50 protein-coding genes (2 of these 50 only partly in view) are annotated in these 56188 nt (G+C 72.4%); 20 read left to right on the top strand and 30 right to left on the bottom strand.

What is annotated here, in order from left to right; all coding sequences use genetic code 11:
- The 5 genes from ACIBST_RS11090 to ACIBST_RS11070 all read left to right on the top strand — a co-directional run.
- Positions 1-641: the 3' portion of a hypothetical protein gene (locus ACIBST_RS11090; protein ID WP_397170895.1), read on the top strand. Its footprint begins 544 nt before the window's first position; the window shows 641 of its 1185 coding nt (coding positions 545-1185); the start codon falls outside the window, past its left edge; the stop codon is at positions 639-641.
- Positions 642-2496: 1855 nt separating this feature from the next.
- Entirely contained in the window at positions 2497-3525 is a 1029-nt protein-coding gene (locus ACIBST_RS11085) for a hypothetical protein (RefSeq protein WP_397170893.1), read from the top strand.
- An 11-nt stretch (positions 3526-3536) separates the two neighbouring features.
- On the top strand, positions 3537-3683 hold the full coding sequence (locus ACIBST_RS11080) for a hypothetical protein (RefSeq protein WP_397170892.1): 147 nt from the start codon (positions 3537-3539) through the stop codon (positions 3681-3683).
- 564 nt (positions 3684-4247) lie between these two features.
- Entirely contained in the window at positions 4248-5153 is a 906-nt protein-coding gene (locus ACIBST_RS11075) for a ferritin family protein (RefSeq protein ID WP_397170890.1), read from the top strand.
- A 395-nt stretch (positions 5154-5548) separates the two neighbouring features.
- A complete protein-coding gene (locus tag ACIBST_RS11070) occupies positions 5549-5776 on the top strand; it encodes a hypothetical protein (RefSeq protein WP_397170889.1) in 228 nt (75 codons plus the stop codon).
- 11 nt (positions 5777-5787) lie between these two features.
- On the opposite strand, the gene ACIBST_RS11065 is transcribed toward ACIBST_RS11070, so the two are convergent.
- The 5 genes from ACIBST_RS11065 to ACIBST_RS11045 all read right to left on the bottom strand — a co-directional run bounded on the left by ACIBST_RS11065 (position 5788) and on the right by ACIBST_RS11045 (position 11300).
- The gene (locus ACIBST_RS11065) at positions 5788-7200 is read right to left on the bottom strand and encodes a hypothetical protein (RefSeq protein WP_397170888.1); all 1413 of its coding nucleotides are present in this window, start codon (positions 7198-7200) and stop codon (positions 5788-5790) included.
- A gap of 36 nt (positions 7201-7236) precedes the next feature.
- Complete coding sequence (locus tag ACIBST_RS11060) at positions 7237-7923, bottom strand: response regulator (protein WP_397170886.1); 687 nt, start codon at positions 7921-7923, stop codon at positions 7237-7239.
- A gap of 5 nt (positions 7924-7928) precedes the next feature.
- Positions 7929-9029, bottom strand: coding sequence for a sensor histidine kinase (locus ACIBST_RS11055; protein ID WP_397170884.1), 1101 nt, complete (start codon positions 9027-9029; stop codon positions 7929-7931).
- A gap of 56 nt (positions 9030-9085) precedes the next feature.
- The gene (locus ACIBST_RS11050) at positions 9086-9529 is read right to left on the bottom strand and encodes a hypothetical protein (RefSeq protein WP_397170882.1); all 444 of its coding nucleotides are present in this window, start codon (positions 9527-9529) and stop codon (positions 9086-9088) included.
- Between the two features lie 127 nt (positions 9530-9656).
- Positions 9657-11300: a chitobiase/beta-hexosaminidase C-terminal domain-containing protein gene (locus tag ACIBST_RS11045; protein ID WP_397170881.1), complete on the bottom strand. Its 1644-nt coding sequence runs from the start codon at positions 11298-11300 to the stop codon at positions 9657-9659.
- Between the two features lie 317 nt (positions 11301-11617).
- On the opposite strand from ACIBST_RS11045, the gene ACIBST_RS11040 reads away from it, so the two are divergent.
- Positions 11618-12088, top strand: a complete 471-nt coding sequence (locus tag ACIBST_RS11040; protein ID WP_397170879.1) for a pyridoxamine 5'-phosphate oxidase family protein — start codon at positions 11618-11620, stop codon at positions 12086-12088.
- A gap of 40 nt (positions 12089-12128) precedes the next feature.
- Here ACIBST_RS11040 and ACIBST_RS11035 read toward each other — a convergent pair whose 3' ends face one another.
- On the bottom strand, positions 12129-13166 hold the full coding sequence (locus ACIBST_RS11035) for a helix-turn-helix transcriptional regulator (RefSeq protein ID WP_397170878.1): 1038 nt from the start codon (positions 13164-13166) through the stop codon (positions 12129-12131).
- A gap of 102 nt (positions 13167-13268) precedes the next feature.
- On the opposite strand from ACIBST_RS11035, the gene ACIBST_RS11030 reads away from it, so the two are divergent.
- Complete coding sequence (locus tag ACIBST_RS11030; protein WP_397170876.1) at positions 13269-14114, top strand: SDR family oxidoreductase; 846 nt, start codon at positions 13269-13271, stop codon at positions 14112-14114.
- A 3-nt stretch (positions 14115-14117) separates the two neighbouring features.
- Here ACIBST_RS11030 and ACIBST_RS11025 read toward each other — a convergent pair whose 3' ends face one another.
- The 6 genes from ACIBST_RS11025 to ACIBST_RS11000 are packed head-to-tail and all read right to left on the bottom strand — an operon-like array spanning position 14118 to position 20627.
- Entirely contained in the window at positions 14118-15473 is a 1356-nt protein-coding gene (locus ACIBST_RS11025; protein ID WP_397170875.1) for a carboxylesterase/lipase family protein, read from the bottom strand.
- Positions 15470-16792, bottom strand: a complete 1323-nt coding sequence (locus ACIBST_RS11020; protein WP_397170874.1) for a M28 family metallopeptidase — start codon at positions 16790-16792, stop codon at positions 15470-15472. Before ACIBST_RS11020 ends, ACIBST_RS11025 begins: the two co-directional genes overlap by 4 nt.
- Positions 16789-17589 (bottom strand): carbohydrate ABC transporter permease, encoded by an 801-nt coding sequence (locus ACIBST_RS11015; protein ID WP_397170872.1) that lies wholly within the window; start codon positions 17587-17589, stop codon positions 16789-16791. Before ACIBST_RS11015 ends, ACIBST_RS11020 begins: the two co-directional genes overlap by 4 nt.
- Positions 17586-18503, bottom strand: coding sequence for a carbohydrate ABC transporter permease (locus ACIBST_RS11010; RefSeq protein ID WP_397170870.1), 918 nt, complete (start codon positions 18501-18503; stop codon positions 17586-17588). Before ACIBST_RS11010 ends, ACIBST_RS11015 begins: the two co-directional genes overlap by 4 nt.
- Before the next feature lie 2 nt (positions 18504-18505).
- Positions 18506-19759 (bottom strand): ABC transporter substrate-binding protein, encoded by a 1254-nt coding sequence (locus ACIBST_RS11005; RefSeq protein WP_397170868.1) that lies wholly within the window; start codon positions 19757-19759, stop codon positions 18506-18508.
- 10 nt (positions 19760-19769) lie between these two features.
- Positions 19770-20627, bottom strand: a complete 858-nt coding sequence (locus ACIBST_RS11000) for an alpha/beta hydrolase (RefSeq protein WP_397170866.1) — start codon at positions 20625-20627, stop codon at positions 19770-19772.
- A gap of 66 nt (positions 20628-20693) precedes the next feature.
- On the opposite strand from ACIBST_RS11000, the gene ACIBST_RS10995 reads away from it, so the two are divergent.
- On the top strand, positions 20694-21404 hold the full coding sequence (locus ACIBST_RS10995) for a TetR/AcrR family transcriptional regulator (protein WP_397170864.1): 711 nt from the start codon (positions 20694-20696) through the stop codon (positions 21402-21404).
- Here the strand turns inward: ACIBST_RS10995 and ACIBST_RS10990 are convergent.
- From ACIBST_RS10990 to ACIBST_RS10980, 3 genes are all read right to left on the bottom strand, one after another.
- On the bottom strand, positions 21374-23272 hold the full coding sequence (locus tag ACIBST_RS10990; RefSeq protein WP_397170863.1) for a hypothetical protein: 1899 nt from the start codon (positions 23270-23272) through the stop codon (positions 21374-21376). The two genes, ACIBST_RS10995 and ACIBST_RS10990, sit on opposite strands and share 31 nt — an antisense overlap.
- The gene (locus tag ACIBST_RS10985; RefSeq protein ID WP_397170862.1) at positions 23269-24849 is read right to left on the bottom strand and encodes a hypothetical protein; all 1581 of its coding nucleotides are present in this window, start codon (positions 24847-24849) and stop codon (positions 23269-23271) included. The genes ACIBST_RS10990 and ACIBST_RS10985 overlap by 4 nt, the downstream gene beginning before the upstream one ends.
- A 70-nt stretch (positions 24850-24919) precedes the next feature.
- Positions 24920-25930: a LacI family DNA-binding transcriptional regulator gene (locus ACIBST_RS10980; RefSeq protein ID WP_397170861.1), complete on the bottom strand. Its 1011-nt coding sequence runs from the start codon at positions 25928-25930 to the stop codon at positions 24920-24922.
- 157 nt (positions 25931-26087) lie between these two features.
- On the opposite strand from ACIBST_RS10980, the gene ACIBST_RS10975 reads away from it, so the two are divergent.
- Genes ACIBST_RS10975 through ACIBST_RS10955 form a run of 5 tightly spaced genes read left to right on the top strand, consistent with a single transcriptional unit; the run spans position 26088 to position 32644 of the window.
- Positions 26088-27377, top strand: a complete 1290-nt coding sequence (locus ACIBST_RS10975) for an ABC transporter substrate-binding protein (RefSeq protein ID WP_397170860.1) — start codon at positions 26088-26090, stop codon at positions 27375-27377.
- Positions 27371-28225 carry a carbohydrate ABC transporter permease gene (locus tag ACIBST_RS10970; protein WP_397170859.1) on the top strand — a complete coding sequence of 285 codons (855 nt, stop codon included), beginning with the start codon at positions 27371-27373 and terminating at the stop codon, positions 28223-28225. The genes ACIBST_RS10975 and ACIBST_RS10970 overlap by 7 nt, the downstream gene beginning before the upstream one ends.
- Positions 28222-29040 (top strand): carbohydrate ABC transporter permease, encoded by an 819-nt coding sequence (locus tag ACIBST_RS10965; protein ID WP_364412031.1) that lies wholly within the window; start codon positions 28222-28224, stop codon positions 29038-29040. Before ACIBST_RS10970 ends, ACIBST_RS10965 begins: the two co-directional genes overlap by 4 nt.
- Positions 29037-30026: a serine hydrolase domain-containing protein gene (locus ACIBST_RS10960; protein ID WP_397170858.1), complete on the top strand. Its 990-nt coding sequence runs from the start codon at positions 29037-29039 to the stop codon at positions 30024-30026. The genes ACIBST_RS10965 and ACIBST_RS10960 overlap by 4 nt, the downstream gene beginning before the upstream one ends.
- Complete coding sequence (locus tag ACIBST_RS10955; protein ID WP_397170857.1) at positions 30023-32644, top strand: family 78 glycoside hydrolase catalytic domain; 2622 nt, start codon at positions 30023-30025, stop codon at positions 32642-32644. Before ACIBST_RS10960 ends, ACIBST_RS10955 begins: the two co-directional genes overlap by 4 nt.
- Positions 32645-32678: 34 nt before the next feature.
- Here ACIBST_RS10955 and ACIBST_RS10950 read toward each other — a convergent pair whose 3' ends face one another.
- Complete coding sequence (locus ACIBST_RS10950; protein ID WP_397170856.1) at positions 32679-33656, bottom strand: acyl-CoA desaturase; 978 nt, start codon at positions 33654-33656, stop codon at positions 32679-32681.
- A gap of 216 nt (positions 33657-33872) precedes the next feature.
- On the opposite strand from ACIBST_RS10950, the gene ACIBST_RS10945 reads away from it, so the two are divergent.
- From ACIBST_RS10945 to ACIBST_RS10930, 4 genes are read left to right on the top strand one after another with little or no spacing between them, the layout of a single operon-like run.
- The gene (locus ACIBST_RS10945; protein ID WP_397170855.1) at positions 33873-35165 is read left to right on the top strand and encodes a cytochrome P450; all 1293 of its coding nucleotides are present in this window, start codon (positions 33873-33875) and stop codon (positions 35163-35165) included.
- 2 nt (positions 35166-35167) lie between these two features.
- On the top strand, positions 35168-36748 hold the full coding sequence (locus ACIBST_RS10940) for a peroxidase family protein (RefSeq protein ID WP_397170854.1): 1581 nt from the start codon (positions 35168-35170) through the stop codon (positions 36746-36748).
- Positions 36745-38877, top strand: coding sequence for a hypothetical protein (locus ACIBST_RS10935; protein WP_397170853.1), 2133 nt, complete (start codon positions 36745-36747; stop codon positions 38875-38877). Before ACIBST_RS10940 ends, ACIBST_RS10935 begins: the two co-directional genes overlap by 4 nt.
- A gap of 10 nt (positions 38878-38887) precedes the next feature.
- Positions 38888-39184, top strand: a complete 297-nt coding sequence (locus ACIBST_RS10930; RefSeq protein ID WP_397170852.1) for a hypothetical protein — start codon at positions 38888-38890, stop codon at positions 39182-39184.
- 10 nt (positions 39185-39194) lie between these two features.
- On the opposite strand, the gene ACIBST_RS10925 is transcribed toward ACIBST_RS10930, so the two are convergent.
- Positions 39195-39710 carry a BlaI/MecI/CopY family transcriptional regulator gene (locus tag ACIBST_RS10925; RefSeq protein WP_397170850.1) on the bottom strand — a complete coding sequence of 172 codons (516 nt, stop codon included), beginning with the start codon at positions 39708-39710 and terminating at the stop codon, positions 39195-39197.
- Between the two features lie 160 nt (positions 39711-39870).
- Between ACIBST_RS10925 and ACIBST_RS10920 the strand changes: the two genes are divergently transcribed.
- Together ACIBST_RS10920 and ACIBST_RS10915 are read left to right on the top strand one after the other, a co-directional pair.
- A complete protein-coding gene (locus ACIBST_RS10920) occupies positions 39871-40563 on the top strand; it encodes a DUF899 domain-containing protein (protein ID WP_397170849.1) in 693 nt (230 codons plus the stop codon).
- Between the two features lie 29 nt (positions 40564-40592).
- A complete protein-coding gene (locus ACIBST_RS10915; RefSeq protein ID WP_397170848.1) occupies positions 40593-41309 on the top strand; it encodes a PIG-L deacetylase family protein in 717 nt (238 codons plus the stop codon).
- A gap of 57 nt (positions 41310-41366) precedes the next feature.
- Here the strand turns inward: ACIBST_RS10915 and ACIBST_RS10910 are convergent, their stop codons facing one another.
- From ACIBST_RS10910 to ACIBST_RS10875, 8 genes are all read right to left on the bottom strand, one after another.
- Entirely contained in the window at positions 41367-42041 is a 675-nt protein-coding gene (locus ACIBST_RS10910) for a Crp/Fnr family transcriptional regulator (protein ID WP_397170847.1), read from the bottom strand.
- A gap of 124 nt (positions 42042-42165) precedes the next feature.
- The gene (locus tag ACIBST_RS10905; protein ID WP_397170846.1) at positions 42166-43290 is read right to left on the bottom strand and encodes an alpha/beta fold hydrolase; all 1125 of its coding nucleotides are present in this window, start codon (positions 43288-43290) and stop codon (positions 42166-42168) included.
- A gap of 82 nt (positions 43291-43372) precedes the next feature.
- Positions 43373-44317, bottom strand: a complete 945-nt coding sequence (locus ACIBST_RS10900) for a chlorinating enzyme (RefSeq protein ID WP_397170844.1) — start codon at positions 44315-44317, stop codon at positions 43373-43375.
- Positions 44318-44321: 4 nt separating this feature from the next.
- Positions 44322-46058 carry an amino acid adenylation domain-containing protein gene (locus tag ACIBST_RS10895; RefSeq protein ID WP_397170843.1) on the bottom strand — a complete coding sequence of 579 codons (1737 nt, stop codon included), beginning with the start codon at positions 46056-46058 and terminating at the stop codon, positions 44322-44324.
- Positions 46055-46954 carry a DUF6039 family protein gene (locus ACIBST_RS10890; protein WP_397170842.1) on the bottom strand — a complete coding sequence of 300 codons (900 nt, stop codon included), beginning with the start codon at positions 46952-46954 and terminating at the stop codon, positions 46055-46057. Before ACIBST_RS10890 ends, ACIBST_RS10895 begins: the two co-directional genes overlap by 4 nt.
- Before the next feature lie 79 nt (positions 46955-47033).
- The gene (locus tag ACIBST_RS10885) at positions 47034-48407 is read right to left on the bottom strand and encodes an acyl-CoA carboxylase subunit beta (protein WP_397170840.1); all 1374 of its coding nucleotides are present in this window, start codon (positions 48405-48407) and stop codon (positions 47034-47036) included.
- Positions 48404-49597 carry a cytochrome P450 gene (locus ACIBST_RS10880; RefSeq protein ID WP_397170839.1) on the bottom strand — a complete coding sequence of 398 codons (1194 nt, stop codon included), beginning with the start codon at positions 49595-49597 and terminating at the stop codon, positions 48404-48406. The genes ACIBST_RS10885 and ACIBST_RS10880 overlap by 4 nt, the downstream gene beginning before the upstream one ends.
- Positions 49598-49737: 140 nt before the next feature.
- Entirely contained in the window at positions 49738-51228 is a 1491-nt protein-coding gene (locus ACIBST_RS10875; RefSeq protein ID WP_397170838.1) for an MFS transporter, read from the bottom strand.
- A 137-nt stretch (positions 51229-51365) separates the two neighbouring features.
- Between ACIBST_RS10875 and ACIBST_RS10870 the strand changes: the two genes are divergently transcribed.
- The gene (locus ACIBST_RS10870) at positions 51366-52676 is read left to right on the top strand and encodes a class I adenylate-forming enzyme family protein (protein ID WP_397170836.1); all 1311 of its coding nucleotides are present in this window, start codon (positions 51366-51368) and stop codon (positions 52674-52676) included.
- Here the strand turns inward: ACIBST_RS10870 and ACIBST_RS10865 are convergent.
- The 5 genes from ACIBST_RS10865 to ACIBST_RS10845 all read right to left on the bottom strand — a co-directional run.
- A complete protein-coding gene (locus tag ACIBST_RS10865) occupies positions 52673-53212 on the bottom strand; it encodes a DUF1697 domain-containing protein (RefSeq protein WP_397170835.1) in 540 nt (179 codons plus the stop codon). The two genes, ACIBST_RS10870 and ACIBST_RS10865, sit on opposite strands and share 4 nt — an antisense overlap.
- Positions 53213-53217: 5 nt before the next feature.
- Positions 53218-54279 (bottom strand): flavin-containing monooxygenase, encoded by a 1062-nt coding sequence (locus ACIBST_RS10860; RefSeq protein ID WP_397170834.1) that lies wholly within the window; start codon positions 54277-54279, stop codon positions 53218-53220.
- A 105-nt stretch (positions 54280-54384) separates the two neighbouring features.
- Positions 54385-54783 (bottom strand): DUF3224 domain-containing protein, encoded by a 399-nt coding sequence (locus ACIBST_RS10855; RefSeq protein WP_397170832.1) that lies wholly within the window; start codon positions 54781-54783, stop codon positions 54385-54387.
- A 66-nt stretch (positions 54784-54849) separates the two neighbouring features.
- Positions 54850-56103, bottom strand: coding sequence for a beta-ketoacyl synthase N-terminal-like domain-containing protein (locus tag ACIBST_RS10850; protein WP_397170831.1), 1254 nt, complete (start codon positions 56101-56103; stop codon positions 54850-54852).
- Positions 56100-56188, bottom strand: the end of a protein-coding gene (locus tag ACIBST_RS10845) for a phosphopantetheine-binding protein (protein WP_358298245.1). 151 nt of this gene lie beyond the right edge of the window; only the last 89 of its 240 coding nucleotides appear in the window; the start codon falls outside the window, past its right edge; it ends in the stop codon at positions 56100-56102. Before ACIBST_RS10845 ends, ACIBST_RS10850 begins: the two co-directional genes overlap by 4 nt.

The raw sequence follows: 56188 nt of genomic DNA, 5'->3' as shown, positions 1-56188 counted from the left end.
CCTGGCCGCTGTCGGACCAGATCAACCCCGAACCCTGCGCCGAAGCCGCCGGATCGTGCTCGACCTGCGCTTCCAGCTTCAACGACCGCGACTCCGGATCCACGCCAGAGGCAGAAAAGTACGGAGTCGCCGACGACAACGTCCACAACCCGGACGCCAACTGCCCCGACGACACCGACAGATCCGACACCACCGGCTTGGAAACGTCCACCCGTGCGGACTGCCACTGCGACCAGGCGCCCACCGCCCCGGACGAGGTCGAAGCCCTCACCCGCCAGCGAATCAGCCAGCCGTCCTTCAACTTCCCGGACGTCACCGCGGGGGTCTGCAGGGAGCACTTGCTCCTGGTCGAACATGAGCCGCTCGACACCTGGCCGCTGTCGGACCAGATCAACCCCGAACCCTGCGCCGAAGCCGCCGGATCGTGCTCGACCTGCGCTTCCAGCTTCAACGACCGCGACTCCGGATCCACGCCAGAGGCAGAAAAGTACGGAGTCGCCGACGACAACGTCCACAACCCGGACGCCAACTGCCCCGACGACACCGACAGATCCGACACCACCGGAAGCGCACCGGCCGCGACAGCGGACACACCCTGTGCCCGAGGAGCAGACGTCTGTGCCGCTATCGCCTCCTCCTGAACCACGCTCCCATGCCCGTTGAGCGTTGATGACGACGCCTTCCCAATGCCGGCACCCTCCGTGCTCGCACGAGAGCGATGGCCGTCGGCCGTCGCCAGCTCTGGTCCGACGGCCTCGGTGGACGACTTCCAGGTCAGCGGGGGCGGACTGTTCAGGCCGTTCGTGGCAGGCTCGTCCACCAGTTCGCGCGGCTTCTCCACCGGAAGCGAGCCTTTGGGACGCTTGTCATCGTCACCGCCCTTGCCTTTGACCTGCGCACTGGTGGCGGCCGAGTCGACGAGGTGCGGCAGATTATCTGCCGAGCCGGAGCGTTGGACAGGGACCTTACCGGCGTCGCCTGTAGAGGGTGAGCCTGGAATCTCCAGGTGTGCAGGAGAGGGTGCGACGACGGCCGCCTGCGCCTGCAACGAGAGAATCCCCGGCATGAGAGCCACGACCGTGGCCAACGTCAGGCGGCTGACCCACCTCGAAGGTGAACTGCGTCCGAGCCAGAACCTGCTCTGCCCCAGCACTTTCGCACATACCTGAGCACGCCGCACAGTCACGCCCACACTCCCCGTAGAACAAAAACACAAGGGCCTCTGGGCGCACCCCTGTAAGCTCCCCATAAATAACGCCTCAGATATACAGAGGAAGAGCGTCCAGGAATAGATCTTGACAAGCCGGGTAGCCGTGAAGCAGGAGTCCGCGGAATTGGACCGCGCTCAGGGGTTCAGGCAGCTCAACCGCGTACAGCGCCGACAGCGCGACAAGGAAGTGTGACGCGGATCACACAAGAATTCTGAATTACCAGAAAGGTGGCCGCTTACTTCGTCGCGCCCCCGCCTCACTCAGAGCCCTCAGGCAGATGATTCACTCGGATCCGTGATCGGTTCGGAACGCGACGTAGCGAGGCGGCTGGTGCAGGGGTTGGTCGATTCGGTACTGGCTGTCGGCATGTTGACCTCTTGCCGAGTTGCCGCGCGGCATTCCTAGCTCGCCAACCGACTTTGTACTGCCCTGCGATTTATCTGGTCCATCGCCATACAAGACACACCGATACATCCGGCGGTCCATTAGAAGCGCCCCCACACGCGCGCACACTCGGCGAGTCGGCCCTCATAGACCATCTCCCGCCAGAAGTACGGGTGACCGGTCACCCGCTGGATAAGCACCTCTGCCACATCCGAGAAGAGGAAAGTTCGGGCCTGATCGGTTGCTCACATTGGCCGAACAACCACTCAGAACGGGAAGCCGCAGACAAAGCCCGTCCAGCAACGCCGCGGCTCTGACATGGACTTAAGCCTCTACGTCTCAAGGGTTACTGGGCGGCGAGCAACGGATGCGATCACTCGCAGATGGCGGGCCGTGCGCGTTAGATCTGCCGTGAAGCACGCTTCATTCAGCAGGCCGGGCCTATACAGCAATTGCAACACTTAAACACTGACGGTCAGGAACGCACGACTGCTCGGCGGTTGCTCGCATGTACGCCCTGAAACTGATGAGAACGCCGGCGTGGGCGGTCTCACCACAGCGTTCCAAAACAACAATCAATGACATTGAGTAACTCAATTGAAGATCTCATAATCCGTGGTCGTGGGTTCAAGTCCCACCCGCCCTACTCTTCAACACCGCCTCCGACTTGGGATGTAGCAGCATGAACGGGCCGCACGGAAGGGATCGCGGCAGGCACCGCCGTCCAGCCGCGGGAGCATGCGTTCGGCCGGCAGGCCCAACAGGCGGGCTTGCCGAATCCTGGGTCGCCTGCACCTCGGCGAACAGGGTCACGCCCTTGTGGACATGCCGCTAAGCGCGTTCCAGCAAGTCCCACGCCAGCGACCTCAGCAGCACGTCTTTGCGAATCTACGGTGAAGACATGACAGCGGACTCAGCCACCACAGCGCCCCTCACCCCCGGCGCCGCCGCCGGCCGCTACGCCCTCATCAGCTTCCTCGCCTGGCTGCCCGCCGGCCTGATGGGAGCGCCCATGGTCCTGCTGATGCTCCAGCGCGGCATGGACGTCGCCTCCGTCGGCCTCGTCATGGCGATCCACTCCATTGCGGTCGTCACCCTGGAGCTGCCCACCGGCGGGCTCGCCGACGTCATCGGCCGCCGCGGGACCATCTCGGCCTCCGCCCTCTTCGCCCTGGCCAGCCTGCTCCTCCTGGGCCTGGCCACCGGCTTCGCGCTCTTCGCCGTCGCGTTCGTGCTCAAGGCGGTCTCCCGCGCCCTGGCCAGCGGCCCCGCCCAGTCGTGGTACGTCGACACCATGCACGCCATCGACGGCCCCGACGCCAACCTCAAGCCCGGCCTGGCCCGGGGCGCCTCGATGGGATCCATCGCGCTGTGCGGCGGCACGCTCATCGGCGGCATCGTCCCGCTGGCGCTGCCCTCGTCCTGGTTATTCGGGCCGCTCGTCCCGCTGTCGGTGCCCATGCTGCTGGCCGCCACGGCCGCCGCCGTGCAGTTCGTCGTCACCCTCGCGGCCATGCCGGAGCCGCCGCGCCGCCGCGCTTCGTTCGGACAGGTGCTGCGAGGCGTGCCGATCGCGATCACCGGCGAGCTGCGCAGCGGGCTGCGCGGCTACGCCGGCAGCGCGCTCGGCAGCGCACTCGCCCCGCTGGCCGCCCGGGTGGGGCGCGGCTCGCGCCGGGGAGCGATCACCGGCACCTGCGTCACCGCGCTGTCCCTGGCGGTCCTGGCCGCCTCGACCTCGCTCGGCGGCATCCTGGCCATCGTGCTCGCCGGCCTCGGCTACGTCACCCTGTACGTCGGCTGCGGGATCAGCGAACTGCTCCGCGGCGAGATGCTGCACCAGCGGGCGACCTCGGCCGAGCGCACCACGCTCCTGTCGGTCGACTCGCTGCTCTACAGGCCGGCGGCGCAGTGGCGGCGGCGGGCCTGAGCTGGGTCGCGATGCACCTGGGCCTGGCCACCGCCTGGTGGATCACCGCCGGCACCGTCCTGGCCACGGTCGTGCTGTTCCCCCGCACGGCGCACTCCGGTACCGCCCCCGTCGCGGCGCCGCAGGCCGCGCCCGAGCCGGTCGGCTCCGGGGTGTAGGACCCGGGCGCGGGTACGGCGGACGCATCGAATGCGGTGGCACGGGCCACCGCCTTCGGCGTGCTCGGGAGGGTCACATCTGATCGAGGCCAGCTGCGCTCCAGCGACGTTATAGGCCCAGCCGGAGCCCTCCAGCCGCTTTTGCACCCCGGCCCCGGGCCGGACCGGCCCGAGTGGTAACCGTCCTGCTCCAGTGGTCGGAGATGTGGGGTGCCTACTTCCGGTGCAGGATCTTTGAGATCTTCCCGCCCCGGCACCGGCGCCCTTTGGCCAACCGGCCAGCGGGCCGCTCATGCGCCGGCGCTACCACGGCGCCAGGCATCGGCGTCCGTCTCTGCTCTGGCCGGGCGGGCCGCGCGGGTCAGAACGAAAAAACGAGGGATGACCGTCCTGATTATGCGGCCTACACCCTTCCTAGACGGGTTGATCTCGGGTGTGAAGCACTTTTTGCGTTCGGGGCGGACGCTTCACCTTGCTTTGCCATGTGGGTCGTTATCCAGCAGCTTGAGCAGGTAAGTGCTCTCGTGATGGCCGCAGGTTTCCGCACCAGGCGGGGAGGTCTCCATGATCGCCTTGTCCGCACGTGCCCTCGTCGCGGGCGCGTTCCCCATCGCACTGAGCACGCCCGTCGGCGGCGCGCTCGCCGCTTCCGCCACACCGGTGGACCAACCCAACCCGCAGACCCAGAAGGATCTTCAGCAGTCGATGCGCGGCGAGGCGTACGCCAACGCCGCCTACCGCCTGTACGCAGCCCAGGCCGAGCGGGAGAACCTGCCCTCGGTCGCCCGCCTGTTCGAGCGCACCGCCGACGTCGAACTGGGCGAGCACTTCAGCGAGGCCGCCGAGCTGAGCGGTCTGGTCGGCGGCGACGCCGAGAACCTGCGGGCCGCGGTGGCCGGGGAGACCTACGAGTCCCGGCAGATGTATCCCGGGTTCGCCCGCCAGTCCAAGGCCGACGGCGACGAAGGCAGGCACGCCCGTGCGTTCGGCGCCGCACTGCGTGCCGTCGAGTCCGGCCGGGGCGCCGTGCCCAAGCCGCCGAAGGCCGACACGGTCCACGTACCGAAGGGGAAGCCCGAGGTCCATGCCCGGCGGACCAAGACCGACCTGGACGAGGCCATGCACGGCGAGGCGCTCGCGTACGCCAAATACCGGCAGTACGCCGAGCACGCCGGGAACCCGGCCGTGGCCGGACTGTTCCGCGGCACCTCCGACGTCGAGCTCCACGAGCACTTCGCCGGCGAAGCCAAGCTGGCCGGGCTGGTCGGCAGCACGCACGCCAATCTGACCAAGGCCATCGCCGGCGAACAGTACGAGTCCCGGACCATGTACCCGGCTTTCGCCAAGCGCGCCGAGGCCGCGGGCGACACCCGGGCGGCCGAACGCTTCGCCAACAACGCCGAGGACGAGGCCGGCCACGCCCGCGCCTTCCAGCAGGCCCTGGACCAGCTACCCGAGCAGGGCTCCTGACCCTGCTCCGATCCACGCGAGACGCCATGGCCGCCGGCACGCAGCCCGCGGCCATCGGCGCCTTCCCGACAGCCGCGATCCGGCCTCCGGCGTCGCGCCAGACAGGAGACGGACATGTTCTTCGGCCTGCCCCTGCACCCGCTGGTCGTGCACGCCGTCGTCGTGTGCCTGCCGCTCGCGGCGCTCGGCACCATCCTCATGGCGTTCTGGCCCGCCGCGGCCCGCCACCTGTGGCCGGCGGTGCCGTTCGTCGCCACCATCGCCCTGATCGCCACGCCGCTGTCGATCACGAGCGGCGAAACGCTGGCCCACACCGTCGGGGAGGCGGCGAAACGCTGGCCCACACCGTCGGGGAGAACGAGCTCATCGAGGCCCACGAGGAGCAGGGCGAGCAGGTGCTGCCGTTCGTCATCGTGCTCTGGCTCGCCGCGCTGGGTCTGTCCCTGGCCACCCGGTTCGTCCACCGCAAGCGCTCGATCTTCCAGGACAGCGGCCCGCGACCGCGGTGGCACACCGCCGCGGTGATCGTCCTGATGATCCTGGCCCTGGTCGGCGGGGTGGGAGGGACCGTCGCCGTCGTACGGGCGGGCCACAGCGGAGCCCAGGCCGTCTGGACCGAGTAGGTTCCGCGTCCTCATCGCCGGACCGTGCGGGCGTCCTGCGCGGAGCGGGCGACGCGGAGCCTGGCGAGGGCGATGAGCAGCATCGCGACCGAGCACCAGGCGGCCCAGTCGCCCAGCCCGGTGTAGAGGGTCGAGGCGCCCTGCTGCGGCAGCGCCGCGAACACCGTGGTCACGCCGGGCTTGCCGCTGCGGCCTTCGGCCAGCACCCGTCCCCGGGTGTCGCTCACCGTGAGAAGTCCCTGGCGGGCCGCGCGCGCCACCGACAACCCGCTCTCCACCCCGCGGACCATCGCCATGCGGCTGTGCAGCCAGGCGTCGTCGTCGAAGTCCCAGGCGGGGGCGAGCAGCGTCGTCGCGCCGGCCTGGCGGTACTGCCGAACCAGCCAGGGGAAGTCCAGGTCCTTGCAGACGATCAAGCCCGTCCTGGTCGGGCCGAGCAGGGTCAGCGCGCTTCCGGGCGTGAACTCCGACTCCAGCCCGGGAATCATGTGGTGCTTGTCGTAGCGGGCCCCGGACGGGTAGGCCAGCGCGCTGTTGGTCCGCGTCGCGCCGGCGCCGAGCGCGACGCCGGCGACGACCGCGACTCCCGGCCCGGCCAGCGGCAGGCGGGCGGTGGCCGCACGGCCGGCGAGGTCGAACGTCTTCTCCGGCAGCAGCGCGATCTCGGCGCCGCGGGCGGCGGCCGCGTCGACGGCCCGGCGGTAGCGCCGGAGCAGGTCGCGTCCCTGCGGGGAGTCCAGATCCGCGGTGTCGCGCGGGTCGTCGGTGGAGATCAGCGCGACCTCGCGGTGCTGCCCGCCGTCCTGGGCGGTGCCGAGCCGCGCGAAGCCGTACGACAGGGCCAGCGCCACCGTCGCGCCCGCCGTCACCGCGACAGGGAGCCGGCGGGTCGCGCCCGGCGCGAGCAGCGCGGCCACGGCGGCGGGCACGAGCAGGAGCAGGAAGGTGATCCCCCAGACGCCGGCGACGGAGGCCGTCTGCAGGACGGGCAGCACGTCGGCCTGCGTGTAGGCCAGGCTCCACCAGGCGCCGTGCGGTCCGGCCAGCGCCATCAGGTATTCGACGCCCACCCATGACGCCGGTACGGCGAGCGCGGCCGACAGCGTCCGCCGCCTGGCCAGCAGCGAACGGTGGAGCAGCACGCCGAGTCCGTACAGCAGCGCGGGCCCGGCGAGCAGGCCGGCCGCCACCGGGACGGGCATCTCCAGCGTCCCGGTGAAGTACGGCCACCACTGGAGTTGCCCGGCGAGCCAGGCGAGGGCGCCCGCGGCGAAGGCCGGGCCTGCCCCCACCCGGGGGGCGGCGAGCAGCACGGGCAAGGGGGCGAGCCACGTCAGCCAGGCCACGGGATGCAGGCCGGTGCCGAAGTGCAGCAGGACGGCCGAGGCGAGGGCCGCGGCGAGCGCGGTCAGGACACGTTTCATGGCGACGATGCTGCTCGCGGCCACCCCGGTGGCGCGTCAGTCGTGAGTGTGATCTCCGGTGTCACTCTCACCGGCGACCACGAGGCCGCATTCGTAGGCGAACACCGCCGCCTGCACCCGATCCCGCAGGTCCAGCTTGGTCAGGATGCGGCTGACGTGGGTCTTGACCGTGTGCTCGGTGACCACGAGCGCGGCGGCGATCTCGGCGTTGGACAGTCCGCGGGCGACCAGCCTGAGCGTTTCGCGTTCCCGCTCGGTGAGCGCCGCCAGCCGTCCCGCCAGCCGCGGCATCGGGCCGTGAGCCGGCCGTCTGACCAGGTTCTCCAGCAGCCTGCGGGTGGCGGCGGGCGCGAGCAGCGCCTCGCCGGCGGCCACGGTGCGCACCGCGTGCGCCAGCTCGTCGCGGCGGATGTCCTTGAGCAGGAAGCCGCTGGCGCCGGCGCGGACGGCGTCGTAGACGTACTCGTCCAGGTCGAACATGGTCAGGACGAGCACCTTGGCGGCGGTGGTGGCGCAGATCTCCCTGGTGGCCTCGATGCCGTTCGTGCCGGGCATCCGCACGTCCATCAGGACGACGTCCGGACGCAGCCGCCCGGCCAGCGCGATCGCCTCGTCACCGTCCGCCGCCTCGCCCACCACCAGCATGTCCGGCTGGGCGCCGAGGATCAGGCCGAACCCGGCGCGGAAGAGATCCTGGTCGTCGGCGATGAGCACGCGCAGCATGCGCGTTATTCAAGCGGAAAGACGACTCTGACGAGGAATCCGCCGTGTTGACCCGGTCCGGCGGTGAGCGTCCCGCCGTACGCGGTCGCCCGTTCGCGCATGCCGATCAGGCCGTAGCCGCCGCCGTCGCGACGGGACCCGGCGCCCTCGTCGGCGATCTCGACGAGCAGTTCCCGCGCGGTCCAGCGCAGGCGCAGCCGTACGTCGCGCACCCCGGCGTGTTTGCGCACGTTGGTGAGGGCTTCCTGGACGATCCGGTAGACGGCGGCCTCCAGGCTGCCCGAGGTCCGCCGCCGTTCGCCCTCCACGGTCATGACCACGTCCAGGCCGCTGCGTCCGGCCAGCGCGGCGAGTCCGTCCAGGCTCGGCTGGGCGGGCCCGAGGTTCTCCCCCGCCGGGACGTCCGACGCGCGCAGCGCGGTGAGCAGGCCGCGCAGCTCGGTGAGCGCTCCCCTGCCGGTGTCGGCGATCGCGTCGAAGACGGCCTCGGCCCTGGGCGCGTCGCTCCGCACGACCACGGGCCCGGCCTCGGCCTGGACGACCATCAGCCCGACGGCGTGCGTGATGATGTCGTGCATGTCGCGAGCGATCCGCGCGCGTTCCTCCGCCACCGCGGCGATGTGCTCCTGTTCGCGGCGACGGGCCCGTTCGGCCAGTTCCGCGGTACGTGACCGGTTCGCGCGGGCGCTGGTGCCCAGCGCGTAGGCGGCCACGAAGGCGGTGCCGATCAGGCGGAAGATCTCGCTGTCCTCCCCGGGCAGCGCCAGGGAGAAGCCGACGATGACGGCGATCGCCGGGATCGCGGCCAGGCGCTTCCACGTGGGACTGACGTCGGCGACGGTGTAGACGGCGACCAGGGGGCCGAACGGGAGGAACGGCTTCTCCCAGAAGACCATGACGGTCATCGCGGCGCCGACGAACAGCGCCACGGTCATGGGCGCGCGCCTGCGCCAGTAGACGGGCGCGGAGGCGAGCGCGCCCAGGGCGAGGATCCACCACGCCTTCGGACCGGGCACCAGCAGCGGGCCGAGGGTGGCCGCGGTGGTGGCCGCCGCGATGGCGACGTCGCCTCTCCGGCCGGAGAACCAGGCGGTCAAGAGCGTCATGACCCCGGCGGCGCGCCCCACGCCGGTCACCCCTTCCGTGCTTCTGGGCGGCCGGGTCAGCCGCGTTTGGTGCGCCAGCGGGAGGTGCGGAAGCCGTCGGAGCGCTCCAGCAGGTAGGTCAGCCTGGCGGCCGTCTGGCGTACGCCGTCGTCGTGGCGGTGGCGCTTGCCGGGGGCGAGGCGGGAGCGGAGGTCGAGGATGTGGGCCAGCTCGCCGGCGACCTCCGAGACCAGCCGGTAGCGGATGCCGAAGGAGTGCAGGTCGCCGTGCACGTCGTCGACCAGGTCCTCGTCCACGTGCCGTTGCAGCGGTTTGAGCTTGGTGAGCAGTTGGGCGTCCATGCCGGCCACGGGCGCCCTGCGGCGGGCGTCGTCGGCCGGCACGGCCAGCAGGGCGCGGATGCGGACGAATGCCAGCGCCCGCTCGGCGTCCGGGGTGGAGGGGTGTTCGGCGAGGTCCAGCAGGCGCCGCAGGGTCTCCTGGGTTTTGTCGTCGAACATGACGACAAGTCTATTCACTCGTGCTCAGGCGCTCTTCCGCCGGCGACGTCACGTGGCGGCCGGGCGCGACGGCGCCCGGAAGAAGGCCCCGTCATCGACCGTGCCCGATCGACGACGGGGCCGCCAACTACTTCAGCACGTCCGCGGCGACCGGCGACTGGTTGCCCTGCGCGTCGACCGCGACGACCTCCGCGCGGTACCGCGCGCCGTCGCGCTGGACCGGGAGCGGAATGTCCAGGGAGGCGGCGGCGGGCACCACGTCGAAGCGGTTGGCGACCTTGGTGCTGAGCACCTCGGCGCCGTTGTCGGCGCGGGTGACGCGCACCTTGTAGTGGTACACCAGCTCGTCGTCCGCGGCCTGCTCGATGCGCAGCGCCAGGCGGCCGTCCTTGCCGGTCTGGGCCGTCAGCGGGTGCTGGGACGTCCAGGCCGGGGCCGTGCGGTTGCGGTTGGCGTCGGTGTAGGTGAAGTTCTGCACGACCTGGGCGTCGGCGCCGGCCGTCCTGATCTCCCAGGACCTGCCGGCCAGCGTCCCGTCGCTCTGGAACGGGGGCTTCCAGTTCGCCGACCACTTGCCGCCGGTGTAGATGTCGTGCAGGTCGGCGTTCAGGTTGATGCGGTTGACGACGGTACGTCCCCGGTAGACCTCGACGGCCAGCCCCTGGGCGGTGGGGGTCTCGAAGCGGTTGGCCAGCTGTCCTTCGGCGTCGAGCATCTGGTATCCGTGGTCGATCTCGATGTAGGACGAGCTGCCGTCGTTGACCGCGGTGAAGTTCTTCTGGTGGATCGAGCGCGGGTCGTTCACGTTCAGGTGGGAGTGGCCCGAGAAGTAGACGGCGCGCGGGAACTTCGACAGGTCCTCGGTGAGGCGCGGGTTGCTGGTCTGCTGGCCGTCCATGACGGTTCCAGGCGCCGGACGGTGCCCCTGGACGATGATCGGCAGGTCGCGGTAGGCGGGGTCCGCGGAGATCTGGCCGAGCTGGTCACGCAGCCAGGCGGCCTGGGCCGCGGAGTAGTTCTCCGTGTTGACCGTGATCATCGGGACGCCCTTGACGTCCGTGCGGTAGTACCCGTCGCCGGAGTCGGGGAACCACTCCTCGGGGTAGCCCGCACGGAGCTCGGCCAGGGTCGCGTCGTGGTTTCCGTACGACATGAACACCTGGGTCGCGTTCATGCCCTTGCGGGCCAGGTTCTCCTTGAAGATGCGGGCGGTCAGCTGGTGGTCCTTGCCGCGTCCGTCCCAGTTGTCGTTGATCATGTCGCCGTTGGAGAGGATGGCGTCCGGGGTGCCCAGAACCGACGCGATGGTGTCGAAGTAGGACGACCAGCGATGGCGGTCGGCCTCGTAGTCGCCGATGTGCACGTCCGAGACGATCATCATGCGGGCGATCGGCTGCTCCCCCTCGCGGATGAGGTACCCCTCGGACTTGACGGCGCCGGCCTGGTTGCCCTTGAAGGCGCGGGCCGTCAGGTTCGTGTCCTCGGTGATGCGGATGGGCTTGCCGGCGAAGGCCGGGCTGCTCTTCGTGGGAATGCTGCCGTCGGTGGTGTACCGGATCGTCTCACCCCGCCCGGCCCGCAGCTCGACGGACACCGCCTGCTCGTGACGACCGCCGTCGACGCTGAAGGCCGGGGCCTGCGGCGTCCCGTGCGGGGCGGCCGACGCGCTCTGTGCCAGCGGGAAGAGCCCCAGCCCGATGCCGACCGAGACTGCCGCGAGGTGGCGCCAGGCGGCCGGCTCCCGGCGGACAGTGAAGTAGGCATGTCGCATGTGGTGCTCCCCGATCTTGTCGCGGCGCGATCGACGCCACGACACGTGCTTCAAAAGTGAACGACTTGAACCTGGAGCACCAACATGTACGGAAACGGCGACCTGCATGAAATTCGCGCGACCTGAAAGGTAAGAAGTGACCATCCCGCCCCGCCGAGCTGATGACGACCCTCGGACCCCCGCGCGTCCTGCCTGGTCAGGGTCGGTTCCCGGGCGGTAACTCGGTGCCTTCGAAGTGCCGTCTTCCGCGGTGTCCTCGCTGCGGCGCACGATGCCCTGGTCACCGAAGACGTACCGAGTCCTGAGGAGTGCCGTCGATGACCACGTCATTCGCCGAGATCGAGAGCGAGTTCAACGCCTACGTCGGCGCCATCCGGTACGCCACGATGGTCACCGTCGACGCCAGGAACCGTCCCCGCACCCGCATCCTCATCCCCGTCTGGGAGACCGTGGACGGCCGGCCGCGCGGCTGGCTGGCCACCTACCGGACGCCGGTCAAGGCGGCCCACCTCGCGGGCAATCCGCACACCTCCTTCTCGTACTGGAAGCCCGGCAACAGCTCGGTCGCCATCGAGGCCACGGCCGCCTGGGTCGAGGATGCGGAGACCAAGCGCCACGTCTGGGACCTCTACCGGACGACCAGCCCGCGCGGGGCCGGTTACGACCTCGGGGCCTTCTGGCGGTCGCCCACAGACCCCGCGCTGCACGTCCTCCGCCTGGAGCCCTGGCGCGTCCAGGTGATCCGCGGCACCGATCTCCGCAGCCGCATCTGGACGCCTCCGGCATGACCGCCCGCGGAAGGCCGCGGGCGGGGCCTCGCAGCAGCCCTCAGCGCGGGTCGGCGGCGTGGGCGAAGGCCGCCGCACGGTCCCGGAGCAGGGCGGCGAGCTCGGGAGAGTCGACCACCTCGAAGGGCCATCGCACCCAGAGCAGGCCGCCGGCGAGGACCTCAAGGCGTACGTCCGCGATGCGCCAGTGCGTCGCCGCCTGGCCGGTGGCGGTGGTCGTCGGGGCGAAGTCCGTGGCGAAGCCGCCCATGTACGCCTGCACCTGCTCGATCGGGGCGTGGATGAGGATCGTCGCCGAGTGCCTGCGCGGCGGGGCGCCGAGCCGGCCGGCGACGAACGCGGCCGGATCGCCCCCGGGCACCTCCTCCGGCTCGAAGCGCACGCCCGTCGCCGACGCCCCCGTGATCCGGTCGACGCGCAGCACCCGCCAGCCGCTGTCGCGGTCGAGGTCGCCGTCGCGGTCGCGGTCGAGGTCGCGGCAGACGAGGAACCACCGGGTCTGCCGGGGCACCAGGGCGGCGGGCTCGACGTGGCACGGGGTCTCCCGTCCGGTGTCGGCCCCCTCGGTGCTCATCACGCGCAGCCGGACCCGCTCGGCGTCCCGGCAGGCCAGCGCCAGGACCGCCAGCACGCCGGCGTCCAGGGGCGCCGGGTAGGCGCCGGCCACGGCGTTCGGCGTGCCGCCGAAGGCGACCGAGGAGCGCAGCGCCCGCACCCGCCCGCGCACCGCCGGGGGCATCACCTGCTCCATCTTGGCCAGGGCGGTGAGCGCCACCTCGCCGCCGCCGGCCGCGCCGCCGGCGGCCGACGAGGCGAGGGCGGCGGCCACGGCGAGCGCCTCGTCCGGGGTGAACACCAGCGGCGGCAGGTCGCTGCCGGTGGACAGCCGGTAGCCGCCGTCGGGGCCGCGACGCGCCTCGACGTGGTAGCCGAGGCGGCGCAGCCGATCGACGTCCCGCCGGAGGGTGCGGCCGTCGACGCCGAGGCGGCCGGCGAGCTCGCCGCCGCTCCAAGACCGGCGGGCCTGGAGCAGTTCCAGCAGGCGCAGCGCCCGCCCGGTCGTGGTCTGGTCCGGCATACCCGCCGAGCCTAATAGAAGTGGACAGAAACTGCCCTGAATGGTTTCTAGGTTGGAGTTCGGGCCGGATGGACCGGCCCCACTTTCCTGAGGCGGGTCCTCTTGAGCATCCTTGTCACCGGCGCGACCGGCGCCGTCGGCCGTCACCTCGTCACGACCCTGCTGGCCCGCGGCGCCGCCGTGCGCGCGCTGACCCGAAAGCCGGACGACGCGGGCCTGCCGGCCGGGGCCGAGGTCGTGGCCGGCGACCTGGCCGACGCCGCCACGCTCGGGCCGGAGGTGTTCGCCGGCGTCGATCGGGCCTTCGTCTTCCCCGCCGAGGGCGTGGCGTCGTTCGTCGCCGCGGCCGCCGCCCGCGGCGTCCACCGCTTCACCGTGTTGTCCTCGCTCGCCGCCGCGAAGGAGTTCCGGCGCGACCACGGGTCGGCGAGCCAGGTCCACCACGCGGCGGTCGAGTCCGCCGTGACCTCCCGCGCCCAGGCCTGGACGATCCTGCGTCCCGGCACGTTCGCCGGCAACCTGCTCTCCTGGGCCTGGCAGATCCGCTCCGGCGCGCCGATCCGGGCGCCCTACCTCGCCTCGGCGCAGGCCCCGATCCACGAGTACGACGTCGCCGAGGCCGCCGCCGAGACCCTGCTCCGCGACGATCACCTGGCGACGGCGATCCCGCTCACCGGCCCGCAGGCCCTGACCCGCGCCGAACAGGTGGCGATCATCGGCGAGACCCTGGGCGTGGAGATCCCGCTGGTGGAGATCACGCCGGCGGAGTTCCGTGCCGAGGCCGGGCGGTTCGTCCCCGAGCCGGTCATGAAGATGCTGCTCGACTACTGGCACGACACCCTCACCGTCCCTGACGTCCCGCGTCCGGTGACCCCGGTGACCGGACGGCCGGGCCGCACGCTCGCCGAGTGGGTCGCCGACCACCGCGCGGACTTCACGGCCGGCTGACCCTCACCCCGGCGGCGCGGGATCGTCGAAGATCATGGTGTGGCCGAGCGGCCAGCCGGGGTCGCCGGTGCGGGCGAAGCGCACCCAGGCGGCGTGCATCGCGTCGGCCAGCGCCTGCGGCGCGCCCGGTCCCGCCGTGCGGGCGACGCCGGGCGCGTCCAGCACGTCGAAGACGAAGGGCAGGTCCAGGTTGTGCACCGCGCCCACGCGTCCGCCGCCGGCCGGGCTCTCGACCGGCGACTCCCAGCGGAACTCGTAGCCGTAGGCGGGCCTGGCCTCGCGGATCCAGCGGGTCTCGCGGGTGAACAGATGCCGGGTGACGGCGCGTGCGACGCGCTCGGCGGGCGTGAGGCCGGGCTCGTCCACCTGGACGCCGAGGTGGTCGAGCACCGCCCGCGCGGCGGCCTCGTCGAGCCCGGCGGCCATGCCCCGGACGAACACGTCGGCCTCCTGGGACGTGCAGCCCACCAGCAGCGGAAGGCGCCCGCCCGCGCCCGCCCGCAGGGCGTCCAGCGGGACGGCCGGGATCAGGTCGCCGTCCACGACCGGCTTGACCGGCACCGAGTCGTTCAGCCCGCCGGGGCCGCCGGTCAGCGGCGGCGGCTGCGCGGCGACGAGCGCCTCGGGGGGCAGCGCGGCGAAGGACGCCCTGGTCGGGGCGATGCCGAGGCGGGCGGCGAGCGCCCTGGCGTGGTCGCGGGCCTCCTGCTCGCCGGCGACCAGGGTGGCCGAGCCGCTCATCACGATCGCGCGCCGGAACAGCCCTTCGGCGCGGGGCATGGTGAGCAGGGTCGCGACGGCCGCGGCGCCCGCCGACTGCCCGGCGACCGTCACGTTGCCGGGGTCGCCGCCGAAGGCCGCGATGTTGTCGCGCACCCACTCCAGCGCGGCCAGCCAGTCGAGCACGCCCCGGTTGAGCGGGGCGTCGTCCAGGGCGAGGAAGCCCTCGAAGCCGAGCCGGTAGTTGACGGCCACGCAGACCACGCCGTCGCGGGCGAAGCGGTGGCCCTGGTGCCAGGCCGCCCCGTTGCCGCCGATGGCGAACGCGCCGCCGTGGATCCAGACCAGGACGGGCAGCCCCGTCTCGCCGCCGCCGGGGGCGCGCACGTCGAGGTTGAGGCAGTCCTCGCCGGTCTCGAAGACGTCGGGCGCGTACAGGCCGATGTCCGTGCCGGCCGCCTGCGGGGCGGCGGGGCCGCGCGTGACGGCGGGCCGCACGCCGTCCCACGGCGGTGGCGGGACGGGCGCGCCGAAGCGGTGCTCGCCGAAGGGCGGGGCGGCGTACGGCACGCCGAGGAAGGCGAGCCCGCCCTCCTCCGCCCTGCCCTCGACCAGCCCCGACGTGGTACGGACGATCATGCGCGACGCCATCCGGCCGTCCCTTCGACGATTCTGACGGCCGCCCGGGTGAGCGGTTCGAGGCCGTCCTCGTACACCTTGTCGAGGGTGTCGGCCGAGTCGAACAGGTACATGGGGGCCGACAGGAAGTGCACCAGCGGCACCCCTTCGGGGTGGAAGAAGGCCCCGTCGGTGGGCGGCATCGGGGAGAAGGCGTCCGGCGGCAGCACGAACGAGCGTCTCAGGTCCTCCGCGACGAGGGCCGCCGCCACCAGGCTCTCCAGCTCCGGCTTGCGGGTGGTGAACCACCAGCCGGGTTCGGGGTCGCCGGTGGGGACCAGCTCGCCGTCCGCGGCCACGCACCGCCGGGCGGCGTGCTCCAGGTGGAGCTGGAGCACGACGTCGCCGAGCAGGCCGCGGTGCTGCTCGATGAAGGCCCGGGTGCCGGCGGCGTGCGCCATGTGCCCGGCGGTGAGCAGGAAGAGCAGGTTGTGCGGCCGGTCCCGCTCGGGCACGGCCGCCCAGTACCGGGCGGCGGCCAGCACCAGCGCGATCCCCGAGGCGTCCTCGACGGCCGAGGCCCAGGGCGCGTCGTGGTGTGAGCCGATGATCACCCACTGGCCGGAGCGGCCGGGCAGCGTGCCGATCACGTTGTGCGAGACGGCCGGGCCGGTCTCCGACTCGACGGTGAGCGTGCCCGTGCAGGGGCCGGCGTCGACCAGGTCGAGCACCCGCCGCGAGTCGCCGCCCGACAACCAGACGGCCGGCAGGTCGCGGTGCACGGCGTCGTAGGGCACGTAGTAGTCGCGGGTCTCCCACGGCACCCCGGTCAGCGCGCCCGCGAACGCGGCGGCGCCGCCGTCGATCACGCCCTGGAGCACGTCGAGGTAGTCGAGCTGGAACGGCAGCGTCTGGACCAGGTCGTCGAAGACGCCCTCGGGGTCGTGCACGGCCGTCGCCAGGTCCCTGACGTAGGACTGCGGCAGCTCGGTGAAGGCGTACTCGGGCACGACGATCGCGCCCGGCACGACCTCGCGGCTGACCGGCGCGGTCACGCTCGCCTTGGGCGTGGTGTACGGAAGCGCGGACGCCGCCACCCGCACCACCCTGGACGGGTCGGCGTCCAGGCGCACCACCAGGGACGCCGTCACCGGCCGCCAGACGGGCAGCTCGACCGGCGCGAGCCGGACGTCGCGCAGCCCGAACTCGGTGAACCGCCCGGCGGCCCACGCGGCGGTCCAGTCGTCGGCCGGATAACCGGGACGCCGGACGCCGCGCGCGGTGACCGTCTCGATCCACTCCATCATCAGGGTGGCGCCGGGGATCAGGTCAGGGATCATCGTTTCACCCCTCCGAAGGTGAGCCCGGCCACGTAGTAGCGCTGCAGCGCGACCATGAGGACGAACGGCGGCACGGCGGTGACCAGCGCCGCGGTGGTGGTCAGGTGGTAGGTGACGCCGACCTCGCTCTGGAAGTTGGCCAGCCCCACCGGCAGCGGCCACAGCTCCTGCTCGTTGGCCACGATCAGCGGCCACAGCAGGTTGTCCCACTGCGCCAGGAAGTGCACCAGGAACAGGGTGATGAGGGCGGGCCGCAGCAGCGGCACGGCGATGCGCGCGAAGATGCGGAACTCCCCCGCGCCGTCGACCCGCGCGGCCAGCAGCAGCTCCTTCGGGATGCCGAGGGCGAACTGGCGCACCAGGAAGACGCCGAACGCGCTGATCATGCCCGGCACCATCATGCCCTGGAACGTGTTGACCCAGCCGAGCTCCTTCACGATGAGGAAGACCGGGATGACCATGACCATCGGGGTGAGCGCGAGCGTGCCGACCACCAGCGCGAACAGCACGCGGCGGCCGGGGAAGGACAGGTGCGCCATCGCGTGCCCGGCGGCGGCCGAGAAGATCACGTCCAGCACGCCGGTGCCGACGCACAGGATCAGGCTGTTGCGCAGGTACGTGGGCAGGTTGCCCGCGCCGAACAGCACGCCGATGTTCTCGGGCAGGTGGAAGCCGTTGAAGACCAGCCCGCGCAGGTCGGTGTCGTCGGGCGCCGAGGCGACGACGACCATGGCGTAGACCGGCAGCAGCATGAACCCGACCGCGACGATCAGCCAGGCGGCGCGCAGCACCCTCATTCGTCGCCGCCCTTCAGGAACGCGAACTGCAGCGCCGAGACGATCACCATGGCGACGAGCAGCACCATGCCCATGGCGGCGGCGTAGCCCATGTGCTCGTAGGGGAAGGCGTTGGCCCAGATGTAGTACGGCAGCACCTGGGTGGCGTCGGCGGGCCCGCCGCCGGTGAGCAGGAAGGCGGGCACGAACGCCTGCATCGATCCGGCGACCGAGATGACCAGGACGAACAGCAGCGTCCTGCGCAGCAGCGGGAGCGTGATGCGGGTGAACGTGGTCACCGGCCCCGAGCCGTCGATGGCGGCGGCCTCGTACACCTCGCCGGGCAGCGCCTGCAGCCCGGCGGTCAGGATGATCACGAACAGCCCCATGCTCTTCCAGACGACCATCACGACCAGGGCCCAGATGGCCAGGCCGGAGCTGGTCAGCCAGGACTGCGCGGGAATCCCGGCCAGGCCGAGGAGGGTGTTGGCCAGGCCGCGGTCGGAGTAGATGATCACCCAGACCATGGACGTGGCGGCCAGCGGCATCACGGCCGGGATCATGACGAGCGCCCTGAGCCAGCGGTTGAGCCGTCCGGGCCTGCTCAGCGGCACGGCCACCAGCAGGGCCAGCACGATCGTCGGGACGACCGTGCAGACCGTGTAGACGACGGTGATCCACGCCGAGTTGAGGAAGCCGGGGTCGGCGAACATGCGCTCGTAGTTGGCCAGGCCGATCCAGTTGGGCGTCCCGGCCATCTCGTAGTCGGTGAAGCTGAGATAGATCGCCGACAGGAACGGGACCAGCCAGAACACCACGAAGAAGACGGCCACCGGAAGGGTCAGCGCCACGCCCGCCGTGGCCTGCGGCCGGGCCTTGACCCTGCCGAGCACGCTCACCGGGCCGTGCGGACGGGCCCCGACTCCGCCGAGCACGCTCACAGGACCGGTCGCACGGTGGCGTCGAAGGTCGCCGCGGCCTGGGCCGGGGTCGCCTTGCCGTGGGCGACGGAGTCCACGGCGCCGGACGCGGCCTTGGCCAGTTCCAGCGCGCCGGGGATGATCGGGCCGAAGTCGACGTGCGGCAGGCTGCCGGCGACGATCTCCATGATCTCCGACTTGCCGCGCGGCCCGGCCTCGCGCCAGCCCTTGGTCGGGATGATGATGCCGTTGTCGAGGTTGGCGGCCACCGACGGGGCGCCCTGGAGGTAGTTGACCAGGTGCCAGGCGGTGAACTGGTTGGGCGAGTCCTTGGCCACCCCCCAGCCCCACGTGTAGGCGGGGACGACGGACGGCCCGCCGTCCCAGGTGGGCATGGGGGCGACGCCGTACTGCTTGCCGAAGGTGAGCTTGTCCTTGCCCAGCTTCTCCAGCGCGGGGCCGAGGAAGGCGCCGCTGACGACCATGGCCGCCTGGCCGGAGTAGAACAGGCCGAGCGCGCCCAGCGGGTTGGAGAGCTTGGGGTTGCCGAGGCCCGACATGTACGTCAGGGCGGCGATGCCCTGCTCGGTGGCCAGCGACGCCTTGCCGCCGCCGTCCGTGACGAGCTCGCCGCCCTTGCCGCGGACGAGGGCGGTCAGCGTCATGAGGGCCCACTGGGGGTCGCCGTAGAGCCATTGCAGGCCGACCCGCGCCCGGTCGGGCGAGGTCAGCTTGGCGCTGTACTCGGCGACCTCCTCCCAGGTCGCCGGGGGCTTGTCGGGGTCGAGCCCGGCCTGCTCGAACCGGTCCTTGCGGTAGTAGAGCAGGCAGGGGTTGAAGTCGATGGGCACGCCGTAGGGCACGTCCCGGTAGGTCAGCGGGGCGGTGGTGCCCGGCTCGTAGTTCCCCAGCGGGAGGGCCTTGGTGTCGACGGGGGCGAGCCGCTGCTTCTTGGCGTGGGCTGGGAAGCTCCAGTGGCCGATCTTGAAGACGTCGGGCGGGGCGCCGCCGCTGAAGGCGGTCAGCAGTTTGGCGTCGAGCTGGCCCACGGGCAGGTAGAGCAGCTTGACGTCCACCTTGAACTCGGCGATGTAGCGGTGCACGAGCTCCTGGAACTGCTGGCCGGTGTCCTGCGAGCCGTGCAGCCAGACGGTGACCTCGCCGTGCGGCCCGGCGGCCGCGGCCTGCTGCCGGGGCTGGTCCTTGCCGCATCCGGCGAGCAGGGTGAGCGCGCCGGCGGCGAGGAGCCCACGCCGCGTCAGATCCGCCATGGTGGTTCTCCTAGGTGAGGTTCTTGAGCGCCTGGTTCTGCCAGGCGGTGTTGGTGGGGAGCTCGGGGGCGCTGCCGGCGAACGCCCCGCGGGCCTGGGCGTCGGCCTGGAGCCGGTACCTCAGCCAGGCGGTCACGTAGCCGAGGAAGGCCCCGCCGGTGTTCTGGATGTCGTTGTGCCCCGCGCCCTTGAGCAGCGCCCGGCCCGCTCCGGCGGTGGCCTGGTCGTAGTAGCCCTGCACGGTCGCGGCCGAGGAGATCAGCCAGTCGTCCGCGCCGCTGAGGAACAGCACCGGGCAGGTCAGGGCGGCCACCGAGAACTCGTCCCCGGGGCTGGCCATCCACTGCGCGGGCACGGCGATCGGCACCACGGTCTTGATCAGCCCGGCGGAGTGGTTGGCCGCGTTGACGACCCCGCCCGCGCCCTGGGAGTGGCCGACGGCGCCGATCTGGGCGGTGTTCAGCTTGCCGTGGAAGACGCTGGCGGGGTCGGCGTCCAGGCCGGCCAGGTGCTGGGCGGCGGCGAGGATCTCGGCGCCGGTGCCCGTGGTGGTGTCGGTGGAGGCGACCACCGCGAAGCCCCAGGAGGCCAGGTGGTTGAGCAGCCCCGGATAGTTGTCGGGGGTGGCCCACGAGCCGTTGCCCCACGTGACGATCGGGTGGGTGACGCCGCCCGCGCCGAGGTTCGAGGGGTAGTAGAGCCGGTGGCCGCCCGAGGTGCCGGTGGCGACCGGCCACGGACCCGTCGCCTTATAGATGGTCTCGATGGTGGAGGCGGCGTCGGCCGCGGTGGTCCGCGACAGGAATCCGGCCGACACGAGGCCGAGCGCCCCGGCCCGCAACGCCTGCCGACGAGTGAAGTTCTCCATGGTCACCTCGTGGGATATTTGGAGACGTGAACGTCTCCTAAAAGAGAGAAGTACGATCGGTGAGCGATGTCAAGAGATGAACAGAAGGAAGTTCCGGCGGTCCGGCCGCTGCCCCGGGGGCGGCACGGGCTCTCCCCCGACACGGTGCGCGAGTCGCAGCGCGACCGCCTCGTGGAGGCCATGCTGCGGCTGGTCGCCAGGCGCGGCTACGCCGCCACGACCGTGCCCGACGTGATCGCCGCCGCGCGGGTCTCGCGCAACGCCTTCTACGCCCAGTTCGCCGACAAGGAGGCGTGCTTCCTCGCCGGATGCGAGCGCGACCTGCCCGAGATGATCGACTCGATCCGGACAGCGGCGTCGGGGGCGGCCGACCGCTGGCGCGTGGCGCTGCGGCTGGGCCTGGCCGCCTACCTGCGGTGGTGGCAGGAGCGCCCGGAGTACGCGCAGGCGTACTTCGTGGAGTTGCCGAGGGCGGGCGAGCGGGCCGTCGAGCAGCGTGACACCGCCTACCGGCCCTTCCTGGACATGCTGGCGGCGCTGGCCGCGCGGGCCAGGCTGGAGGACCCGTCGCTGCCGCCGCTGCGCGCCGCGATCCCCCGGCTGATCGTCTACGGCACCACCGAGTTCATCGCCTCGGAGGTGCGCGCGGGCCGCGCCGCCACGCTGACGTCGTCGGCGGGCGACCTCTACCACTACACCGTCGCCCTGCTCGCCGGCCCTGATCACGGCCTCGATCAGGGCTCTGATCACAGCATCGCGACCACCCCTTCGGCCTGAACCCGCCAGCCCTCGGGGAAGCAGCCCGACGCCGCCATGTGGGCGACGGCGGCCAGCAGGCCGCCGTTGCCCGGCAGGTAGAGGGGCAGCAGGCCGGGCCACTGGTGGTTGTGGCCGCTGGGCAGGTACGTGTTCTTCGGGGCGTCCATCAGCAGCGCGTCCACGGCGGTGCCGGGCTCGCCGAGCCGGGCCGCGCACATGGCGAGCATCGGGAAGTCCCAGCCCCACGCGCTGTCCCAGTCCCAGTCGGCGAGCACGTCGTGCAGGGTGGCCCGCATGATCTCGGGGTCGATCAGCGGGGTGGGCGGCACGAACCCGAGCGCGCCGGTCATCGAGGGATGGTCGGTCCTGACCGTGTACGGCTCCACGCCGATGGCCGCGTACACGCCGTCGCGCACCAGCGGCCGGGCCAGGCCGTCCAGCACCCGCGCCCACTCCGGGTCGGGGTCGAGGCCGAGCAGGCCCCGCCAGCGCTGGGCCGTCGCCAGCCCCCACCACCAGTAGGCCAGCTCGAAGGCGGGGTCCCGCACCGACCTCCTGGACTCGTGGTAGGACTCCTGCGCCGGCACCAGCGGCGGCCCCAGGTGCCCGCCGGCCGCGAAGGAGGCCATGAACTCGGCCGTCTCGAACACCAGGTCCCGGTACTCCTCCAGCGCCGCCGGGCGGATCCGGCGGAGCAGCTCGGCGAAGGAGATCAGGTGCGGCTGCTGCCAGACGATGAAGGCGCCGATCTCGCTCGGGCTCTCCCTGCCCTCCGGCCCCACCTGCTTGGGCCAGCGGGCGCCGCGGAACCCCTGCCGCGCGGCCGTGTCCCTGGCCCGCGGCAGGATCGAGCGGTACCACGGCAGGCTGCGCTCCAGCAGCTCCGGCCGGCCCCACAGGGCGAAGTGGGCGGCGTGCCACCAGTGCATCTCCAGGTGGAACTTGCCGCTCCAGGAGTTGACGGCCAGCCCGGTCTCCTGCGGCGGGGTGGTGCCCGCGCAGTTGACCGCGGTGAGGTACTGCGAGAGCACGACCCGGCGTTCGAGCTCGGGCGCCCGCGGGTCGGCGCTGCCCTCGAAGCTGACCGCGCCGCCGCGCGTCCAGAACCGCTCCCAGTGGGCGGCGGCGGCCGTACGGACCTCGGAGAAGGACGGCAGGTCGCCGCCGACGGGGTGGCGGGCGAACTCGACGACGAGCTCCAGCTCCTCGCCCTGGATCAGGTACACGTGGGGGGCGGGCGAGGTGAACCGCGCCGCTCCCGTCCACTCGGCGGCCACGTGGTAGCGGTCCTGGTCCAGGACGCGGGTGAAGTCGCAGCGCGAGCCGCGCCGCGCGCACGTGGTGGTGTGCCGGTCGGGGCTGTCCCAGTCGGCGGTGGTGTGCCAGCCGTCGCTGGCGTAGGGGAAGGCGATCCTGATGCCCGTGCCGCCGGCGACGCGTACGGCCAGCAGGTCGCGCTCGGGATGACAGACCGTCTCCACCTCGTGCGGCCGGCCGCCCAGCTCGAAGGAGCTGGACAGCGTGCCGGTCCACAGGTCGAGGGTCTGCGCCGGCCGGCCGAGCGGGGTGTCCTCGCCGGTGTCGAGGCCGATCCGGCCGAGGTGCAGGCGGTGCGGGTTCACGTGCAGCCAGCCGCCCGCCTCGGTGGCCGGGTAGAGGTCGGGGTAGCCGACGCCGTCGTAGTCGGTGAGCGCGTCCTCCAGCACGTGGCCCTTGGGGTTGGGCATCGTGTGCCAGCCCCACTGCGCCTGCGTGCCGAGCGGCGCGAACGTCTGGAGCCCGGTGGCGTCGGCGGTGAAGGCGAACTCGCCGTTGCCGACGGTGAGCGGGCACCCGGCGTCGGCGACGTTGTGCCGGCGCACGAGTGCCCTTCGGTCTATGCTCACGCACACCCCGGCGTGCCAGAGGCGCGCTGCTGGCGCATGGTCGTCACGTCGCCCGCGACGGCCGACTGGGCCATCGGGCCGAGGTCGAGCACGACGTCGGTGAAGGCGAGCGACGCCTTGCGCATCACCGGCAGGTCGATCGCCTCGGCGCCGAACTGCGGCGAGAACAGCGTCTTGGGCGCGGCGATGGGCGCGATGACGGGCAGCAGGTGCTGGTTGTACGGCGTGCCCTCGCCGCCGAAGCTGCAGTGGTGCGGCACGGTGGCGAGGTCGGCCGCCGACAGGCCCTTGAGGATCGCGGTGCGGCGCACGTCCCAGTACTCGATGTGGCCCTTGACCAGCTCGCGCAGCGGCGTGCTCTCGCTGACGGGGACCCACAGCAGCTCGGTGAGGGTGGGGCTGGCGACGAGCTGCTTGCCCGGCAGGCCGTTCGGCCTGGCGACGGCGTCGTAGCGCTTGGCGCCGAGGTGTTCGAGGACGACGACGGAGGAGACCTTGCCCTGGTCGTACTCGGCGTCGAGCTGGGCGGCGAGCTGGCCGGCGCCGCCCTCGCGGACGTCGGGGCCGGTCAGGTGCTGGTAGAGGTGGCCGGTCACGAACGCGAACTGCACGGTCCGCGGACGGCACTCCACCGGCAGCGTCGACAGGTAGCGGGCCATCTCGATCATGGTGAGCGGGCCGTTGTCCCACACCGGGCTCATGCCGTCGGTGTGGCTCTCCACGACGATCTTCTGGGCGCTCCCGCCGGGCAGCGTGGCGAGCAGGGTGCGGGTCGTCGTCGGCGTCCAGGCGGCGTTCACCTTCAGCGACGCCTGGACCGGCTGCCCGGCGGCCAGCGCGTCCTTGATCTGCTTGCCCTGGTCGGCGCCGACGTACGCGCCGGGCACGCCGTACGGCAGGCCCTCGTAGGGGGCGTACATGTCCTTGATCTGGGCGTGCGGGAGCTGGCTGACCTCGATCACGCCCAGCGCGCCCGCGGCGGCGGCCGCCTTGAGGTCGGCGTCGGCCGCGGCCGGGGCCTCCATCGACTCCGAGCCGAGAAGGTTGATCGTCATGCCCGGGTCGTACATGGAGTAGCCGAGCGTGGGCGGATAGAACAGCAGGTTGGGCACGCTGGTCCAGGGCAGGTCCCGGACGACGATCTTCCCGGCGGCGTTGGCGGCGGTGATGTTCGTCCCCGCGGCCAGGTGGACGAGCGGCGCCGAGACGCCGCCCGCGCCGGTGGAGGAGGAGAACGGCACGGGCGCCGCGACCTGCACGGACGTGCCGCCGACGGTCAGCCCGGTGCCGAGGTTGTCCCAGCGGTCGATGGCGTAGGGCAGGGAGGAGAGCTGGAGGCCGGGGATGGCCGACATCTCCTCCTCCAGCCAGTCGACGTAGCCGGCGTGCGCGGCCGAGCCGGTCGGCCTGGGGCCGAACGTCCCCTGCCGGGTGGCCAGGGCGCTCAGGCGGGCCTCGGAGGCGAAGGCGGCCGGGTCCACCCTGACCGGGCAGGTCGTGGCGGACGCCTGGGCCAGGGCCGGTTGCGCGGGCGCGACCAGCGGGAGGAGAAGGGCGAGGAGAGCGAGTCGTCTCACGTGGGGGGTCCTTCCATCGAATCGTTTTAATGCATGGCCCGCGACAGGCCCCCGGGGCGCGGCCGGCCTGTCAGGGGCGGGGCGGTCCGGTGGTGCCGCGGACGATCAGCGTGGGCGACACCGACGACGCCACCGACCGCGTGCGTCCTTCGATGCGCTCGACGAGCAGGCGCGCGGCGGTCGCCCCGATCACCCGTCCGTCCTGGTCGACGCTGGTGAGCGAGATGCGCTTGAGCGAGGCGATGCCGATGTTGTCGTACCCGGCGACGGACAGGTCCTCCGGCACCGACAGGCCCGCCTCGTCGGCGGCGCGCAGGACGCCGAGCGCCGCGATGTCGGCCCCGGCGAAGATCGCGGTGGGCCGGTCGTCGCGGGCGAGCAGTTCCCGCGCGCCCTCGAAGCCGCCCTCCTCGGTGAAGGAGGTGGCCAGCACGTCGTCGGGCAGCCCGTGGGCGCGCATCGCCTGGCGGTAGCCTTCGGCGCGCACCATGTGCGGCAGTCCCTGGGCGCGGGCCCGCTCCAGGTGGGTGATGTGCGCGATGCGGGTGTGCCCGAGCCCGACCAGGTGGTCGACCACGAGCCGGGCCCCCATCACGTCGTCGTCGACGACCGCGTCGTGGTCGGCGGCGCCGCCGTGCCTGCCGACGACGACGACCGGGACGGCCGCCGCGATGGCGGCCAGTTCGGCGTCCGTCATGACCGGCGAGATCAGGATGAGCCCGTCCATGCTGCGGTCGATCATGGCGTCGGTCATCCTGGCCTGCGTCTTGGGCTCGATGCCGCCGGGCCCGAGCAGCACCTGGTACTCGGTGTCGCCCAGCCGGCCGGTGATGCCCTCGATGATGTCGGGGAAGAACGGGTTGCGGGTGTCGGAGAGCATGACGCCGAGGGTGTAGGTGCGTCCGCGCAGGGCGCGGGCCGCGGCGTGCGGGCGGTAGCCCAGCTCGTCGATGGCCTGCCGCACCTTGGCCTGCATCTCCGCGCTGACGCCGTACGCCCCGCGCACCACCTTCGACACGGCGGCCGTGGACACCCCGGCCCGCCTGGCCACGTCGGCGATCGTCACCCGTCCGCTCGTCACACGCCATCCTTCCGGGTTCTCGTAGAACGAACTACACACTTTGCTGGAAGCAGAGGCTAGTCCTCCCCCACTCCTCAGGTCCACCCCTTGACGGAGGTTTCGATCTTGCCGTAGAACGTTCTACACATTCTCCCCCCACATGAACAGGAGCACGAGCGTGAGAGCACCATCTCGTCCGCTCGGCGCGGCGATTGGCGCCGTCCTCGCCCTGTCCCTCTCCGGCTGCGGGTCCGCCGCCCCGGAGGGGACCGGCCAGGTGAAGCTGACCCTCTGGCACAACAGCGCGGATCCGGCGCCGCTGCTGGAGATGTACAAGAAGTTCGAGAAGCAGTCGGGCCACAAGATCGAGCTCGTGTCCATCCCGTCCGACGGTTTCGAGGACACCACCCAGACCAAGTGGGCCACCGGGGAGCGCCCGGACATCCTGGAGTACCACGCGACGGTGAGCGGCCTGCTCGCCCTCAACCCGGCCGAGAACCTGCGCGACCTGACCGGCGAGGCGTACATCGCCAGGTCCGGCGACCTCTACCAGGCCGCCGGCGCCGTGGGCGGCAAGGTCTACGCCGCCATCACCGGTTTCCCCCAGGTCTTCGGCCTCTACTACAACAAGAAGGTCTTCGCCAAGGCCGGGCTGACCCCGCCGGCGAACTTCACCGAGCTGGCCGCCGCGTGCCCCAAGCTCAAGGCCGCCGGCGTCACGCCGGTCTTCGAGTCGGGCGGCTCGATCTGGCCCGTGCAGATCCTGCCCATCCTCTACCTGGCCGGCGCCAACCAGGCCAACGCCTACGGCAAGGCCATCGCCGGCCACAGCAGCACGCTGGCCGACCCCGGCTCGCCCTTCGTCGCCGGACTGACCGCCTACGCCAAGCTGAAGGCCGACGGCTGCTTCAACAAGGACATCGTCACCGCCAAGTTCGAGGACTCGATGAAGGCCCTGGTGACCGGCGAGGCCGCCATGGTCGCCCAGCACTCCGACATGCTCCCGGCCCTGCTCGCGGCCGCCGGCGGCGACCAGAAGGCCGTGGACGAGTCCGTCGGCTTCGTCGGCCTGTCCAGCGACAAGCCGCTGGTGACCTACGCGCCCGGCCCGATCGGCACGTTCTACCTGCCCAAGACCGGTGACACGGCACGCGAGAAGGCCGCGCTCGACTTCGTGCGCTTCATGACCGGCCCGGCCTACGCCGAGTACATCACCGCGTCCAAGACCTTCCCGGTGCTCAAGGACGTGCCCGGCCCGCAGGGCGTCTCCTCCGTGCTGCAGGACGTCAAGAAGGCGTACGACACCGGCGCCGTCATCGCCTTCAACTCCGACATCCCCGGCATGGGCGGCCTGGCCCAGCTCATGTCCGAGCTGATCGCCGGCCAGAAGGACCCGCAGAAGGCGGCGACCCAGCTCCAGGGCCAGGTCGAGCAGGCGGCCAAGGCGGCAGGGCTGCCCGGATGGTGATGCGGAACAGGGCGGCCTGGCTGCCGTGGGCGCTGCCCGCGATCGTGCTGGTCACGGTCTTCTTCGTCGCCCCGTTCCTGCTCAACGTGCGGTTCGCGTTCTCCTCCTGGACGAGCTTCCGGGCCGAGATCACCTGGAACGGGCTGGAGAACGTCCGCACGCTGATCGACCAGGACCTGCTGGCCAACGCGGTCACCGTGACCGTGCTGTACGCGGTCCTGTGCATGGCGATCCAGAACACGGTCAGCCTCTCGCTGGCCCTGGCCCTCCAGCGGACCAGCGGAATCAACACCGTCTTCCGCTCGGCGTTCTTCCTGCCGACGCTCATCTCGCCGCTGGCCGCCGGCTACATCTGGCGCGGGCTGCTGGCCCCCGACGGGGCGATCAACTCCTTCCTCGGCATCGAGTGGGCGTGGCTGGGCGAACCGTCCACCGCGCTGGTGGTGGTCGCGTTCATCGACGCGTGGAAGTGGAGCGGGCTGATCACCCTGGTCTACATCGCGGGACTCAACTCCATCCCGAAGTCGCTGCTGGAGTCGGCGACCGTGGACGGCGCCGGCCCGTGGACCCGGCTGCGGCGGGTGGTGTTCCCGATGCTCGCCCCGGCGCTGACCTTCAACGTGGCGGTCACGCTGGTGGGCGCGCTCAGCGCGTACGACGTCATCGCCGCCACCACCGGCGGCGGCCCCGGCGACCACACGCGCGCCCTGAACGTGGTGATGCGCCAGCAATGGGGACAGGGCTTCTTCGGCTCGGCCAGCGCGCTGGGCTTCACCGTGACGCTGCTGGTGATCGCGACCGCCGTCCCCCTGGTGTGGTGGCTGCGGCGCAGGGAGGTGACGGGATGAGAGCGGCGCTCAAGTACGCGGCGCTGACGGTCTTCGCGGTCCCGTGGGTGCTCGTGCCCGTCTGGCTGGTGGTCGTCAACTCCTTCAAGCCCGCGGGCGAGGCCGCCGAGCTGGGCCTCGGCCTGCCCAGGACGTGGGCGATCGCCGAGAACTACGGCATCGTGCTCGACCGGGGCGGCTACCTGACCGGGCTGCTCAACAGCCTCAAGGTGACCGTGCCGATCGTGATCGCCGTGGTGCTGCTCGGCGCGGCGGCGGCGTGGGCGTTCGGGCGCAGCCGGTCACGGTGGCTGCAGGCGGCCTACTTCGTGATGGGGCTGTCGATCCTGCTGCCGCCGTCCATCATCCCGACCGTCTACCTGCTGCGCGCCCTGTCGCTGGACGGCGGCTCGCTCGGCTACGTGCTGACGATGACCGGCTGCCGCCTGGGCGTGGTGATCTTCCTGGCCACCGGGTTCGTCCGGGCGTTCCCGCCGGACCTGGAGCAGGCCGCCGCCATCGACGGCGCCTCGCGTCCGCAGGTGTTCGTGCGCATCCTGCTGCCCCTGCTGCGGCCGGTGCTGTTCGTCGGCGGCGTGATCCTGATCATCAACGTCTGGAACGACTTCTTCTTCGCCCTCTTCCTGCTCCAGGGCAGCGCGAACGCCACGCTGCCGCTGAGCCTGTTCCAGTTCGCCTCCGGCACCCTGCAGAGCCTGAACTGGAACCTCGTCTTCGCCCACGTCCTGCTCACCACGCTGCCCCTGGTGGCGGTGTACGCCGTCGCGCAGAAGCGCGTCCTGGCCGGCCTCACGGAAGGTGCACTGAAGGGATGACCACGCACGACATCGCGCTCGACTGGGTCAGGCGCGAGATCAAGGAGGGGCGGCTGCCGTGCGCGGTGTTCGGCGCCGCGACCTCCGACGGGATCCAGGTGCTGGAGGCGTTCGGCGCCCACGACGGCCGCGAGACCAGGACCGACGACCACTTCGCGCTGTTCTCGGTGACCAAGCCGCTGATGGGCCTGCTGGCCCTGCGCCAGGTCGAGCGCGGGCTGTTGTCGCTGCGCCGCCCGCTGCGGGACGTGCTGCCGAACTTCGCCCGTCCCGACGTGACGCTCTGGCACCTGCTGACCCACACCAGCGGCATCGCCGAGCAGACGCTGACCCCCGACGACCTGGTGGAGCACCTCCTCACCGCGCCGTCGCTGTTCGAGGCGGGCACCCTCAGCCACTACTCCAACCTGGCCTTCGCCGGGATCGCGGAGATGGTCCGCGACGTCACCGGGCGCGACGTGGCCGAGCTGGTCGACTCCGACCTGAACACGCTGGTGCCGGGCGGCGGGCGGATCACCTTCGACCCCGCGTGCGCGGCGGCCGAGGTGCACGGCCTCGAACTGCTCGGGCCCGGCTTCGACTTCGAGGCGTTCGTCCGGCTCCGCCACCCGGCGGGCGCGCTGTTCTCCCGCGCCGAGGACCTGCTGGCGCTGGGCGGGGCGCTGCTGCGCGGCGACCGCGCGCTGATCCACCCCACCACCCTGGCCGCCATGACGACCCCGCAGACGACGGGCCTGGTCAAGCTCCAGCCCGACCCGGTCAACGCCGGGCAGGACTGGGGACTCACCTGGAACCTGCGCCACTCGGCCCCCGGCCTGCTGGAACGGCGGCTGTACGGGCACGGCGGCGCCTCGGGCTGCCAGTGGTGGATGTACCCGGAGCAGGACGCGTGCTTCGTGCTGCTGATCAACGTGATGGCGCCGAGCCTGTCCGGCGTCGACATCGACGGCCTGCACAACGCCTTCACCACCGGGCTCGATGCGTGAACCGGAACTCGGGGGTGCTCGACGTGCAGGTCTCGGGCGCGCAGACGCCCTACATCCGGCCGGCCCCGCCCGGCGCGCGGGCGGGCCTGACGTGCGGCCTGGCCGACCCGGTGGGCGTGGACGAGCCGTCCCCCCGCCTGTCGTGGGACGCCCGGACGACCGCGGAGGCCACCGTGGCGCTGTCCGCGGACGGGCGCGAGGTCTGGCGGTCCACCGTGCCCGCCGGGTCGCACGGCGTGGACGTGCCGGACGGCCTGCTGAGGCCGCTGACGCCGTACACCTGGGAGGTTGAGGGGCTGGCGGCGGGCGCGTTCACCACGGGCCTGCGGGCGCGCGGCGCCTGGGACGCGCCCTGGCTGCCGGGCGATCCCGAGGCGGCGGTGAGCCTGCGCGGGACGTTCACCTGGCGGCCCGCGCCGGGACGCGCCTGGCTGGCCGCCACCGCGCTCGGCGTCTACCGGGCGCTGCTCAACGGCGCCCGGCTGGGCCAGGAGGAGCTGGCCCCCGGCTGGACCGACTACGGCCACCGGACGCGCTACCGGCTGCTGGAGCTCACGGACCTGCTGGCGCCCGGCGAGAACGAGCTGGAGCTGTGGCTGGCCCCCGGCTGGTACGCCGGTCACGTCGCCGGCGGCGGCCCGCGCCGCTACGGCGACCGGCCCGCGGTCAGCGCCCAGGTGCTCGTGCGCGACGACGACGGCCCGCGCCGCGTGTTCGCCACGGACGCCGCCTGGACCCGGCGGGACCTCGGCCGCCCGCGCGCCGACCTGGTGATGGGCGAGACCGTCCAGACGCCCTCGGCAGGGACCGGGCCGGCCGGGACGACCGCCGCGCCGGAGATCCTGGTGGAGGCCGACCCCGCTCCCCCGGTCCGGGTGATCGGCACGGTGCCCGCCGTGTCGGTGACCGAGCCCGCGCCGGGCGTGCAGGTGGCCGATTTCGGGCGGAACGTCGTCGGGCGCGTCCGGCTGCGCGTGGACGCGCCGGGGCCCGTGCGGATCGTCGTGCGGCACGGGGAGGAGCTGACCGCGACCGGGCGGCTCTACACCGACAACCTGCGCACCGCGGACCAGCGTGACGAGTTCGTCCTCGACGCCGGATCACACGTCGTGGAGCCCGCCTTCACCCTGCACGGGTTCCGCTACGCGGAGGTCACCGGCTGGCCGGGCGCGCTGAGGCCGGACGACCTGGAGGCGGTGCTGCTGTCGTCCGCGCTCGCCGTCACCGGCTCGCTGACCGTGAGCGACCCCGCCGTGCGGCAGCTCGTCGCCAACATCGGCGCGTCGGCGGACGGCAACCTGGTCAGCGTGCCGACCGACTGCCCCCAGCGCGACGAGCGGACCGGCTGGACGGCCGACATCTCGGTGTTCGGCTCGACGCTCAGCTTCCTGCGGCACACGCAGGCGTTCCTGTCCGGCTGGGTGACGACGCTGATCGACGGGCAGCGGGCCGACGGCGCCGTCCCGCACGTCGCGCCGGTGCTGCCCGAGTACGGCTACGACTCCCCCGTCTGGTCCGACGCGCTGGTCGAGGTGCCGTGGCTGCTGTGGCGGCGCTACGGCGACGACCGCACGTTGCGCCGCGCGTACGACCCGATGCGGCGCTGGGCCGCCTACTGCCTGGCGCAGTCCGACGACGGCCTGCGTCCGGGCCGGGCGCTGGGCGACTGGCTGGCCCCCGGCACGGTGGAGACGCCCAGGAGCCTCATCGCCACCGCCGCGCTGGCCCGCAGCCTCCGCCTGATCGCGCACGCGGCCGCCGTGCTCGGCGAGCCGCACGGCCCCGAGTACGACGAGGCCGCCGCCCGCGTGTCGGACGCGTTCCGGCTGGCCTTCCTCGACGGCCCGAGGCTGCGCACCGAGACGCAGACCGGCTACGCCGTCGCCCTGGCCTGGGATCTCGTCCGGCCTGAGGACCGCGCCGGGTCGGCTCGGGCGCTGGCCGACCTGGTCCGCGCCGACGGGCACCGGCTCATGACGGGCTTCGTCGGCACCCCCCTGCTGCTGCCCGTGTTGTCGGAGACCGGCCACCACGACCTGGCGTGCCGGATCTTCAACCAGGAGGGTTACCCGTCGTGGCGCTACCAGCTCCGCGCCGGGGCGACGACCATGTGGGAACGCTGGGACGCCTGGCACCACCGGCACGGCCTGCAGACGCCGGCCATGAACTCCTTCAACCACTACGCCTACGGCTGCGTGGGCGACTGGCTGTTCCGGCACGTGGCCGGCCTGGGCGACGACCCGCGCGGGACGGGCGGCGGGTTCGGCGAGCTGCTGCTGCGTCCGGGCCCCGTGCCGCTGCTGCGGCAGGCGCACGCCCGGTACGCGAGCGCGTCGGGGGCCGTCGAGTCGGGCTGGCGGGCCGGGCCCGACGGGGTCCAGTTCACCTTCGCCGTCCCGGAGGGCGTGACCGCCCGCGCGGTGCTGCCCGTACGCGGCGCCTGGGACGGGATGACCGTCAACGGCACCTTCCTCATGGGCCTGGGCGAGCAACTGCCGACCACCAGGCTGGCCGACGGCGGCTGCGCCCTCGACCTGCCGCCGGGCCGCTGGTCGTTCACCGCCCCCGCCGCCGCCACCGCCCACCTGCTCCAGGAGTGGGACGACCTGGGCCGGTGAGCCGGGGGGCCGGGCGCCTCCGCGCGCCCGGCGCTCAGTCGGGGACGGAACCGGGGACGGAGCCGGTGACAGAACCGGAGCCGCGCTCGGCGCGGCGGGCTGTGAGGCGGTCCGCGGTCGGCCAGCGCACGGCGTGGGCCCAGCCCGCCCGCTCGAACCAGCGGATCAGCCGCGCGCTGGGGTCGAGCTGGCCCTTGAGCACGCCGTGCCGGGCGCAGGTGGGGTCGACGTGGTGCCAGTTGTGCCAGCCCTCGCCGAGCGTCAGCATCGCCACCCACCACACGTTGGACGACCGGTCCCTGGTGCGGAACGGGCGGTCGCCGAAGGTGTGGGCGATCGAGTTCACCGACCAGGTGACGTGGTGCACGACGGCGTAGCGGACCAGGCCGCCCCACAGCAGCCCGCTCCACGCCCCCGCCCACGACATCGACCAGAGCCCGCCGGCGGCGGCCGGAAGCGCGAACGACAGCAGCACGACCGCCGGGTAGGCGGCGTCGAAGCGGCGCACGTCCGGGTCGGCCAGCAGGTCGGGCACCCAGTGCCGGCGGCTGGAGCGCTTGCGGGCCGTGTAGAACCAGCCGATGTGGGCGTGCAGCATGCCGCGCAGCAGGGCGGGGCCGCTGTCGCCGTAGCGCCACGGCGAGTGCGGGTCGCCCTCGCGGTCGGCGTACTTGTGGTGGCGGCGGTGCTCGGCGGCCCACAGCGTGAGGGGGCCCTCGACGGCCATGCCGCCGGCCAGCATGAGCGCGATCCGCAGCGCCCGGCTGGCCCTGAAGGCGCGGTGGGTGAACAGGCGGTGGTAGCCGATGGCGATGCCGAAGATGCTCACCAGGTACATCACGACCGCGATGGCCAGGTCGCGCGGGCCGATGCCCCAGCCCCAGGCCGCCGGCACCGCGAGGGCCAGCAGCAGCACGGGCAGGACGACCAGGACGACCAGATAGGCGGTGCGGCGGCCGGTGGTGACCGTCACCGTCTCCGCCGTGCCCGGCTGCGGCAGGGGTGACGTCACGTTTCCTCCCATGAGCGGTACGGGTCGATCAGGCTCCTTATTCAATGACCAGGCCCATGGACTGCGGCAATGTCCTGACAGTGACGGAGTCATTACCGTGAGGCACCAAAACAATGCACTCGGTTGTCATGAAGAAAGGCTGTGACGCCTCCCTAGATTGTGATTGCGCAAAGTGATCATCCCTGTGCGCTCCGATATCAGGCGGAAGGTCCACGAATGGGTGCTGTCGATCAGGCGACCACGGGCGGCTATCTGGAGAGGTACGACCAGGCGCTGGCCAAAGACCCGATATCGGCGTTCGGCCTGGTCCGGGAGTGGATGCGGACCGACTGGCGGAACCTGTTCGCCGAGCTGCGCGAGCGGCGTCCGATCTTCGTCACCCCTGCCTTCACGGTCGTGACCCGCTTCGCCGACGTGGCCGAGGTGCTCGCCCACGAGCAGGTCTTCTCCGTACGCGCCTTCGGTCCCCGCCTCGACGCCGCGCTGGGCGCCCCGTTCATGCTGGGCCGGGACGCCACGCCGATGAACTGGCGGGAGAAGGGCCTGATGCAGCTCATGCTCGCCCCGCAGGACGCGGCCGGCGTGCGCGAGCTGACCGGCCGCCTGGCCGACGAGCTGCTCGACGCCGCCGAGCCGGGCGGGCGCCTGGAGGCGGTCGAAGGGCTGTTCCGCCCGGTCGCCCTCGGCGTGTGCGCGCGGTACTTCGGCGTTCCCGGCCCCGCCCCGAAGACCCTGGGCCACTGGACGCGGGCCATCGTCGCCGACGGCTTCGCCAACTTCCTCGGCGACCCCGAGCTCCAGGCGGCCTCCGTCAAGGCGGGCGCCGAGCTGGTCGGATACCTGCGCGACCTGCTCGCCGAGCACCGGGCCGCGCTGCGCGCCGGGCGCGACCTGCCCGACGACGTCTTCGCCCGCCTGGTGCGGGCGTCCCTGCCCGGCGTCTCCGACGACCGCATCGTGATCAACATGGCCGGGCTGCCGCTGGGCTTCGTGGAGAGCGCGCCGGGGGCCATGGCCGAGGCGGTCGAGCAGCTCCTGCTGCGCCCGCGGGAGCTGGCCGAGGCGACGGCCGCCGCCGGCGATCCCGAGCGGTTCGACCCCTACGTCTGGGAGGCGCTGCGGTTCAGCCCGTTCTTCAAGCTGCTTCCCCGGCTGTGCGAGCGCGACCACGTGCTGGCCGCCGGCACGCCGCGCAGCACGGTGATCCCGGCGGGCACGTTCGTGCTGGCGGCGCCGGCCTCGGCCATGTTCGACGCGGCCGTGGTGCCGGAGCCCGGCGAGTTCCGCCTCGACCGTCCCCGTCACCATCGGCTGTTCTTCGGCTCCGGTCATCACGCCTGCCTCGGCGTGCACGTGGCCGGGGTGGTGATCGCCGAGACCGTGCGCCGGCTGCTGCTGCGTCCGGGCGTGCGGCTGCTGCCGCCGCCGGAAGGCCGGGTGGAGCGGTCGCTCGGGATCTTCCCCGACGCCTTCGCGCTCGGGCTCGGCGCCGGCGTGCGGGAAGGCTGACGATGGCGGCGAGCCGAGCACGCAGCATCGCCACGGACGGCCTGTCCAACCGCCTGCGGTTCCTGGCCCTGACCCACGGCCGGCCCCTCTGGGACCTGCTGCAGAGCAGCCGCCCGGTGCGGCGCCGGATCAACGCCTCGCTGATCGACCACGCGATCCGCGAGATGCCGCCGCGCCCCGAGCCGCTGAGCACCATGGCCGACTACACCTCGTGGGCCTCCCTGACCGACCGCACCTACAGCGGCAGGCACCTGCCTCCGGTCGCCGTCCCCGAAGAGCGGCTGCCCACGCCGGAAAGAGCCGCCGACCTGTTCGCCCGCGGCGAATCCATGATCCCGTGCCCGCGCTCCACGGTGCTGTTCGCGTACTTCGCCCAGTGGTTCACCGACGGCTTCCTGCGCGGCGACGTCAACGTCCCGCGCGACCCGCGCAAGAACAGCTCCAACCACCACATCGACCTCAACCAGGTCTACGGCCTCGACGAGGCGGCGACGGCCGCGCTGCGCGCCTTCGACGGCGGGCTGCTCAAGAGCCAGTCGCTCGGCGGCGGCGAGTTCCCGCCCTACCTGTGCGAGAACGGCAAGATCAAGCCGGAGTTCGCCCCGCTGCGCGTCATCCGCTTCGACACGCTCTCCGACGCCCAGCGCGACACGCTGTTCGCCACCGGCAGCGACCGGGGCAACGGCCAGATCGGCTTCACCATGCTCACGGTGCTGTTCCTGCGCGAGCACAACCGGGTGGCGCGGCTGCTGGCCCGGGAGAACCCGCGCTGGGACGACGAACGGCTGTTCCAGACCGCCCGCAACGTCCTCATCGTGCTGCTGATCAAGCTGGTCGTCGAGGAGTACATCAACCACATCACCCCCTACCACTTCCGGTTCGCCCTCGACCCGTGGCTGGCGACGCGGCTCGACCGCGCGGCCTGGCACCGGCAGAACTGGGCCTCCGTGGAGTTCAACCTCGTCTACCGCTGGCACAGCCTGGTCCCGTCCCGGCTGTCGGTGGCCGGGCGGGAGCTGCCGATGGCCGAGACCTTCTTCGCCGGCTCGCTGATCCCCGGGCCCGGCCTCGGGCGGCTGTTCGAGGACGCCTCCCGCCAGCGCGCCGGCCGCATCGGCCTGTTCAACACCGACCCGGTGCTGCGTGAGATCGACGTGGCCAGCCTGGCCGACTCCCGGGCGCTCGGCCTGGCGCCGTACAACGGCTACCGCGAGCACTGCCGCTTCCCCCGGGTGCGCGCCTTCGAGCAGATCACCGGCGACCGGCGGGTCAGCGGCGCGCTGCGCGACCTCTACCGCGACGTCGACGACGTCGACCTGTACGTCGGGCTGTTCGCCGAGGAGCCCGGCTCCCCCGACGCGATCCTGCCGCCGCTGCTGACCAAGATCATCGCCATCGATGCCTTCTCCCAGGCGCTCACCAACCCGCTGCTGGCGCCGCGGATCTTCAACGCCGCCACGTTCTCCCCCCAGGGCCTGCGCGTCATTGCGGCCACGCGCACGCTCGCGGACGTGCTGCGCCGCAACACGCCCGAGGACCCGGCCCCCCGCTTCGTCAGCATGTCCCGGCGGGCCCGGCCGTGACCGGCGGCGACGACCCGGCCGCCGGGCCCCTGCGCGCCCTGGCCCGGGAGCTGGTGGACATCGCGGTCACGATCCACGGCGCGGCCTCGCACGCCACGGCCGCGCTGACCGACGACGCGTTGCTGCGCGCCGTGCCGCGCGCCCCCTCGGCGGCCCGGCCCGCCTACCGCGCGCTGCTGCGGGCCACGACGAACGGCCGCGGCCTCGGCTGCTCGTTCGCCGGCGGCCGGCTGGCGACCGCGGCCGCCAAGGCCGGCGCCATGCTGGGGGCCGAGAGCCTGGCCGTGCGGGTGCTGGCCACGTCGTTGCGGCTGCGCGTGGCGGCGGTGGCGGTCGCCCATCCCGAGCTGACCGACGATCCCATGCTCGCCCGGCTCATCGAGGCGGCCGCCGCCGACCGCGACGTGGAGGCCGTGCGGGCCCTGCGCGCCCTGCTCAAGGACCGTGGCGCGGTGCGCGCGCTGAGTCAGCTCGCGCCGGTCTTCGGCGAGGTCCTGGCGCTGCGCGCGCTGCTGGACGAGAACCCGCTCAACGACGCCGCCGCCTGGCTCATCGCGACGGGACGGGGCTTCGCCACCGCCGATCCGCTCCTCGGCGTGAGCAACAGGGCGATCGCCGTCCTCGACGTCGGGGACGGCGCCGCGCGCCGGGTCGAGCTGAGCGCGGCCGAGTCGGCCCGGCTGTGCGCGCAAGGGTCGCTGCTCGGCTTCCTGTCCAACATCAGCACGATCGGCACCACCGGCCGGGCCCTCCTCCAGAGCGTCGAGGGCCCGGACGGCGTGATCCGTCACGTCCTGCACGCGCCGGGCATGCGGCTCGGGCGTCCCGACGGCGAGTCGCCCCAGGACCTGCTGGGCGCGTTCAGCAGCGCCGTCCTGGCCGCCAGCCCCTACAGCCGCGCCCTGGCACAGGCCGTCGCCGACTACGGGCCGCCGCCGGGCGCCGAACTGGCGCTCGTCGGGCACAGCGCGGGCGGGGCGGCGATCATGAACCTGGCCCAGGACCCCGGCTTCTGCGCCCGGCACACGGTCACGCACGCCGTGGCCGTCGGCTCGCCCGTCGACTTCAAACGCCCCGCCGACCCGCGCACCTGGGTGGCCAGCGTCACCAACCAGCACGACATCATCCCCACCCTCGACGGGCAGGGCGCCGGCACCTGCTTCGACCTGCACCCCGACTGGTACGTGGTGGACTACAGCGACTCCACCCACATGTTCCCGCAATGCCACAGCGTCGAGCGCTACCTCGCCAACCTCACCGACGACCTGCCCGAGGCCCGCGACCACATCGAGCAGCGGCTCGCCCCGTACCGGGGGCGGGTCGTGCGCTCGCAGGCGTACCTGCTGTTCGACCGTCCGCCCGGCCCGGAGCGGTCGCCCTTCCCGGCCGTGCCGGTCGGCGGGCCCGAGGGGGGCGTCGGGCTGCCGATCAGGGGCCGCGCCGGCGAGGCGCTCACGGCCTGCTTCGCCGTCAGCCCGGCGGCGGTGGCGGGGCTGCTGGAGGGCACGGGGCTCGGTCCCGTCGTTCGGGTGGCGGGGCGGGCGCTGGTCGTCGTGCACGCCGCCCGGAACCTGCGCACCGGCGTGGGCGACTACGCGGAGTTGCAGGTCGGCGTCGTCGTGCCGGGGCCGTTCCGACCGCCATGGCGGGGCCTGCGTCTCCTTCCCGACCTGCTGCGGGGCGCGGACGTGCGCCGCTGCGGCGCCTTCCTCGTCGGCTCGGCGGTCGACAGCGCGGTCGTCCAGGGCCTGGGGGCGCGGCTGTGGGGCGGCGAGACCTGCCTGACGGCTCTGGAGCTGCGGCTCGGCCCGGGGTCCGCGCACCTCGCCGCCGACCGGATCCTCACGCTGCGCGGGCGGCTCGGCCCCGGCCTGCCGCTGCCCGATCCCGGCCTGGTCGGCTACGCCCGGGAGGCCGGCGCGGTGCTGCGGTCCCACGTCCGCGCCCGCGGGCGGGCCCGGCTGCACGCGGCGCCGTCGCTGCGGCTGGCCGTCGAGCCGGGGTCGGCCCACCCGCTGGCCGATCGGCTGCGCGAGCTGGGCCTCGACGGCGCCCGCCCGCTGCTGTGCCTGTCGGCCACCACCCGCCGGACGCTCCGGGACGCCGCCGTCCCGGTGCCGACGGGCTGACGGAGGAGCCATGTCCGCCCCGATCGCCGCGATCGTCGCGCACGCCGAAGTCCTGCGCGCGGACGCCCGCGCCCTCGCCGCCTGCGCCGAGCGGCTGCGCGCCGTCGAGGCAGGTCTGAAGGCGGGCGACGGGACGCCTGCCTGGTTGCGCGCGGCGGTGACCGCCCATCTGGCGGCGTGCCTGACCGCCGCCGCCGACCTGGAGGCCGCCGCCCGCCACCTGCTCCGCTACGCGGCCGAGGCGGGCGCCGAGCGGACGGGGGCCGCCCGCACCGAGCGGCCCGGCCACGACGGGCCCGGCCGGTAGCGGCGCGGGGTCAGCCGTCGGCCCGCGGCTCCGGCTGCCCTCCCGGCTCGGGCGGGGCCGCCGCCCGCTCGCGCGCGGCCCGGCCTTCGGCGGCCTTGGCCCGCGCTTCGGCGCGCACGAGGTGGACGACGCCGACGATGAAGGCTCCGCCGACCACGACGGGGGGCGCGAGAGCGGCCACGATCTCGTACACAGGGCACCTCTTTCCGGGCGTGCCGCCCAGGATATCGTCGCCGTCCGCCGGGCCCGCGAAGCCCGCCGTCACCACGTCGCCGGCCTCCGCCAGCGCCGCGCGCATGGCTTCGGCGACGAAGGCGTCCTTGTCCGCGGTGGCCTTGTAGAGGTGGGCCCGGCCGACCCGCTCGCGGGCGACCATGCCCTTGTTCGCCAGGCGCATCAGCACGGTCAGGACCGTCGTGACGGCGGGCTCGGAGGGCAGGCCGGCCGCGAGGTCGTGGGCGAACAGGCCGTGGGGATGCCGCCACAGGGCTTCCATGACCGACCGTTCGAGATTGCCGAGTTTCATCCGCGCCCCCTCCCGGGTTCCACCCGAGGGAGAAGGCTACCGCCGGGAGTCACCGGCTGATCCGGGCGGTCTCGGCGGGAGGCGGGCGGGCCGATGAGTTTCGCGGGCGCGGCGGGTCTGTCCCCGTGCATCGCAAGCAGCGACCGATCAGTGAGGGACCATGAGCGCGAACGCACTACCGCCCGTCGTCGACGCCGAGACCTGGCGGCTCCGGCTCGACGAGCTGCGGGCCAGGGAGAAGGCCGCCACCCGCGAGCTCGACGCCATCGCCGCCCAGCGCCGTCGCCTGCCGATGGTGCGGATGCCCGACTACGTCCTGGAGGGCGAGGACGGGCCGGTCCGGCTGGCCGACGTCTTCGCGGGAAAGCGGCAGCTGATCGTCTACAACCACATGTGGTTCCCCGGCAAGGAGTGGCAGTGCCCGGGGTGCACGGGGTTCACCGCGCAGTTCACCCGCCTGGAGTTCCTGGACGACTACGACGCGCGGTTCGTCGTCGTCACCCAGGGCCCGATCGACGAGGCCCTGGCCTACAGGCGGCGGGTCGGCAACCGGATGCCCTGGTACTCGACGGCCGGCAGCCCGTTCGGGGCCGACGTCGGCGCGCCGCCCGGCGCGGGCTTCGCCGTGAACGTGTTCCTGCGCGACGGCGACGCGGTGTACCGCACCTGGCACACCGACGGCCGGGGCACCGAGCAGCTCACGCACACCTTCGCGCTGATCGACCTGCTGCCGTACGGGCGGCAGGAGGAGTGGCAGGACTCCCCCGACGGCTGGCCGCGCTCGCCGGCCTACAGCCGCTGGCCCTCCTCCCAGGAGATCGCCCGCCGCTACGGGCCGGACGATCAGGTTTAGCGATCTTCCTGCATGTCAGGGGGAAGGACATGACGGACGACTTACAGCCCATGCCCGATGACTGGACGAGAGCACTGGCCGTCGTGGCCCACCCCGACGACATGGAGTTCGGCAGCGCCGGCGCCGTGGCCGCCTGGACCGGGGCCGGCAAGCAGGTCGGCTACCTCCTGCTCACCCGCGGCGAGGCGGGCATCGACTCGATGCCGCCGGACCAGGCGCGCAAGGTGCGGGAGGAGGAGCAGCGGGCGAGCGCCGCCATCGTCGGCGTCTCGTCGGTGGAGTTCCTCGACCATCCCGACGGCGGGATCGAGCACTCACCCCGGCTCCGGCACGACCTGGTGGCGGCGCTGCGCCGGCACCGGCCCGAGCTGGTGATCACCTTCAACCACCACGACTTCACCTTCACCGGGAAGTGGAACAGCCCCGACCACCGCGTCACCGGCCGGGCCGTGCTGGACGCGGTCCTCGACGCGGGCAACCGCTGGATCCTGCCCGACGCCGGCGCCGAGCCGTGGGGCGGCGTCAAGTACGTGGCCATCGCCGGTTCCGTCCACCCGACGCACGCGGTGGACGTGACCGGATACCTGGACGCGGCGCTGGCCTCGGTCGAGGCGCACGCGGCGTACCTGTCGGCGCTGGGGGTGCCGCCGGGCGGGGCCCGGGTGCCGCTGGAGGGGTTCGTGAACGCCGCGGGGCAGCGGTTCGGCGGCCGGCCGGCGGTGCCGTTCGAGCTGATCTCCTGCTGAACGCCGCCCGGCCCGGCCCGCCGCGCGCGGACCGGGCCGGGGGCGGCTCGCCGGCCGTCAGTTGACCTCGTCGACGTACTCGGCCAGGCGTTCCTCGTCCACGACCAGGAACGGGTCCGAGGTGGGCAGGACCAGGCCGGCGTCCTTGAATCGCTTGAGGAAGAATCCGACGCGCGAGCGGGTGGTGCCGACCATGCCGGAGAGTTCTTCCTGGGTGATGCGTTCCTCGATGGCCCGCACATTCGGGGCACGGCGCTTACCGATCTTTCTGGATAAGCGCAGGAGAACGGAGGCAAGGCGCTGCTCGCTGTCCATCGTGACCATTGTCGCGATCACTTCCTGCTGTTCCCGCAGGCGTAGTGCGAGATAGTCGATGAATCCGTCCATGAGTTCGTTCTCGGCCATGGCGGCGCGGAAGCGGGCGGCCGGGATGCGGCGCACCCAGGTGGTCCGCATGGCGGTGGCCGTCTCGTTGCGCTCGGCTCCGAGCAGGGAGGACTCACCGAAGATGTCGCCGGCGGTGAAGATCGAGAGCAGGCATTCCTTGCCGCAGCGCGCGTACATCTGGGTCTTGATCTGGCCGCTCTCGATCACGTAGATGTTGCTGTCGCGCTGGCCGCAGTTGTAGATGTTGGCGCGTCTCGGCACCCGGATCGAGCAGGCGCCCGACGTTTCCTGGGAGATGAAGGAGCGGAGCCCGGCTCTCAGTTGCGCAGCGTCCGATGACTTCATTTACCCCGCCCCTCGGAATTCATTTCATGTCGTCGTTGCCCCTACCCATCAATCGACTGATTAACAAGCTGCCCCACAATTCTCTGAAATGTCCGAAGAATTGCCTGGAAGCGGATTTCGGCCGTTATCGGGCCGCTGCGGAGTCAATAAAGTCCCGGGCCATATCCATCAACTCCGGGTCACCTTTGAACAGCGATATGTGGTCGCCGTGCGCCCGCAGATGCAGGACGGCGTCCGGCAGCGCCGCCGCCACGGCCTTCGACCCCGCCGGGTGGGCGGTCTCGTCGTCATGACTGGAGACCACCAGGACGGGCCGGTCGATCCCGGCCAGCCAGGGGCTCACGTCCGTCGTCATGATCTCGCCGTTCAGGCGGCAGTAGCGGTGCAGCAGCTCGGGCGTCGCGTACGGGTAGACCACCAGGTGGGCCAGGTCGGGCGGCACCGAGGAGAGCATCGTCTGGCAGAGCACGGGATGGATGGCGGCGGCCCGGTCGGGGCCGGTCGCGGCCATCTCCATGAGCCCCACCAGGTTCTGCTGGTGGTGGGTCCGGTCGGCGCCCTTCACGGCGGCGAAGTCGCCGTGCCACAGGCTGAGCGAATCGACCCGATCGGGGTGGAGATGCGCGGCGGCCAGGCCGATGACGGCTCCGCCGCACAGGCACATCAGGTGCGCGCGCCGGACGCCGAAATGGTCCATGACCGCGAAGAGGTCGCCGGCCTGGGCCGTCACCCCCACGTCCGGCTCCGCCGGGGGGTCCTGCCCGAACAACCCCCGGGTCTCCCAGGTCAGGACGTGATGGGTGCGGGACAGGAACCGCATCCACTGCTCGCACAGGCGGGCCGGCATGCCGCAGGCGGCCACGATCACGACGGCCGGGGACCGCGGGTCGCCGGCCGCGTAGGCGGGCAGCGGCGGGCCTCCGTCCGCCGGCACGACCTCCTCGCGCGTGCACAGCCCCTCGAAACCGTCCCGCGCCGCGGCGTCCACGACCTCGTCCACGACGGCCGGCGACAGGTCCTCGCCCATGCCGTCGCGGAGCGCGAGATGGTCGCTGACCAGGCGTTCGAAGGTGTCGAGCGAGTCGTGGTCGGTCAGGGCGAACTCCGGTGCGCCCAGCCGTCGGGTCACACGGCCCAGGAGGGAGGCGAGGCCGGGCGGGCCGGCCAGGCGCACCGGATGCCGCAGGACGTCCACCAGGGGCCGCGCGTCCTGCACGGCCCGGGTCAGACGTCTCAGTTCGGCGGCCACGAGATGATCACCGCATTCCGTGGGTGGCGGGAGGACGCGCGGGTCGCCGCGCGCCGTGGGCGGGGAGAGGTCACGGCGGGCCTCACCGGGTGGTGAAGGGGTGGCCGGTGGTGGTGGCCGTGGCGATCCTGTTGTGCGGGTTGGTGTTCTGCCCGGTGACCAGGACGGCGCCGTACCGGTCGAGGCTGACCCGGCCGCCGTACTCCTCGATCTCGTCGGTGTCGGGGTAGACGTCCACCTTGGTCGGGACGTACCGGGCCGCGAACCCCAGGCGCATCTCGTCGGTCAGGCCCCGGTGCGGCAGCGAGGCGTGCATGAGCGTCGACCAGAACAGGATGGCCTCGCCCGGCCTCATCACCATGGAGACGGCCTGGGACTCGTCGGGCTTCCAGTCGGGGTCGATCTGCAGGTCGCGGTAGTCGTAGCCGAAGAAGCCGCGCCGGACGCCGTCCTTGTCCTCCTGGTTGATCTTGTTGGGGTCGTAGTGCATGCGCTTGGTCTCGTCGTAGAACATCGTCTCGTGGGTGCCGGGGATGAACTGCAGGCACCCGGTGTCCTCGTTCGCCTCGGTGAAGGCGGTCCAGACGGTGATCGTGCCGCCGAACTCCTCCGCCTGCGGCCAGACGATCTGCGGCTTGCCGGAGGCGTTGGCGAAGGTGTCGGCCTGGTGCCAGTCGGTGCCCTCGTCCCCGGGGTACTTGGGGAAGAACTCGGTGCGCCAGCAGAGCACGTCAGGGCCGAGCACGCTCACCACGCGGTCCACGATCTGCGGCCGGCTGATGTGGTCGGCCAGGAAGGCCGAGTCCAGGTGCCGGTCGTAGTTGGAGATGTTGGTGTTGCCGGAGGCGGCGTCGTCGCGGTAGACGGCGTTGCTGCGGTCCATGAGACGCATGCGCTCGCGCCGCCAGTTCTGGCGCATCTCGTCGATCTCGTAGACCTTGAACGGGCCGAAGTAGCCCTGGGTGTGGAAGCTCTTCAGCTCCTCGGGGGTCATCGAGTACTCGCCCCGGACGGTGGTCTCGTGCATGGGTCTATCCCCTCACGGTCAGTCGTTCCTCGACGCAGGAGGCCAGGGCGGCGACCGACGCCTCCTCCTCCAGTTCGCGTCCCGTCAGCTCCAGCCCGAAGCGCTCGTTCACCTGGGCGATGATGCGGGTCATCGCCAGCGAGGTCGCGCCCAGGTCGAACAGGTCCACCCGGGGTGGCACCTCGTCGCGTTCGAGCACGTCCTCGGCGATGCGCTGCACGACCTTGGCGGCCGACGATGCCTGCGCGGACCTGGCCAGAGCGGCGCGGTCCGCCTTTCCCTGCGGCGTCATGGGGATCTCCGACACGATGTGGTAGGTGGACGGGCGGGCGTGCGCCGGCAGCCGGCTCGCGGCCCGCTCGGTGAGCTGGTCGATCAGGTCCGGCCCCGGATCGCCGTCCGGCACGACGAAGGCCAGCAGCCGCACGTCGCCCTCGCCGTAGTCGCGGTGGGCCACCACCGCGTGGGCGACCCCCGGATGGCCGAGGAGGCACAGCTCGATCTCCCTGGGCTCCAGGCGGAACCCGCGGACCTTGATCTGGTCGTCGGACCGCCCGAGGTAGGCGTACTCGCCGCCGGGCAGGCGGGTGACGACGTCGCCGGAGTCGTAGCGGCGCCCGCCGTCCGGCGCGACCCTGAACCGCTCGGCGGTCAGCTCGGGCCGGTCGAGGTAGCCGCGGGCCAGCCCGGGGCCCGAGACGTGCAGGTTCCCGGTGACGGCCGGGCGGCCGTGCTCGTCGAGCACGTCGAGGCGCAGGTCCGGGATGGGCACGCCGATCGGGCTCAGCTCCGGGTGGCCGAGGTCGGCCGCGCGGATGCGGCGGTAGGTCACGTGGACGGTGGTCTCGGTGATGCCGTACATGTTGACGAGCTGCGGGTGCTCGTCGCCGTAGCGGTCGATCCACGGGGCCAGCAGCTCGACGTCCAGCCGCTCGCCGCCGAAGACGATCCGGCGCAGCCGGTACGGCGACGGCTCCTCCTGCCGGGCGTCGGCCGCCACCAGGTGCCGGAACGCGGAGGGCGTCTGGTTGAGCACGGTGACGCCCTCCGCCACCAGCAGCCGGCGCAGCGACTCGGGCGACCTGGCCACCTCGGCCGGGACGATCACCAGCCGGCCACCGTACAGCAGCGCGCCCCACAGCTCCCACACCGAGAAGTCGAAGCTGACGGAGTGGAAGAGCGTCCAGACGTCGTCGTCGCCGAAGCCGAACCACTGCTCGGTCCGCTCCAGCAGGCGCACGACGTTGCGGTGCTCGACCAGCACCCCCTTGGGCGCGCCGGTCGAGCCGGAGGTGTAGATGACGTAGGCCAGGTCCTCGTCGCGGGCCGTGGCCGCGGGGCGTCCCTCGGGCGGCTCGGCGTCGGCGAGCACGACCTGGCCGGGCAGCACGCCGTCCAGCCGGGCGGCCACGTCCGACGTGGTGACGACGGTGCCGACCCCGCTGTCCTCCAGCAGGTACGCGATCCGCCCCGCCGGGTAGCCGGGGTCGATCGGCACGTACGCGCCGCCCGCCTTGAGTATCGCGAGCAGCCCGGCCACCAGGTCGATGCCGCGGTCCGCGCACAGCCCCACCAGCACGCCGGGGCCGGTCCCCGCGGCCTGCAGCAGGCAGGCCAGCCGGTCGGCCCGGGCGTCCAGGTCTCCGTAGGTGATCTCCTCGGCGCCGCAGGTCACGGCGATCCGGTCGGGGGCCTTCGCGGCGCGCTCGGCGAAGATCTCGTGCAGGCAGCGGCCGGTCATGTCGCGTACATCCCCCAGTGGTGCGGGGTGAGCCCGGTGTCGGTCATGCTGCCGGGCACGAACATCCTGGCCCAGGTGCCGCCGCCGCGCTCGGGCGCGATGCGCTGCTGGAAGTACAGGTCCCGCACCTTCTCGTCCTTCACGTGCAGCGCCAGGACCTTGTAGTAGGTGCTCAGCGACTTCATGTGGATCAGCCAGTGGATGCGGTCGGCCGCGCCGAAGGCCTCCTCGTAGACGAAGACGGTGGCCTCGCCGGGCAGGTTCTCGTTGATGGACTCGGCGGCCTCGCGGGCGAACGTGCGTCCCTCGGACCGGAAGTCGTAGTCGAGCTGGGCGGTGCGGTGCAGCAGCAGGCCGCAGTTGCCCGAGTGGACGAGCTGCTCGTAGGGCTGCGGCACCTGCTCGCGGGCGCCCGGCAGGCCGGTGATCTCACCCTGTTCCAGGTAGACCTTGGACTGCTTCTCGCGCTCGCCGTCTACCGCGGTGCCGTACATGCCCCAGAACTGCGGCAGCAGCACGGTCTCGGTCATGCTGCCGTCGACGAAGATCTCGTCCCAGCCGCTTTCGGCGGTGTTGTCGCGGTACTCGCCGTCGGAGGTGCCCATGTGCACCATCTGCTCGTAGGCGTGCAGCGAGCTGAGGTGGATCAGCCAGTGCAGCCGGTCCTTGGTCCCGAACGTCTCCTCGTACAGGAAGACGCTGGCGACTCCCACCTGCTTGGCGGTCACCATCTCGGCCATCATGCGGGCGAACTTGCGCCCCTTGGCGTGGGAGCCGTTCCTGACCTGCGCGGTCCGCTCGACGATCACGCCGGCCGTGGCCGAGTTGATCAGATCCGCCGCGGGCACCGAGGTCTGCTGCTCGGCCGGCGGGATGACGGGATTCGGGTTGGTCATCGTTCCACTCCGTCTGTCGGCTTGTTCGTCACGCTAATGAGGGGCCGCCGTGCTGCCTGCTCAAAAGTGAGCAGGGGTCTCACAGCGGGATGTTGGTGTGGTCGCCGCGCAGCGGCACGGCCTTGAGCAGGGCCTCGGCGAGCCGCCGCCGGGTGCCGGCGGGCTCGATCACCTCGTCCACGACGCCGATCTCGACGGCCTTGCCGACGCCGCCGGCCTCGCGCTCGTGCTCGGCGACGAGCCGGCGGCGCAGCTCCTCGCGCCCGTCCCGCGGGCCGTCGCGCAGCTTCCTGCGGTGCAGGATGTCCACGGCGGCCTCGGCGCCCATGACGGCCACCTCGGCGGTGGGCCAGGCGTAGACCGCGGAGGCGCCCAGGGCGCGGGAGTTCATGGCGACGTACGCGCCGCCGTAGGACTTGCGCAGCACGAGCGTCACCCGGGGCACGACGGCCTCGGCGAAGGCGTGCAGCAGCTTGGCACCGCGCCGGACCACGCCGTCCCACTCCTGCCGGACGCCGGGCAGGTAGCCGGGGACGTCCACGAGCACGACGAGCGGCACGCCGAGCGAGTCGCACATGCGGACGAACCGCGCGGCCTTCTCGGCCGCCGCCGCGTCGAGGCAGCCCCCCTTGCGCAGCGGGTTGTTGGCGATGACGCCGACGGTCCTGCCGGTCAGCCGGCCGAGCGTGGTGACGAGGTTGGGCGCCCACTTCGGGTGCAGCTCCTCGCCGGGGCCGTCGAGCAGCCGGGCGACGACGGGGTGCACGTCGTAGGCGCGCCTGGCGCGGTCGGGGAGCAGGCCGCCGAGCTCGGGGTCGTCGCGGGCCTCCCAGGGGCGCAGCTCGCCCTGGCCGCCGAGCAGGGTGGTGATCCGGCGGGCGGCGGCGATGGCGCCCTCGTCGTCCGGGGCGGTGAGGTGGGCCAGGCCGCTGCGCCTGCTGTGCGGGTCGGGGCCGCCGAGCCGTTCCATGTCGACGTCCTCGCCGGTGACCTTGCGGACGACGTCCGGGCCGGTGACGAAGACGCGCCCGCTCTCGCTCATGATCACCACGTCGGTGAGCGCCGGGCCGTAGGCCGCGCCGCCGGCGGCCGGGCCGAGCACGACGGAGATCTGCGGGACGGCGCCGGAGGCCCGGACCATCGCGGCGAACACCTGGCCCACGCCGTCGAGCGCGGTGACGCCCTCGCCCAGCCGGGCGCCGCCGGAGTGCCACAGCCCGACGACGGGCGCCCGCTCCCGGACGCCGAGGTCGATGGCCCGGACGATGCGGGCGCAGCCCTCGGCGCCCATCGCGCCGCCCATCCGGCCGGGGTCGGTCGCGTAGGCGACGGCCGGTCCGCCGCCGATGCCGCCCCGGGCGGCGAGCACGCCGCAGCCGTCGTCGCCGGGCAGCGGCCGGACGGTCCCGGGGTCGAAGAGCGCGCGGACCCGGTCCCGCGGGTCGCGGTTCATCCCCAGGTCACCGGGAGGGCGTGCACGCCGTACACGAACATGTCGGAGCGGAAGGGCACCTGGTCCAGCGGCACCGCGAGGCGCAGCTCCGGGAGCCGGGCGAACAGCGTGGACCAGGCGATCTCCAGCTGGGCGCGGGCCAGGAGCTGGCCCATGCACTGGTGGATGCCGAAGCCGAAGGACAGGTGCTCCTGCCGCTCGGCCAGGTCGCCGAAGCGGCCGAAGTCCAGCCGGTCCGGGTCGTCCCACACCTCCTCGTCGCGGTTGGCCGCGGCCAGCACGACGACCACGCCCTCACCCTTCCTGATCAGCCGGCCGCCGACCTCGACGTCTGCGGTGGCCGCGCGGCGGGCGCCGTAGTCGATGACGGTCTGGTGGCGGATGATCTCCTCGATGGCCGCGGGCAGCGCCTCGGGACGTTCGCGCAGCTCGGCCAGGCGTTCGGGGTTCTCCAGCAGCGCCACGGTGCCCACGCCGATCTGGTTGGCGATGGTCTCGTAGCCGGCCACCATCAGCAGCGTGGCGATGCCGACGACCTCCTCCCTGCTGACCTTGGCCGCCTCGCGGTGGACGCCCAGGCGGCTGAGCAGGTCGTCGGCGGGCCGCTGCTCGCGCTCGGCGACCAGCCGTTCCAGGTAGTGGCGAAGGTCCTCGCGGACCTTCATGCGCTGCTCGGGCTCCACGTTGCGGTCGCCGATGACCTTGGTGGTCTCGTGGAAGTAGTCGCGGTCCTCGTACGGCACCCCGAGCAGCTCGGTGATGACCTGGGACGGCAGCGGCAGGGCCAGCGTCTGGACCAGGTCGGCGGGCGGCCCTTGGGCGGCCATCTCGTCGACGAGCGTTTCGGTGATGCGCCGGATGGCCGGGCGCAGCGCGTCGACCCGCCTGCGGTTGAACTCCGGCAGCAGCAGGCGGCGCAGCCGCGAGTGGTCGGGCGGGTCCATCCTGATGAAGGTGCCCGGCCCCGGAGGCTGCGAGGTGAGCCGGGCCGGGAAGCCGGGGGTGGCGAAGTCGGAGCTGAACCGGGCGTCGCCGAGCACGGCGCGGGCGTCCTCGTACCGCGTCACCAGCCAGACGTCGCTCCCGTCGAAGTCCAGCCGGACGCGCGTGATGGGCCGCCCCGCCTGCAGGTCCCGGTACTCGGACGGCGGATCCAGCGGGCACGTCCTGGGGATGGGGTAGGAGTCCATGCCAGCAGCCTCGCCCGCGCGCCCGCCCGCGTCTGCTCAACTGTGAGCAGGCACGTGCGAACAGGCACGGCGAGCGGACATGGCGAGCGGACATGGCGAGGGCGGGGCCGTGCACGGCCCCGCCACCCGGTTCGCCGGGGTCACGCCCTCGCGGCGCGCCCCTGGTTCGGTGCGGCCTGCTTGTCCGCCTTGCCCGCCTTCGACTTGCCCATCGACATGTCGCGCAGCGGCACCTCCTTCAGGAAGAGGCTGGCCACCAGGCCGATGCCGACCGCGATGGCGCAGGCCAGGAACAGGTCGCCCAGCGCGTCGGCGAGCACCGCCGGCGCGACGCCCTCGCCGCCCTGTCCGGCGACGCCGAGCCGGGACGACATGATCGAGCCGAGGATCGCCAGCGAGACCGGCCCGGCGATCATCCGCCAGAACTGGATCTGGCTGGTGCCGACGCCCACCTGCTCCATCGGGATCGCGCTCTGCGTGACGGCCGTGGCCATCGGGAACGCGATGCCGATGCCGACGCCGATGAGCACCATGGCGACGATCGGCAGGCCCTGGCCGCTGTCGGGCCCGACGGCCGACAGGATCAGCAGCCCGGCGACGATGGCGGCCATGGCGAACACGCCGAGCAGCCGGTAGCGCGGCATGGCCGTCATCGCCTTGCCGGCGATCGGGGCCATGAGCATCAGGCCGAGCATCATCGGGATCAGCAGCGTGCCGGAGTGGGTCGCGCTCACGCCGAGCACGCCCTGGTAGAGCAGCGGCACGTAGAAGGCCGTGCCCATCATGGCGAACGCGGAGAAGAAGGCCACCACGGCCATGACCGACACCTGGTTGCTGCGGAACAGCGCGAACGGCACCAGCGGGTTCTTGGCCACCCGCGTCTCGACGAAGTAGAACGCCACCAGCAGCACGGCGCCGCCGATCAGCAGCGCCAGCACCTCGGGCGAGGTCCAGGCGTGCCGGTCGCCGGTGAGCGTGAGCCCGATCAGGATCGGGACGAGCCCGGCCACCAGCGTCACGACGCCGGAGAAGTCGATGTCGCGCCAGCTCGCGCCGCTGCGCACGAACGGGACGCCGATCAGCACGGCGGCGATGGCGAGCAGCCCGATGGGCACGTTGACGTAGAAGACCCAGCGCCAGCTCCAGTTGTCGGTGATGAACCCGCCGAGCGGCGGCCCGATCACCATGCTGAGGCCGGAGAAGCCGAAGAAGACGCCCTGCATCTGGGTGCGGCGCTCGGGCGTGTAGACGTCGGCGAGCAGCGTGAAGACGTTGGCCATCAGCACGCCGCCGAACAGCCCCGCCAGCCCTCGCGCGCCGACGAGCTGGGGCATCGTCTGGGCCGCGCCGCACAGCCACGACGCCACCAGGAAGCCCGCCAGGCCGACGAGCAGCACCGGTTTGCGGCCGAACATGTCGCCGAGCTTCCCGGCGATCGGCACGACGACGGCGGCCGCGACGGCGTAGGAGACCCCCACCCACGCGTACAGCGACAGGCCGTGCAGGTCGGCGGCGATCCGGGGCATCGCGGCCCCCACCACCGAGACGTCGATCGACGCCAGCGCCAGGGCCAGGAGTGCGCCGATGGTGGCGAACAGCTGGCCGCGCGTACTCGAACCGGTTTGGTTCATGTCATCGCCTCCCTTGTTCTTGGCAGCCGTCCCACTTCTTCGCGGACCCATGCCGACTCCAGCCCACACGAAAGCGCCCCCCGGGTCTGCTCAACACTGAGCATCCGGCGAGCGCCCGGCTTCCTACCATCGGCCGCATGACGACGAACCCGGCAGAACTGGTCAGCGCCCGTCCGGGCGATCATGTGGCACTCGTCGTGGACGGCGAGCGCGAGCTGCGGGTGGCCGACTGGACCGCCCGGTCGGAGGAGCTGGCCGCCCGGCTGGCCCCGGTCAGGACGGCGCTGCGGCACGACGACTGGATCGGGCACGCCGTCGCCGCCGTGGCCGTGCACCTGGCCGGCGGCACCGTGCTCGGGCTGCCGCCCGCGCTGCCGGAGGACGAGGTCCGCGCCCGCCTGGCCGAGTGCCGGGTGGGCCAGGTGCTGCCCGGCCCGCCGGGCGACGCGGCGGGCACGCGGGACGACGACGTCGCCGAGATCCTCTACACCTCGGGCACGACCGGCCGTCCCAAGGCCATAGCCGTCCCGGTCGCGAACCTCACCTACGGCCACGAGGGCCGCGGGAAGCTGTTCACCGGCATCGACGGCGTGCTGGCCGCCGTCCCGCTGGGCACGAACGCCGGGCACAGCGCGCTGATGACGGCGATGACCGCCCCGGCGACCACGCACGTGCTGACCGACCTCGGGCCGGAGAACGTGGCCCGCATGCTGGAGAAGCTGCGGGTGCCGATGGCGATCGTCCCGCCGTCCACCGCGACCCGGATGGTGGCGCACGGCTGGCACGAGCGGTACGACCTGTCCGGCCTGCGGGCGCTCATGCTGGGCTCGGCGCCGGTGCCGATGGCCACGGTGGCCCGGCTCATGCGGGCGCTGCCGGGCGTGCGGATCGTCATCGGCTACGGCTCGACGGAGTCGGCCCCGGCCTTCGTGCACCGCCCGGTGGAGACGCCGCCCACGCCGGAGGACGAGGGGCTGCTGGGCCGCCCGAGCGCGGGCACCGAGGTGAAGGTCACAGACGCGGGCGAGATCTGCCTGCGCTCGGCCGCCCCCCGCCGCCGCTACCTGAACGACGCCGCCGCCGACGAGCGCACGTTCCGTGACGGCTGGACCCACATGGGCGACCTGGGCGAGCTGGACGGGGAGGGCCGGCTGCGCTTCTTCGACCGGGCCGCCGACGTCATCACCGCCGGCGGACGCCGGATCTCCTCGCTGCGGGTCGAGCACGCCCTGCACTGGCATCCCGAGGTGGTCGAGGCCGCCGCGTTCCAGGGGCCGCAGGGCGTCACGGCGGCCGTCGTGCTGCGCTCTGCCGTGCCCGAGGACGAGCTGCGCGCCTTCGCCGCCGACCGGCTGGACCCGGCCGAGCGGCCGGCGCGGTACGTGGTCGCGAAGTCGCTGCCGCGCGGGCCGATCGGCAAGACGCTCAAGCGCGAGCTGGCGGGCTAACCGGCGGTGGCCAGCTCGTGCAGCTTGGAGACGGTCTTCCAGTTGCGGGCGGTGGCGGTGACGCCGAGCTTCTTCTCCCAGAAGGAGTAGGACAGCTTGGTGTTGCGCACCCCGTCGGGGCACCAGACGTAGATCTCCTTGCCGACGTGCTTGAACACGTCGGGCTTGAAGGCGTCGGGGTCGAGCGCCTTGATCGGCCCGGCGTCGGGCTTGTCCGACAGGAACGTGACCAGGTGCAGGGCGTCGTCGGCGGCGACGTCGCCGAGCGGGTTGGCCTTGAGGATCTCGCCCAGCTCGGCGCCCGTCCTGGCCAGGACGGGCACCGATACGCCGAGGTCGCGGGCGAGCGCGGCCTGGATCTCGGCCGCCGCCTTGCCGGGGGTCTTCCCGCTGGTGTAGACGACGTTGCCGCTCTGCAGGTGCGTCTTGACGTCCTCGAAGCCGAGGCCCGTCAGCAGTTTGCGGAGCTCGGCCATGCTCACCATGTTCCGGCCGCCGACGTTCACTCCGCGCAGCAGCGCCACCTGCCTGGACATGTCGCTCAACCCCTTCTGCCCGCCACCGCCTGGGGACGGAACTGCCTGATGCGCTCGACCAGATAAGCCGCGTCGTCCTTTACCCACCAGATGAGCGCCGAACCGTAGGAGTGCTGGCACTGCATGCCGAGGACGTAGAGGCCGGGGGCTGCGGTGACGCCGCGGTCCTGCGTGATGCCGCCGCCCTCGTCCACGACGGGCGCGTGCACCCAGGAGTAGTCGTAGCGGAAGCCGGTCGCCCAGACGACGGCGTCGACGTCGGCCGAGCGGCCGTCCTCGAAGCGCATCGTGCGGCCCTCGGCGTCGACCGTACGGCCCACGAGCTCGAAGCGGTGCCGCTTGGCCAGCTTCTTCAGGCTGGGCCCGACCAGGATCGTCTTCTTGTGCAGCCGGTCGCGCTCGCCCATCAGCGGCTTGGCGATCAGCCCGAACTTGTCGCCCCACCAGTGCAGGCCCTTGCCCAGGAAGCGGCGGCCGAAGTGCGGCAGCGGCGAGCCCTGCGACAGCAGCACGCGGCGGCCGGCGGCCAGCTCGGGCGCGATCTGGGCGCCGGAGTTCGCCGCGCCGACCACGACGACGGTCCCGCCCGGCACCTGGGACGGGTTGCGGTAGCGGCCGGTGTGCACCTGGTAGACCTCGGGGTCCAGCCTGCCGGCGAGCTCGGGCACCTTCGGCACCCGGTAGGCGCCGGTCGCGATGATCACCTGTGGCGCCTCGTACGCGCCCTTCGTGGTCTCCAGCCGGTAGCCGCCCTCGATCGGCTCCAGGGAGGTGACGCGGGTGCCGAGCCTGACCGGCAGGTCGAACTCCTTGCCGTACGCCTCGACGTAGTCGGCCATCTCCTCCTTGGTGGGGAAGCGGTTCTTCCCGCCGGGGAAGCGCAGGCCGGGCAGGGCACAGTACTCGGCGATCGTGAACAGCTCCAGGGAGTCCCAGCGCTGCCGCCACGCCTCGCCGAGCCGCGGTTCCTCGTCGAGGATGACGAAGGGGATGCCGGCCTGTTTCAGGTAGTAGCCCGCGACGAGCCCGCTCTGGCCGCCACCGACGACGATCACTTCAGTGTCCATGCGGCCATCGTCGCGCGCGGGCGCGAGGCGGTCTGCTCAACACTGAGCAGTTCCTGACATGCGAGTACGCGGGGCCCCCGGCCCCGCGTACCCGGCGTGCAGCGCCTACTTGAGGTTGTAGTTGAGGGTGACCTCCGCCGAGCCGTCGGTCTTGGAGACGTACCCTCCCTTGCCGCTCAGCCCCTTCAGCTCCTCCGTGCCGGAGTTCGGCACGACGGACCAGTCGGCCTTGGCCACGCCGCCGTCGAAGGTGCCCGTCGCCTGCAGCACGAAGGAGCCCTTCTTGCCGCGGACGCTCCCGACGACCTTCTGCAGGCCGACGAAGCTGGCCTCGGTGTCGCTGGCGTAGACCATCAGGTACTCGGCCTGCCCCTCGCCTTCGATGTCGCCGGTCCAGGCGTTGGTGACGTGGGCCTGAGTGAGCTTGGGCTGGCCCTTCTTCTCCTCGTAGGGCTTCTCGTCCCAACCGGTGATCTGGTACGAGCCCTTACCTTGGGTAGTCATGTCAGCTCCCTTTTTTGCTCTCTTTTTCGCTACCCCTGACCCTGGGCGCTATGCGTCGGCCTTCGGTCAACGCTCGCGTCCGAGGACGATGCAGGTGTTGAAGCCGCCGAACCCGAAGCTGTTGGACAGCGCGTAACGGATGTCGGCGGCCCGCAGCCTGCCGGGTGCGAGCCGGCAGTCGCGGTTGATCGGATGGCGCAGGTTCAGGTTGGGATGGACGAAGCCGCGGCGCATCTGCACCACGGTCGCGATCGCCTCCACCACGCCGGCCGCGCACATGCAGTGGCCGATCAGCCCCTTGGTGGAGTTGACCCACGGCCGGCCGAAGCTGTCGCCCAGCGCCCTGCGCAGCGCGGCCAGCTCGGCCACGTCGCCGCTGGGCGTCGCCGTGGCGTGGGCGTTGACGTAGTCGATGTCGCGCGGCCCGACGCCCGCGTTGGCCATGGCGTTGACCATGACCTTGGCCTCGCCCTCCTCGCGCGGGTCGGGCAGGCTGTTGGCGTCCAGCTTCAGGTCGTAGCCGCACAGCTCGGCCAGCGCCGGCGCGCCGCGCGCGGCGGCCGAGCGGGCGCTCTCCAGCACGACGCAGCCGGCGCCCTGGCCGGGCACGAACCCCTCGTGCTCCTCGTCGAACGGCCGGCACCTGGCCTGCTGCGGCTCCTCGACGCCGGCGACCGCGCCGAGCGTGGCCAGGCCGCGCTTCTCCATCGGCGACAGGTCGGTCATGGCGCCCACCACCAGGCAGACGTCCACCGCCCCCGACTCCACCAGCCGGCTGCCGTTGATGATGCCGACGTTCCCGCTGGCCGAGGCGCCGCCGACGGTGTAGCCCTCGCCCCTGATGCCGAACACCTGGCTGAGCGTGCCCACCCGGTCGGTGTCCATGAAGTGCAGCGCGAACCTGGCCGGCAGGTGGGCGGGGTTGTCCTCGTACTTGGGGTGCAGGTCGTGGGCGTAGCCGGAGCTGAGGTTGTGCCCGGCCACGACCAGGCCCATCCGCTCGGGGTCGGCCCGCGCCTCGTGCAGCCCGGCCTGCTCGTACGCCTGCATGGCGGCGACCAGGTCCATCTGCAGCGGCTTCGGCGAGCGGTTGGCCGCCCGCAGCGCGTTGCGCACGATCTCCTCGGGCAGGCGGCGGCGGGCCGCCACCGCCTCCCGGAAGCGGAAGCCCTTGACCAGGGCGGCCAGGCGCGGCCCGCCGTCGCCGGGGTCGGGCACCGGCCCGATGCCGCACCGCCCGGCCCGCAGCGCCCTGGTGAACGACGGGACGGTGGAGGCGATCGAGCAGACGATGCCCATGCCGGTGACGACGACCTTCATGAATGCCTCGCCAGCAGGTCCACCAGGGACCGGATGTCGTGCACCTCCTGGAACTCCGACACCGGCACGGTCAGCCCGAGGTCCT

Source organism: Nonomuraea sp. NPDC049684, from assembly GCF_044465345.1.
In the GTDB taxonomy this organism is placed as follows: domain Bacteria; phylum Actinomycetota; class Actinomycetes; order Streptosporangiales; family Streptosporangiaceae; genus Nonomuraea.
Note: the sequence above shows the minus strand (reverse complement) of the source record. Positions and strands in the feature narration are given on the sequence as shown.

What these genes read in the sequence shown, in the direction of transcription:
- ACIBST_RS11065 (WP_397170888.1), bottom strand. Translation starts at nt 7,200, where the DNA reads ATGAAACGTGTCCTGACCGCGCTCGCCGCGGCCCTCGCCTCGGCCGTC.
- ACIBST_RS10915 (WP_397170848.1), top strand. Translation starts at nt 40,593, where the DNA reads ATGACGGACGACTTACAGCCCATGCCCGATGACTGGACGAGAGCACTG.
- ACIBST_RS10900 (WP_397170844.1), bottom strand. Translation starts at nt 44,317, where the DNA reads ATGCACGAGACCACCGTCCGGGGCGAGTACTCGATGACCCCCGAGGAG.
- ACIBST_RS10895 (WP_397170843.1), bottom strand. Translation starts at nt 46,058, where the DNA reads ATGACCGGCCGCTGCCTGCACGAGATCTTCGCCGAGCGCGCCGCGAAG.
- ACIBST_RS10995 (WP_397170864.1), top strand. Translation starts at nt 20,694, where the DNA reads ATGTCAAGAGATGAACAGAAGGAAGTTCCGGCGGTCCGGCCGCTGCCC.
- ACIBST_RS10890 (WP_397170842.1), bottom strand. Translation starts at nt 46,954, where the DNA reads ATGACCAACCCGAATCCCGTCATCCCGCCGGCCGAGCAGCAGACCTCG.
- ACIBST_RS10875 (WP_397170838.1), bottom strand. Translation starts at nt 51,228, where the DNA reads ATGAACCAAACCGGTTCGAGTACGCGCGGCCAGCTGTTCGCCACCATC.
- ACIBST_RS10850 (WP_397170831.1), bottom strand. Translation starts at nt 56,103, where the DNA reads ATGAAGGTCGTCGTCACCGGCATGGGCATCGTCTGCTCGATCGCCTCC.
- ACIBST_RS10865 (WP_397170835.1), bottom strand. Translation starts at nt 53,212, where the DNA reads ATGTCCAGGCAGGTGGCGCTGCTGCGCGGAGTGAACGTCGGCGGCCGG.
- ACIBST_RS11045 (WP_397170881.1), bottom strand. Translation starts at nt 11,300, where the DNA reads ATGCGACATGCCTACTTCACTGTCCGCCGGGAGCCGGCCGCCTGGCGC.
- ACIBST_RS11005 (WP_397170868.1), bottom strand. Translation starts at nt 19,759, where the DNA reads ATGGCGGATCTGACGCGGCGTGGGCTCCTCGCCGCCGGCGCGCTCACC.
- ACIBST_RS10965 (WP_364412031.1), top strand. Translation starts at nt 28,222, where the DNA reads ATGAGAGCGGCGCTCAAGTACGCGGCGCTGACGGTCTTCGCGGTCCCG.
- ACIBST_RS10930 (WP_397170852.1), top strand. Translation starts at nt 38,888, where the DNA reads ATGTCCGCCCCGATCGCCGCGATCGTCGCGCACGCCGAAGTCCTGCGC.
- ACIBST_RS11020 (WP_397170874.1), bottom strand. Translation starts at nt 16,792, where the DNA reads ATGATCCCTGACCTGATCCCCGGCGCCACCCTGATGATGGAGTGGATC.
- ACIBST_RS11085 (WP_397170893.1), top strand. Translation starts at nt 2,497, where the DNA reads ATGACAGCGGACTCAGCCACCACAGCGCCCCTCACCCCCGGCGCCGCC.
- ACIBST_RS10860 (WP_397170834.1), bottom strand. Translation starts at nt 54,279, where the DNA reads ATGGACACTGAAGTGATCGTCGTCGGTGGCGGCCAGAGCGGGCTCGTC.
- ACIBST_RS10925 (WP_397170850.1), bottom strand. Translation starts at nt 39,710, where the DNA reads ATGAAACTCGGCAATCTCGAACGGTCGGTCATGGAAGCCCTGTGGCGG.
- ACIBST_RS10945 (WP_397170855.1), top strand. Translation starts at nt 33,873, where the DNA reads ATGGGTGCTGTCGATCAGGCGACCACGGGCGGCTATCTGGAGAGGTAC.
- ACIBST_RS11050 (WP_397170882.1), bottom strand. Translation starts at nt 9,529, where the DNA reads ATGTTCGACGACAAAACCCAGGAGACCCTGCGGCGCCTGCTGGACCTC.
- ACIBST_RS11040 (WP_397170879.1), top strand. Translation starts at nt 11,618, where the DNA reads ATGACCACGTCATTCGCCGAGATCGAGAGCGAGTTCAACGCCTACGTC.
- ACIBST_RS11015 (WP_397170872.1), bottom strand. Translation starts at nt 17,589, where the DNA reads ATGAGGGTGCTGCGCGCCGCCTGGCTGATCGTCGCGGTCGGGTTCATG.
- ACIBST_RS10960 (WP_397170858.1), top strand. Translation starts at nt 29,037, where the DNA reads ATGACCACGCACGACATCGCGCTCGACTGGGTCAGGCGCGAGATCAAG.
- ACIBST_RS11075 (WP_397170890.1), top strand. Translation starts at nt 4,248, where the DNA reads ATGATCGCCTTGTCCGCACGTGCCCTCGTCGCGGGCGCGTTCCCCATC.
- ACIBST_RS11025 (WP_397170875.1), bottom strand. Translation starts at nt 15,473, where the DNA reads ATGATCGTCCGTACCACGTCGGGGCTGGTCGAGGGCAGGGCGGAGGAG.
- ACIBST_RS10885 (WP_397170840.1), bottom strand. Translation starts at nt 48,407, where the DNA reads ATGAACCGCGACCCGCGGGACCGGGTCCGCGCGCTCTTCGACCCCGGG.
- ACIBST_RS11060 (WP_397170886.1), bottom strand. Translation starts at nt 7,923, where the DNA reads ATGCTGCGCGTGCTCATCGCCGACGACCAGGATCTCTTCCGCGCCGGG.
- ACIBST_RS10855 (WP_397170832.1), bottom strand. Translation starts at nt 54,783, where the DNA reads ATGACTACCCAAGGTAAGGGCTCGTACCAGATCACCGGTTGGGACGAG.
- ACIBST_RS11080 (WP_397170892.1), top strand. Translation starts at nt 3,537, where the DNA reads ATGCACCTGGGCCTGGCCACCGCCTGGTGGATCACCGCCGGCACCGTC.
- ACIBST_RS10910 (WP_397170847.1), bottom strand. Translation starts at nt 42,041, where the DNA reads ATGAAGTCATCGGACGCTGCGCAACTGAGAGCCGGGCTCCGCTCCTTC.
- ACIBST_RS10940 (WP_397170854.1), top strand. Translation starts at nt 35,168, where the DNA reads ATGGCGGCGAGCCGAGCACGCAGCATCGCCACGGACGGCCTGTCCAAC.
- ACIBST_RS11035 (WP_397170878.1), bottom strand. Translation starts at nt 13,166, where the DNA reads ATGCCGGACCAGACCACGACCGGGCGGGCGCTGCGCCTGCTGGAACTG.
- ACIBST_RS10870 (WP_397170836.1), top strand. Translation starts at nt 51,366, where the DNA reads ATGACGACGAACCCGGCAGAACTGGTCAGCGCCCGTCCGGGCGATCAT.
- ACIBST_RS10970 (WP_397170859.1), top strand. Translation starts at nt 27,371, where the DNA reads ATGGTGATGCGGAACAGGGCGGCCTGGCTGCCGTGGGCGCTGCCCGCG.
- ACIBST_RS11000 (WP_397170866.1), bottom strand. Translation starts at nt 20,627, where the DNA reads ATGGAGAACTTCACTCGTCGGCAGGCGTTGCGGGCCGGGGCGCTCGGC.
- ACIBST_RS10920 (WP_397170849.1), top strand. Translation starts at nt 39,871, where the DNA reads ATGAGCGCGAACGCACTACCGCCCGTCGTCGACGCCGAGACCTGGCGG.
- ACIBST_RS10880 (WP_397170839.1), bottom strand. Translation starts at nt 49,597, where the DNA reads ATGGACTCCTACCCCATCCCCAGGACGTGCCCGCTGGATCCGCCGTCC.
- ACIBST_RS11055 (WP_397170884.1), bottom strand. Translation starts at nt 9,029, where the DNA reads ATGACGCTCTTGACCGCCTGGTTCTCCGGCCGGAGAGGCGACGTCGCC.